Genomic DNA, 57,671 nt, shown 5'->3' on the forward strand with positions numbered 1-57,671 from the left:
ATTTTTATGTACGACATCTTCAGATTTTTTCCGAAACGCTTGTAAATCCTCTTTCTCTTGTCCAAGTGAGCGAATTACCTTCATCCCACTCATACTTTCTTGTACTTTATCATTGATTTCAGAAAACGATTGCTGTGCCTTATGAAATCTTCTATGCAATAAAGTTCCATAATAATTTGTAGAAATAGCTACAATTGGCATCGGAATTAAACTTAATAACGTTAACTTCCAACTAATTGTAAATCCCATCGCTACGAGTACACATCCTCCAACAGCTAATGAATCAACGAGTGTTAAAACACCTGCCCCCGCAGTTTGCTGAATCGCCTGAATATCATTTGTCGCATGTGCCATCAAATCGCCTGTGCGACGTGATTGATAAAAGGATGGGCTCATCTTAGTAAAATGTTCATATAGATTCTTTCGCAGTTGACGAGCTAGTTTTAAAGAAGATCCAAAAATCATAATACGCCATAAATAACGTAATATATACATCATAATTCCTACAACTACTAATAGAATAACCCAGTTCAACAATTTTTCAGACGTTAATGTTCCACTATTAATTTCATCTACTACAATCCCTAGTACTCTTGGCGCTACAAGTTCAAGAAGCGCGACACCAAATAACATAATAATTCCGATTATGTACGCTCGTTTTTCTTGCTTAAAAAACCAAGCTAAATTAAAAAACACTTTCATATTTATCCTCCTCCCTTAAAATGAGCGATGTTTTCAGTGTAACAAAAATACAGAATATTTAAAAGTTTTAAATATGTTTTATAACCAAAAGAAAAGGGCACTCGGTAAGAGTGCCCTTTTGCGCTTATTTTGTTTGTTGCTTGTTCATCGCGCTCATCATTTGATTGATTTTCTTTTGGGAAGGTTTTTGTCCCATTTGCATCATCATCATTTTTAACATTTGTTCGTTAATTGGTGGATTTTTTTGTAAGTAATTCATCATGTATTTGCGGGCAATGAAAAATCCTAACGCCACGCCTGCTACTAGTGCTACTACGCCCACTAGAATACCTAACCACATTGGCATATCTTTTCCTCCTTCATGTTGTCTACCTTACAGTGTACTAAAACCTTTTCAATAAGACAAGATACTATTCGACATTTTTTACACATATGTTCGTACTTGTTTGAGAGGATTTAACCAACCGTACTTTTTATTTTCATAATCCATCGCTAAAAATGTTAACTCACACTTTCTAAGCACCTCAAAGAAAGTTGTTTCCATGGATACATTTCCAGAAGTATTTATTCGAATATATTGTGGTTTCACCATTATTTCTCCGTATTCGGCTCCTGTATAAAGCGTATGAGTATGATTTGTTCTTTCATATTTACCAAGAACACGCAAAGCTTGTTCTAATTTATGATGAATTTTCATTACTTGTAACGGCATCGTAATATACGTCATTTGTTTATATAATACTTTCTTCTCCGAAAGGAACCCAGATTCTGAAAATCGAGCAAATAAATCAAAAAACAAATATTCACGACCAAAGTAAGCTTTCGCAATATCCTCTTGAATTAAATACAATTCATACGTTTTCATTTTTCCCCTCCCGATCTGGACAACCTTTTCCCTACATTATATAAGAGAAGATTTGCAATGATTGTCTGACTACGGAGAGAGAAAAAACTTTTCCTGTCGAAAAAACTCAATTACATAGAAAAATCTCCCCATGCTGGAGAGATTTTTCTAAAATCATTAAAGCATTTCTTTTACTTTACGAACAACGTTCTCTACAGTAAATCCATACTCTTCCATAATCTTCTCACCAGGAGCAGAAGCACCGAATGTGTCGATACCTAGTACATCTCCATCAAGGCCTACGTGACGGTGCCATCCGAATGTAGCACCCATTTCAATTGCGAAACGTTTCGTTACTGCTTTTGGTAGTACAGATTCTTTGTACTCAGCAGTTTGAGCTTCGAAGCGATCCATAGATGGCATGCTAACAACAGCTGCATCAACGCCGTCTGCTGCTAGAGCTTTTTGCGCTTCGATTGCTAAGCTTACTTCAGATCCAGTTGCAATTAAGATTACATCAGCAGTTTCTTTCTTGCTTGCAGAAACTACATATGCACCTTTTGCTACTTTTTCATAAGTATCGTCTTTTGCACCTTCTAATGTTGGAAGATCTTGACGAGTTAACACTAATGCAGTTGGTGTTTTTGTAGATTCTAGAGCTAGTCTCCAAGCTGCAACTGATTCGTTACCGTCTGCTGGACGAATAACAGATACATTTGGCATTGCACGAAGCGCTGCTAATTGCTCAACTGGTTCATGTGTTGGACCATCTTCACCAACAGCAATACTGTCATGTGTAAATACATACGTTACAGGCAATTGCATTAATGCTGCAAGACGAATTGCTGGACGTAAGTAGTCAGAGAATACGAAGAACGTACCACCGTAAGTTTTTAAACCGCCATGAAGTGCGATACCGTTCATTGCTGCACCCATTGCGAACTCACGTACACCGTACCAAATGTTTTTTCCGCTGTAATCAGCTCTTGTAAAGTCTTTTTCGTTATTCATGTATGTTTTGTTAGAACCAGCAAGGTCAGCAGATCCACCGAAGAATGATGGTACAGACTCTGCAATTGCATTAATTACAGCACCTGAAGAATTACGTGTTGCTGCTTTTGATCCTAATTCATAAGTTGGTAAGCTTTGTTCCCAACCTTCTGGAAGAAGACCGTTCATTGCTGCTTGCAGTTCGTTTGCTAATTCTGGATATGCTTGTGCATATTCACCGAGCATCGTGTTCCACGCAGCTTGCGTCGTTTCACCAACATCTTGTACTGTTTTACGGAAGTTGTCATATACTTCTTCTGCTACATGGAAGTCTTGTTCAGCAGTCCAAGCGTATGCTTCTTTCGTTAATTTTGTTTCGTCTACACCAAGTGGAGAACCATGTGAAGCTGATTTTCCTGATTTGTTTGGAGAACCGAAACCAATTGTCGTTCTTACTTCAATTAGCGTTGGGCGTTTTTCGTCAGCTTTCGCTTCTTCAATTGCTTTTGCGATTGCTTCAATATCATTTCCATCCTCAACACGGATTACTTGCCATCCGTATGCTTTGTAACGATCTTCTACACTTTCAGAGAATGAACGATTTAAATCGCCATCTAATGAAATATCGTTTGAATCGTAAAGTACAACAAGGCGACCTAATTGTAAATGAGCAGCTAATGAAGATGCTTCAGCAGAAACGCCTTCCATTAAATCTCCATCACCACAAATAGCGTATGTATGATGATCTACTACATTATACGCATCACGGTTGTATTTAGCCGCTAAATGTCTTTCAGCCATTGCCATACCTACAGCAGTTGCAATACCTTGTCCAAGTGGACCAGTTGTTGAGTCTACACCTGCTGTGTGACCATACTCAGGATGTCCTGGAGTTTTGCTTCCCCATTGACGGAAGTTCTTTAAATCATCCATTGTTAAGTCATAACCAGATAGATGAAGTAGACTGTATAGTAACATTGAGCCATGACCTGCAGATAATACGAAACGATCGCGGTTAAACCACGTTGGGTTATTTGGATTGTGTTTCATAAATTGAGTCCATAATGTATAAGCCATTGGTGCTGCACCCATTGGCATTCCTGGGTGACCAGAGTTTGCTTTTTCAATCGCATCAATGGATAATGTGCGAATCGTGTTGATAGAAAGTTGTTCGATTGAATGTGACATGCTATTCTTCCCTTCGCGTATGTTAGTAAACGTTTTATACATTTATATGATAGCTTCCCACGCAAGATTATACAACATGTATCGACAAATATGTTGATGTTTTTTTGATTTTCCATAAAAAACACAGTGATTTAGGGAATGTATGGGCATTCAATATGACATACTTTTTAATTGTTTTTATTTTAAAAATAAAGATAATTATCTGTATATTTATACAAATATACTAATTTCTGATATATCTCCTTTTTGATAACCTTTAAAAATACAAAAAAGCATCTGAATTAGATGCTTTTAAAACAAATTAAATAATCCGCTTACGAATAGAACTTGAAATAAAATCAATTATAATTACCATTAAAATGATACCTAATAAAATAATTCCCACACGAGACCAATTACGTGAACTAAGTGCAAAAATTAATGGCGTACCAATACCACCTGCTCCAATAACACCTAAAATCGCAGCGGATCGTACATTAATTTCAAACCTGTATAACGTATACGATAGAAAATCCGGTAACACTTGTGGTAATACGGCATACCAAAGTATTTGAAACCGATTTGCACCCGTTGCTATTAACGCTTCCGTCGGTCCCTTATCTATATTTTCAATTCCTTCCGAATATAGTTTCCCTAACATTCCGATAGAGTGTAACCCTAAAGCTAGAACTCCGGCAAAAGAGCCTGGACCAACAGCTTTTATAAATAAAAGAGCCATAACTAATTCAGGAAATGTACGAACAAAACTAAGTACAAATTTCCCAGTTCCTGAAGTTAATTTTCCACTACTCATATTCGTTGCCGCCCAAAAAGCAAATGGAACAGATAAAAAAGCAGAAATAAATGTACCTAATATCGCAATTGCCAACGTATCAATTAAACCGTGTAATAAATCTTCACCATCTGGCAAAGATACATACGACCAATCTGGGTTCAATACGCCTGTCATAATGGCTTTTGTAATTTCTCCCGCCGTATTCTTTATTCCCTCTAACGGGACTCCTGAAAAGGCCCATACATATACAACTGTAAGTGCTATAAAAATAATCCAGCGATTTACACTCAGTTTCTTCGGTTTTGGTATGATTATCATCGTTTTACTCATTATAATTTCTCCCGCAACAATGTACTTATATAATCAATTAGCAATACAACAACAAGGGTATAAATAATAATAGAAGCAGTTTGTTGATATTGTAAAAATCCAAGTGTACGATCATAATATAATCCAATCCCACCTGCTCCTACTAAACCTAGAACAGCTGCTGCACGTACATTCACCTCAAATGTATAAAGTACATAGGAGACGAAGTGCGCTTTCACTTGCGGAATGACCCCATAAACTATCCATTGCACCTTATTCGCTCCTACAGCTGTCATTGCTTCTAATGGACCTGGATCAATTGATTCAATTGACTCATACAATAATTTCGCTACGAGTCCAACGGAGAAACAAGTAAGAGCCAAAATACCTGGAAGTGGTCCTATTCCAAAAATCGCTACAAAAATAGCCGCTAATAATAAATCTGGTATTGTTCGTATAAAATTTAAAACCAATCGAGCTGGACTGTACAAAAATACACTAGTAAATACATTACTTGCCGCAAATAGTGCAAGTGGAATGGCTAAAATCGCCCCTAAAGTCGTTCCAATAATCGCCATACGTATTGTATCTAACATTGCTGTTGTAATAATTTGAAAATAACTCCAATCTGGTGGCACCATTTCCTTCAATAAATCCATCATATTCGGAAAACCAACTACTAGTTTTGAAAATGATGCGTCGACCTGTACACTACTACCCCACAACAGTAAAATAACTAAAATAACCGTTAACATATGTTTCAATTTACTCGGCGGCTTCGGTATCGATTTCGAATATATCGTCACTTCATTCATTTAGCTGCCACCTCTAATAATGCGCTTTTCTGAGCTACGTCCCCATAAATTTCAGCGAATTTTTCATCCGTTGCCTCTTCTACTAATCCATCAAAAACAATTTCACCAGCATGTAATCCAATAATACGAGTAGCATATTGCCTCGCTAAATCAATAGAATGTAAGTTTACAATTGTCGTAATTCCAAAATCCTCATTAATTTTCTTCAAATCATCCATTACTTGCTTTGTTGTCAGAGGATCTAACGAAGCAACAGGCTCATCTGCCAATATGATTTTCGCTTCTTGTGCCAATGCTCTAGCAATTGATACACGTTGCTGTTGTCCCCCTGATAATTCATCAGCTCGTGCATATGCTTTTTCTGAGATATTCACTCTATTCAGCGCCTGGAATGCAAGCTCCACATCCTCTTTCGGAAACAGACCTAACGTTGTACGCAATGTAGAATGATATCCAACCCGCCCAGCTAATACATTCTTCAGTACCGTTGATCGCTTCACAAGGTTAAAACTTTGAAAAATCATACCAATATCTCGGCGCATGCGTCGTAATCCTTTTCCTTTTGCAGCAGTAATAGACTCCCCTTCAATAATGATTTCTCCTTCTGTGATTTCATGAAGGCGATTTACCGATCTGAGAAGTGTTGATTTTCCAGCACCGGATAGCCCGACCATTACAACAAACTCACCTTTTTGAATTTTCAAGTTTATATTATTCAATCCTTTTGTACCATTCGGATACACTTTGGAAACATTTCGAAACTCTATCACACATCTTACCTACCTTCTATGTATTATCAATAACTGAAAAACGGCAAACTAACTGAAATCACACACTTTCCAGTTAGTCGCCATTTCCATATGTATTATTGCGTTTTCACTTTCTTTCCATATTCACGAACGATATCAAATTTACTATCATCAGATTTAACGTATCCTTCATGTGAGTATACTTCTTTAATGATTTTGTGCCCTTCCTCATTCTTTCCTATTTCAATGAAAGCATCCTGTAATTTCTTGCTCCACTCTGCATCTAAATCAGAACGTACAGAAATCGTATCGTTTGGAATTTTCTCCGTAAATTTCACTATTTTCGTTTGATCGAATATATTCGGATAATCTTTTTTTACAATATTGCGAGCATCTTGGAATACAACAGCTGCATCTACATCACCATTTAAAAGAGCAATAAGTGACTGATCATGACCTTTTAATGTAACAGGTTTCACATCCTTTAGCGGATCGATTCCCTCTTTTAACAATACAGCCGCAGGCCATACATAACCCGCTGATGATGTTACATCTTGGTAGCCAATTTTTTTACCTTTTAAATCTTTTACACTATTAATATTAGAATCTTTCTTAACAACAAACTCTGATTTATAAACATCTACTAAATCCTTTGTGGGAGCTCCAGTTTCATCATCTACCCCAAAACGTTGCGCCTGTAAAATTACGTTTGCAGCCTTTTTCTCATGCGCTAACACATACGCTGTTGGAGGTAAAAAGCCTACATCTACTTGCTTAGATGCCATCGCTTCTACAATTGTATTGTAATTCGTTGAAATACTAACTTTTACCGGAATGTTTAATTTATCACTTAATAGCTTTTCCAATGGTTTTGCCTTCGCCTCTAACGTATCTGCATTTTGAGAAGGAACAAATTGAACATTTAGTGTCTTCGGTACATAACCTTTTTTCGTATCTTCATTTTTACTTGCACTTGATTCCTTCGTTCCACATCCACTTAATAATCCCGCTGCTAGTACAACTGTTGTGCTCATTGCAAAAACTTTTTTCAACATGTTAATGCCTCCATTTTTCGTTGTTATAAAATAACCTTCCATAAACATGAAGAAATATATCACATATTTTTACAAATAATTGCTTATTTACAGAATCTTTACACATTCTATACATTCACATTAAAATTCTTTTCATATATTTGATATGATTAATTGAAAGATAACTATAGAAAAGGTGAATGGCGTTGAATCAAAATCAAATTGTAACTTTAAATATTTTATTAACAAGCGATGTACATGGTACTGTGTATCCAATTCACTACCAAGATAACTCCAAAGCAGAAATTGGTTTAGCTAAAATTTCTACTCTCATAAAAAAAGAACGTTCTCAAAATGCAAACGTTCTTCTGATTGATAACGGGGACTTCATTCAAGGAACACCATTTACTTATCATTACGCTACATACGAAAAAGATATGGAAAACCCAATGTCCTTATTAGCCAACTACTTAGAGTATGACATTGCAATTATCGGAAATCATGAATTTAATTACGGAATGGATATATTAAATAATGCTGTGGCTACTGCAAATTCTCCTTATCTATCAGCAAACATTTTAGATAAAAACAGAAAAGAACCTTATTTCGGGAAACCATATATAATAAAACATATTGAATCAAATATAAAAATTGCTATTTTAGGGGTGACAACGCATTACATCCCCCATTGGGAACAAGCACATCATATTAAAGATTTACAATTTGAAGATGCATTTGAAACAACAAAAAAATGGGTTTCTTACATCCGTAAACATGAAAAACCAGATTTACTAGTCGTAGCCTATCACGGGGGATTTGAACGTGATTTACAAACCGGAGTACCGACTGAAGTTTTAACAGGTGAAAACCAAGGATATGCAATGTGCCATGAAATTGAAGGCATAGATATTTTACTAACAGGCCACCAACACCGAGAAATCGCTCACACCGTGATTAATGGTGTAACAATTTTACAGACCGGATGCAATGGACACTCAGTTGGAAAAGTAACAGTAACATTCGAAAAAGCAGAACAAAAATGGGTGAAAAAAGAGAGTTATTCAGAGTTATTGCCCGTACAAGGAATTGCGGCAGACCAAGATGTTCTTTCCTTGGTTGCCAATTATGAAGAGAAAACACAAAATTGGCTTGATAAACCTATTGGAATAATTTATGGGGATATGCAAATTTCCGATGCTATGCAAACACGTTTGCAAGACCATCCTTTTATTGAATTCATAAATAAAATACAGATGGATATAGCTAATGTTTCAATTTCTTGTACAAGTTTGTTTCATAATACATCTCCAGGTTTCCCGAAACATGTAACAATGCGTGACATCGTTTCTAATTATATTTATCCAAATACATTAAAAGTAATTAGAATAACCGGAGCGGATATAAAAGATGCTCTCGAACTCTCTGCTTCTTATTTCACATTAAAAGCAGATGGAACCATCATCGTAAACCCTACCTATATAGAACCAAAACCACAACACTATAATTACGATATGTGGGAAGGGATTTCGTATGTATTAAACATTTCAAAACCAATTGGAGAGAGAGTAGAGTCTTTGCAGTATAAAGGCGCTCCTCTTAATATGAATGAAGAATATGACGTTGTTATGAATAATTATCGTGCAAGCGGTGGCGGGAACTTCTTTATGTTTCAAAATAAACCAGTAGTAAAAGACATACCAACAGATATGTCTGAACTTATCGCTAACTATATATTGAAGCATAAAAGGATAGAAGCAACGAAAAATGAAAACTGGAAAGTTATTAAATAACAATTTTAACAAATAAAAAAAGATGGGCTATGCCCATCTTTTAATTTAATTTTGCATTATCCTGCTTTTTTAAAGCTTTTAATTTCGCCGGTGTAACGTCCGTGCCTTCTTCGTTAACGACTTTAATTCCTTTTAATTCGTTTAACATATTTTGACGAAATCCTTTTAAATATTGTTCACGAAGCGATTGGCGCTCACGTTGTTCTTCTTCAGTTAAGCCTTCAGCTTTTGCTTTTTTCGCTAAGAAGTTAATGCGTTCAATGAGTTCTTGACTTGGCATCTCGAATCCCCCTTCTACTCAAAACTGATTATTATCATACAATAGTTAGTCCTCTTTATCAAGCAATTGCTTTGTATATTCTACATACCTTCGATGTACAGTTGCTTTTGAAACATCATGACCAAAACCACGAAGTGTTGCTGCAATTTCTTCAAAAGTTAATTCATTCCGGCGCAAACGTACAATTTCCTCAATTGGCACTTCTTTTTTCTCACGTCCTACGCTTAAATGACGATTTTTCAAATTATTTTCTGGACGAAATCCTTTCTCCACTGCTCTTTGCATGCCACGTTTAATTTTTAAATTGTGGATCTTTCTTTGATACTCTTCAACGATCCCAATTATATTTAGCACCATCGAATCAGAATCTGAAAGCTGTAATTCACCACTATGCGTGTGCGTATAAACTTTTATCCCCTCTTTATGTAAACAATGCATTAATGCAATCTTTGCATTTCCTCTACCAAGACGCGTTTCATCTTGTATAAGTAGTACATCAACTTGTTCATCTCGAATTGTATCTAGCACTTCTAATATGCCATCACGTTCAATTGTATAACCGCTAGCCTGCTCCTCAATTACCTTTGTAACATCCATTTGATAGCGCTCAGCTAAATGCAATAATTCATCTTTTTGACGCAATAATGATGTTTCCTGTTCTTCTTTTGTTGTGCTCACACGTGCATAAATAATTGCATTCATTTTGAACCCTTCTTTCTCACTATATTTTCCTTATAGTGTATCATAAATTTGCCTTTCGTTCGAACTTATGTTTGTAGAATGTTTTTTCGCATGTTATACTTAATAATAAGAAAAATGAAAGAAAACGAGGTGTTAGAAAACATGGAAAAGTTAACGAAACGCCAGCAAGACATTCTCGACTTTATTAAGCTAAAAGTACAAGAAAAAGGATATCCACCTTCCGTACGTGAAATCGGTCAAGCAGTCGGCCTTGCTTCTAGTTCTACAGTGCACGGACATTTATCACGACTAGAAGAAAAGGGATATATTCGACGCGATCCAACAAAACCACGCGCAATTGAAATTTTAGGTGACAACCGAACGGAAACACAATCTGTTATTCAAGTTCCAATCATCGGAAAAGTTACTGCCGGTTTACCGATTACAGCAGTCGAAAGTGTAGAAGATCACTTCCCACTTCCAGCTAGTATCGTTGCTGGAGCAGATCAAGTGTTTATGTTACGCATTTCTGGAGATAGCATGATTGAAGCCGGTATCTTTGATGGTGATTTAGTTGTTGTTCGCCAACAACAGTCTGCATACAACGGTGAAATTGTAGTTGCTTTAACAGAAGATAACGAAGCAACTGTTAAACGTTTCTATAAAGAAAAAGATCATTTCCGTCTACAACCGGAAAACTCTTCACTAGAACCTATTATTTTAAAACAAGTGTCAGTTATTGGAAAAGTAATTGGCGTATATCGTGATTTACATTAAAAATAATAAAAAGAAGATAATTCCCTTATTTATATAGGTAATTATCTTCTTTTTATATTTTGATAGATTTCCGTTCATTCAAAAGAATGCGTTTCATTAATTATTAACGCGTTTCAATAGTAACATCTCCAGCAGCGGTTTTACCGCTAATCTTTTTACTACCATTACCAATCGTTATATTTTTATTGTCTTCATTAAAAATTGTCACGTCTCCAGCAGCAGTTTGCCCAGTTATAACTGCATCTTGTGGTTTTTCCAATAAAGTAATATCTACATCTCCAGCAGTTGAACTTACCTCTAAATCATATTTAGAATCATGATCAATAATATCTATATCCCCACTAGCCGTTTTTGCTGTTACTTTCCCTATTACTTTTTTAAAATTCACATCACCAGCTTTTGTAGACCCCTCCACACTCTTTGCTGTTACATGTTTCAAATCCACTTCTCCGGCGAGTGTTTCAACACTTACGCGGTCACTTTTCACATTACTTATTTCTATTTGTCCAGCGGATGAATTTACTTTTATCTCTTGATAAGAACGTTCAGGTACTAATATAGTCACTGTAGGCGTTTGAAATCCGAAATTGTAAAATGAAAAATCAAATGAAACACCTTTTTCTATTTCCCCTATGATTTTTAATGTATCACCATCTTCAGCAATACGAATCTCCTGTTTACTTACGTCTCCTTTTTGCTTTACATAAAAAGAGGAATCAGGAGATTTTTGGACAACAATATCTCCAGCATCTAACTTAACTTCTACATTTTTTAGCGTTTCGTTTTTAATTACGTCCTCTTTATCTCCTTTTTCTGCAGTTTGTACTGCTTTTTCATATGTTTGTGAAATCCCTATTACTCCAATAATGATACAAGCGATAGCTACTAATAATATCTTTTTCATCATCTACTCCCCTTTTATCATTTTGAAGTTCCAGACTACATAGCGTACACATAATCTTTTAAACCACTTCGTACTATAATAAGCTACAATACATAACAACAAACCTACTCCGACAAACGTTATACTAACGAAAAGATCCAACCATATAAAAGTGCCCATAAATACTTTTACAATAACGAAAAATGGTGTCACTACACTAGCAATCCCACCGACCCAAAAGGAAAATATAAAAGCTATAATTGCAACTAACGGGCCTAACACAATAATAAAATTAAACAAACTAAGTCCAACCGCTGCCATGACAGCTCTTGTCACATTTGAAGTCGACGGATCTTTTTTCATTTCATCAAATCGATACATCGCAAGTAAGTCTTTCGCAATTACTTTCGGAGAGCCAAGTCCCTTTATTATTTCTGATTCAGTTTTCCCCTCTTCCATCCCAAACTGAAAGTGCTCTTCATAATCAAATAAAATATCTTGTCGCTCTTCTTCTGGTAACTTTCTAAGATGACTTGATAATTCTTTAAGAAACTGCTCTTTACTCATCCCATTCCACCCCTTCAATAATTTCTTGAACACCTTTAGCAAAATCACGCCACTCTGTTACTAATAAAGTAAGTTGCATCTCTCCTTGCTCTGTTAGTTGATAATATTTACGGGGCGGTCCTTCCGTCGATTCTTTTAAATATGTTTGAAAATATCCCTCTTTCGTTAAACGACGTAATAACGGATATACAGAACCTTCCGATATTAAAAATTTATTAGAGATTTGCTGAACAAGTTCATAACCGTAACTATCTTTACGTTTCACTAGTGCCAAAACACATAGTTCTAACACACCTTTTTTAAACTGAACGTTCAAGGACAATCCCCCTTTCTCATTTTAGTACTGTTCAATAAACGGTAGCTATTTTATCCATAATATACCACTTAGTATTATTTATTGCAAGGTACTGAATTATATTTATTCCCTAAATTTAGAAAACACAAATATAAAAGCCCGAATAAGACCTTTTGTAACTGACCATTATCCGGGCTATCATTCAACTCGAATTACAATAATACAAGATTTCATTCAATCTTTCTCCTCTATGAACCCACTTCCATTTGTGACCCTAATAAATTTCGAAATACACCTTTTCTCTCTTTAGCCAATTGATTAAATTCACCTTTTTGAACAATCTCACCTTTTCCTAAAACAATAACTTGATCTGCATTGCGGATCGTAGATAACCGATGCGCAATAACAACAATAGTCATCGTTCCTTTCAACCTTTCTATTGCTGATTGAATTTTTACTTCATTTTCAGTATCTAATGCACTCGTAGCTTCATCTAATACTAAAATGGATGGTTGTCTTAAAATAGCTCGAGCTAGTACAAGTCGTTGACGTTCACCACCTGAAAGTCTCACTCCACGATCTCCAATGAGAGTATCAAGCCCTTTTGGAAGCATTCGTACAAATTCAGCTGCCGCCGCAAAATCTAATGCAGTCCAAATTTGTTCTTCACTCGCATTCGGCTCAATCATCAATAAATTTTCTCTTATGCTGGCATTAAATAAAAAAGGATCTTGTGGCACATAACTAATAGCCCGTCTCAATGACAATAAATTTTCACTTGTAAGAGGAGTTCCATCTATTAATACTTGACCTTTCTCTGGCTGAATCAATCCCATTAAAACATCGATTAATGTGCTCTTCCCAGCTCCCGAATGTCCCACAATAGCCGTCATACTATTGATTGGTATTTTCACATTAATATTTTGAAGTGCATACAAATGCTCCTCCTTATTATATCGAAAATAAATACCCTTACATTCAATACCCTGCTCTATACAAATCGGCTTTATATGTTTTTGCTGATGTATATCCTGCATTTCAATTGCTTCATTACATTCCCCTTGTAAGTCCCATAATGACTTAAAAGCAGGAATGCTTGCAGCAAGCTGTTCTAAATTTGACTGAATTGTCATAAATCGTGGCCATAGTCTCGAAAAGATGAGTATGATTAATAGTAATTGGGTGGGTTGAGCTTTAAATATACTTACTGATAATAATATAAAAAATGCAATTAAAATAGCCATTGAAACTTTATAAAACAATTGAGAGTTCGACCTTATTCTCATATACTCCATTTGTTCATTACTCATCTTTTCTGTTATAGATTGTAACCAATCTAAACGTGATGCTTCCAAAGTATTACTCTTTATATCTTTAATTCCATTAAAATGATCTGTTATACCAGAAAGATAGTCTTGTGCTAATTTCGAGGTCTTACCGCCTAGTATTCGTGCTTTTTTTATAAAAGCACGAGAAGCTACTAAGAATAATAAGCCAAAGACCAAAACAAATATAGTTATTTGGGGAGATAATAAAAACGCAAGCCCCACCTGTATGAATGTAAACAGAATAACAGCTAACAATTGTAAAATTAAATTAACCCCATAACTTACGCGAGCTAATTCTGTAGTTAATATATTTATTAGATTTGTTTTCCTTTTCTCTAAAAAAAAACTCCACTTCGCTTTTAGAATCATACTATATGTTTCTATTCTTAATTCTCGTACAAAAGCTTGTTGCGTTCTCGCATCCCTTAGCGTTATGTTTCGTTGTAATAGATTTTGCCCTAACACTATTAGTATATATATACCTAAAATAGAAATTAGGCTTGTTGTTTTAGGGAAATCCTGCAAAAATCTATAAACAGGTGCAATAAAAGCAGTCTCCTCACCTATATTAATTATTCCAGCCATACTTATCATAGGAATTAATAAAATAATACCTATCCCTTCAAGTAAACTTATTAAAACCATACCAAACAAATTCACATACAGAATTTTCCCTGCAGAAGAATATAATTTCTTCATAAAATATATAATATGATTCATCGATGTTCCCCCTATGACAAAGCAAGCTTCTTTGTTTTCCTCCAAAGACATAGAAACGGACGTAAAGGAAAATATAAAAAATGAAGGAATTTAGGTAACGGCAATGTTTTTGCATCAATCGGATAAGGATAGAGTTGGCTCATAATAAATAAAATTTTTTGCTGATTAGACATCAGTGAAAATAAATGCCTACTATGATAAGCAAGTACTTCTTCAGGAACAGGATCGGTATGCAAGTTTATCATTTGCTTGAAATAAAACAGCGCTTCTTGAGCTAACTGCTTTGAACGTTTTTTCGCTACTAATTCCATCATCCTCTTATCTAATCGTGCACCTAACATTTGAGATGCCAAAATTAATGCTTGTCCTCCTAAATGAAACATTTGATATTTTCTCATTAATTTGTTAATCTCACTCCAGTTAAGATCTTGATTGACAATTTTTTTTATATCCACTAACCAGCGCAATCTAGACCAACCATGTCTAGCACCATGAGAGACAAGAAATAAAAATAAATCTTCCTTTCCTAACATATATACCGAATTACTTGTAAGTGCACTTTTTCTCTTTCGCTTCCAAAGCTCTTCAAACCCAGGTTCCTTACCCGGTCCAGGATTTAACCTCCAATGAATTTCAAGTTTGATCCGCCTTGTTGGATGGAAAAATGTTATATGGTGATGCCTCCATTTCCAATCACTTAATATCGTTTGAATATAATCATCTTTCACATATCCTTGCTCTAAAAGTAGTTTTTCTACTTTTTCTAATTTTTGAACAGGAATGAGAACGTCCAAATCACAAGATGTTCGTAAAGAAATATCTCCATATAAGTCCTGAGATAGTACAGGTCCTTTTAGAAACATCGTACGAATCTCATTTTCATTAAAAAATTTATTTATTCGTTCCATTTCAGCACTTAAATAAAGCATTTGAAATGTATTATTTCTATATTTTCTATTTAAAGTTTGTACAACATGTGAAGGAATTCGTTCCTCATCTACCTGTTTAAGTTTTTGATAAATCACCGGATAAACACGATGATGCATGGCTTGCTCAAGAAAAACCTCCCAATCAATATCTGTGAACCATTCACTACTATAAGTTTGCAGTGTTTCGTCATCTTGTAACTTCAAAATTGTAAAAAGAAGTTTCAATTCCTTAGACATGAACTCTACATTAAGACCAAAATCTTTCTCCATTTTATTCTCCTTTAATAGTGTCCTCACTTAACCTCTTTGCAAATGATCCAACGACAGTAAATTTCTCCATTCCTTCTGATCCAGTAACATAAAAAGAACCGCTCCGTAACCATGCATGCGCAATTAATTCACCATGACTAGCCTTAGCAGTTCCTAAATAAAGAGTACTCTCAATGTGACGTTTTTCGAGCATTTTCATCCCAGCTATAGCTTTAACAAGGCATTGACTTTCCCAAAAAGTATAACGACTCATAATAGAAATAGCTTCAGACACCTTCTTTAGTGTATCCCCGTGTGGCTGAATTTGAGCAACTGATGTTTCGTTCATGTAATCCCCTAAAGAAGGTGCAACTTTGGAAAAGGTAATACTTTTCAGTACACGCGCCCATCCTAAAAAAATAAAAGCCTCTAAAAATAAAAGCTTTGTTTCCATGTTCAGTGATAAAAATACCCTTAACCTTTTCACAATATTCATTAATCCCTTCCTAACAGTTCTCTTGAAATTGCGAATCTATCTATTAGATTGATCTTTTATTTGAATTAAACCTTCTTGAAATAAACGCTCTAAAAAGGAAAGAACTTGCTCTTCACAATCGCCCCGTTCAATGTTGTACTTTGACAACAATGTACTGACAAGTTCAGTAACCATAATTGGAGTTTTTATTAGTTCCCAAATTTCTCCTCCTGTTTCTCCCAAATTATAATATTTCCCTTTTTGAACATTTAGCATTACTTTTTCCCCATCCATATCACTCACAATATTCCCTTCACTTTGCACAATCTGACACTCTAGAGAAATTCTCTCTGTATACATCATCTATTACTCCTCCATGTATAGTTTTTAATATAATTGATACAAGTTCATGCGCTGTAAACCTATTATTTGGACGTTTCAAATGAAACATATCTACCTGGTTTATCACACTTGTAGAAGTAGTGAAATGCCACTCTGTCAATTTTAATTGCGTAATTAAAAACTTACGAAACGTGTGAAAAAACAATGTACGCAGTCGTTCAAGTCCTTCAATTCGAATCAATTCAACGTTCTCACCCTCTGTTTTCGTTAACTCAATAACACCAGCAAGAGGTAATGGTTCAGAGAAAAAATGAGATTGTACAGGCACAGCATACTTTGTTTCTCGCTCAAACAATGGATTATAACTTGCCGTTCCCATTCCAAAAGCATTCAAACTTTCCGCCCATAATTTTTGTTGCGGATAAGATGGAATCACAATTGGAGTCTTATCTGACGAAACTGTCACAGCAATTACATCATCACTCAAAATTTTGTATCCTTTACTTAAAAAAGCCGCTGCAAGAGTTGATTTACCTGCTCCCGAATTACCTACAAAGGCATAAACCTTCCCATCAATATTTATTGCACTACCATGTAATGGTAATATTCCCCTTTGAATTAATAAGGCACCCATACAAGTTCCAAGTATATAAAGACGGATCTTATCTTCACAAGCTTCCTTCATTGGTGAAACAAATATTTGCTTTCCTCCTTGTATAGAAAATATAGCAGTATCAGGAATACGAATCATAACTACGTTTTTATCAACTACAAAGTTTTGTTTTGCGCTAGCAAGTTCCCTCCACTTCTGAGATAAATCAGTTAATCGAATTACAATTTCTACATTCTCTTCTTGTTCATTAATTTGAGGTAATTCCGGCAACTTCATTTCACTCAAAACTCTTAACCCAAAAACTTTATATACATTTTTATTTGTAGTTTCCATCAACTCTCTCACTCCAAATAGCTTTCAAAATTTTTATAAAAAACCCTTATACTTTTACTGTATAAGGGAATAACAATGTGCATCCTAATTGATAAATTAGCTATGGTGAATCGTTTCATCAACATCTGGTTGGGCAGCATCAGGTATTTTAATACCCGGTCCAGCCATTGTCATATTGATATCAAGCACTTCCAGTGTAGGCATTGTCCAATCCTTTTTCATGATGTCACCTCCCTTCAAATAATTTTTTTCATAAATCGATATACTATTAAACTACGCATTAAAATTCGAAAATCCAAATCAAATGCATATTCTGGATGGGGTTCTTCTTTAATCTTAGAAATCGCAGTTCTAATAACCCCTATATCCAAGAATTCTGAAATTATAGGATCCTTACTAAGCTGCTCAAGCTCTTCAATAAATTCACTCCATTGATGAGCCATACGGTAAACACCATCAGAACCTTGAACACCCCGAGTGCGCTGGTTCAATCTTACTTCATCAGGCAAGAAATTTTTCGTTGCTCTTCGAATTAGTGCCCGATCTAAACCATTTTGAACGTATTGCTCTTCTGGAACAGCTAAACAAAATTGAACAACCCGTAAATCATTCGTTGGATCGCGATCCCATAAAGAATAACGCAATGATAATTTGGATCCGTATGCACCAGTTATGCTCCAATAATATAACTGTTCAAATTGCCTTTTTTTTATTTCATATACATCTGTTATAGAGGTTCCTGTTATATCAACATCATGCTCTAGAAGTTTATCGAACACATTCATTCTATTTGCAAATTCTGGATTAATAAACCTCGGGAAAACAATTTGATTTTTTGATGAAGATATTCGATTCAAAAACGGAAATGCCTTTTTTTTCACTACTGAAAATACTCGTGATTTCTTTACACCAATATTTCTACTATACGAATATAGTTCTTGCAAAAATCGACGTAAATTCATCTTTTTCAAAAGCATAGCTTGATAGTCCACAGCCGGGCCCCATGACACCGTCCAGTTGCCTCTCTGTCCGTTTAAGAGTACTCCAATTCCTTGTAACCGTGCCTCCTCATAGATTCCCCTAAGCCAAAAAGTATTCTCGAAGAATTTATACGGCATCTCTAGAATTTCAAGCCACTCATCTATTTCTGATAGAGGACTTCTTCCTTCAAAATCCAAATAATGCTCCTTAATATTTCCTACATGCTGTACAGTCGATTGAATAAAAGGTCTTTCATCAGCTACTCTACTTCTATGCGTCCAATCTACAAAACCCTTTACTGGCACATAACTATATGTATGTAGACGTTTATTTGCTGCTCTTAAATCCCGTGCAGCAAAGCTAGCTACAGAACCAGAATCAAGTCCTCCACTCAAATGAGCCCCTACTTGATGATGAGTACGTAAACGTGATCTTATCGCATTTTGATACACTTCTAAAAACGCTTCTTCATACTCTTCGTTTGATTTGAGTTGAAGCCTTTCTCCAGCGATTGGTGTATTGTATCTCGATAACTTCACTTTCCCATTTCTCACAATAACAGAATGGGAAGGTGGGATTTGCTCAATAGTTTTATATACCGTTGAAGAAGCATCTATCGATTCAAAATTCACCGGGATGGCTAAAAATTCAGCAAGCCACTGCTCATTCAATTTTTTCTCAACATATGGTAGAGTAAATAACGGGTTTATATTAGTGCAAAAAGCAAACTTTTCCTCACCACGATAAAAATAAAGGGTTCGGCTTCCCGAAAAATCTCTGGCTCCAAAAAGGGTTTGTTTTTTCTCATCCCAAATCATAAAGGCAAAATCGCCTACCAAATATTTTGGAGCCGCTTCCCCCCATTTCTGATAAGAGAGTAAAATCAACTCACTATCTGTCATGTTTTTTCTATCTGCATAATCCACTTGTAATTTTTCAAATAACTCATTACGATTATCAATAATAGCATCTGCTGTAATTGCCAGTTGCTTTTCGTAATTATAAAAGGGTAGTTGTTCACCAACTGATTCTGGTGTAATCCACTGTGCGTGACATCCCAGAAAGGCATTTTCTTTATGCCATATTTGAATATCATCAGCAGGGTACTTTTGTAAGTCACTCATTAACTGTGTGCCATGCTGAATCGATATAGTTTCTTCATTAAAATGAATAATACCTGTTATAGCACTCATTTTCCCCACCCCATATACAACAAGTTACCGCAAAGGTTCTTTTTTTATTTAACGCAACTTTTCTCCCTTGATTTAATTCTTTTTAAAGAACAAAAATATACATTTCAACTCCCAATCAACCACACATCCTAATCCACTTATAAACTTAGGTATAGATACATCTAAATTATCATTATATTACTTTCACGTCAATACAATAATGGAAATATACACCAAATTAACAACGTTAACATTCATTATAATGAACATTAATCCACTTGTTTCTCTGTGAATTATTCCCTGTTATATAATATTTATAATAGCCTGAATAACTCTCCGTTGATCCTCATCCATCATATTAGAACCCGAAGGAAGACAAATCCCCTTTTCAAATAATCTTTTAGATACATCATTATCTTTCTGATGAGAATAATACTTACTTTCTTTAAAAAGTGGCTGCATATGTAGTGGCTTCCAAGTAGGACGTGCTTCAATATTCTCTTCTGCTAAGGTTTTCAATAATTTTTCAATAGAGATACCAGATTCCTTTTCATCAATCATCATAGTTGTAAGCCAACGATTCGAGCGAGTATTTTCTAATTCCGGCATAAAACAAAATCCAGGTATGTGAGATAATTCTTCATAATACCGATTAAATATACACCTTCTAGTCCTCACTCTATCTTCTAACACTTCTAATTGCCCTCTCCCAACACCAGCTAATATATTACTCATTCTATAATTGTAACCTATCTCACTATGTTCATAATGTAGTGCTGGATCCTTTGCTTGCGTCGCTAAAAATTTTGCTTTCACTAATGCTTCCGCATCATCTGATATAAGCATTCCACCACCTGAAGTTGTAATGATTTTATTTCCATTAAATGAATAAACCCCAAACCTCCCGAAAGTACCGCTCGCTTTTCCTTTATATGTAGAACCTAGAGATTCTGCTGCATCCTCGATTATAGGAACATCATATTGATTACAAAGCGAAAGAATTTCATCTAACTTCGCACTCTGACCATATAAATGAACAAGAATGACAGCTTTCGGTAATTTCCCTGCTTTATTAGCATCATATAATGCAAGCGCTAGCGCTTGCGGTGACATATTCCATGTTTCTGGTTCCGAGTCAATAAACACCGGTTCAGCTCCCAAATAAACAATCGGATTCGCACTCGCTACAAAAGTAAAACTTGAACAAAACACTGTATCTCCCTTTTTAACATCTAATAGTCTCAAAGCCAAATGAATAGCAGCCGTACCTGAACTAACTGCAGCCCCACCTTTCACTCCTACAAAAGATGCAAGTTCTCTTTCGAATTCATCTACATTTGGACCAAGAGGGGCAATCCAGTTTGAGTCAAAGGCATTTTGAATATATTTTTGTTCATTTCCACTCATGTGTGGTGCAGAAAGATATATTTTCTCCTTACTTTTTATCACGATTCTTCATCCCCCTCTTAATTTACTACATTAATAACTTTTGCAGGAATGCCAACAGCAGTACAATTAGATGGAAAATCATTTATTACAACAGAGCCCGCTCCAACAATAGACCAATTCCCAATTTTAACACCTGGAATTATAGTAGCTGATGCTCCTATATGTGCCCCCTCTTCTATTGTGATAGAACCTGTAAGTGTAGCATGTGGTGAAATGTGAACAAAATCATCAATTATATTATCATGTTCTATTATTGAGCCCGTATTTATTATCGTATGGTTACCAATGATAGTATCAGCATTAACAACCACATTCGGCATAATTACCGTTCCGTTCCCTATATGCGCATGAGGACTTATAATTGCTGTTTTATGAATTACTGTAGCATATATGCCGATCGGTTGATTTAATATTCCGAAAATTTTCTTTCTCATTTTGTTATTCCCTATAGCAATAACAAGCTTTATATCATTAAAATTGTTGATAATTTCCCGTGCATCTTCAATTCCCCCAAAATAAAGGTTATCAATAATAGTTATACCTGTATATAGATCATCTAAATAACCGACTATCTCGTATCCTTCATTTGATAAGATGATATCCTTCACAACCTTACTATGACCACCACACCCAATTATCAAAATTTTCATTTCCCCTCCCCCTTTATCTCTATGTTCTCTCCAGTAAATCGCCCCATTGTTACATGCCCAACATGATTTATCCCTTCTGTTTTAAATACTTTTGTTATTGTAAGTACAATTATTTTCAAATCTAATAAAAAAGAACGCTTCTCTACATACCATACATCTAATTCAAACTTTTCTTCCCAAGTAATCGAATTCCTCCCATTTATTTGTGCCCATCCCGTAATTCCTGGTTTTACATCATGCCTTCTAGCCTGTTTACTAGAATATAAAGGTATGTATTCCATCAATAATGGGCGTGGACCTACTAAACTTAAATCACCTCTTACAACATTTATAAGCTGCGGTAACTCATCTAAACTATATTTTCTAAGGATTTCCCCAAAAGTAGTCAGCCTATCTTGATCTGAAAGTAATTCCCCATTACTATCCCTCTTATCCAACATAGTTCGAAACTTATAAAGATTAAACGGTTGTCCATGTAGTCCCGGGCGCTGTTGTTTAAATAATACAGGGGACCCTAATTTCAGCCTAACTAAGATTGCTACTACAAGAATAGGAAGCAAACATACAAATAATAACAATAAAGAAATACATACATCAAAAATTCTTTTCATGTACTATCCTCCTTACTTATTTACGTTTAATACCCCTAACACGAAGGACCATTTAAAACTTTATATGCAATTAAACAAAACAAGAGGCAACTAAAGTTAGTTGCCTCTTGTTTTGTTTAATTACGTCATCTATCATTACTTCTATCTCATCAAATAGTTTAAACATAGCTAGCCTAAGTGAATATTTCCATGCGCTATCACTACTTACTTGCAAAGGATCTGTTGCTCCATTAGTCCCTATAACTTTACACGTACGGATCAAAGACGCCATTAATATAATTATCCTTTTTTATATGTTCATCCCTTAACTTTATAACTACTGTGTCCACAATATTATCTTTAAAAATCAAAGTGATTGAGGATGAAATCTGAATTGCATTCAAGCCTATCATACTTTTATTTGACCTAAATATATTATTTTCTATTAACATAAACTCACTCGTAAATGTTTCATTCCAAAAATTAATTATACTGTCTGTCGATTCCGAATTAAGGTATTCAAATGCATTATTATTAAATTCTATTCTTCCCCCAATGTCCCATAAAAAAAATGCTGAGCCCCATCTTCCCCCTCTAAAATTACTATTTTTCACTTTTAGCATCGCTATCCGTTGAGAGGACTCAACAGTAAACAGATTATAAGCATCCCAACTAAATGAACATCCATTAAATTCATATTCTGCTTGAGGAGTGTTTGTAACAAATGATATTGTACCACTGTTCTCAAATTTACATCCCGTATATACTCCTGGTGGTAAATTCATAATGATTCCTTGCGGGTGTTTCGTATCTATAAAAGAAATATTATTTAATCTCCATCCATTTTTCATACCAGGTGATACGCCTGTCAAACTTGTACCCTCTACAGCCCCTCCTTTAATAACACAATCTGATATAGTTTGCGGTTCTGCTGAGAAACCAATTATTGCACCCAATTGTGAAAAAGTATGAAATAAATCTCGATCACTAAAAAATTCACATTGGTTGACTTGAATACAATATGCTTTATCTCTTCCCATTAACAATGCGCTATTATGGAAAGTACAGTTACCAATAAGCGCTTCTTTATCTCCTTGATCTATCGTGACTCGAGTAGCATACATTTGATTATTCGTAAAAGTTACTTCTCCGCTTAAAACACAACTTACTTCCCTTAAGTGATTATTGCTTATAATCACTTTCTCTACATTTTCGCCTACTACTAATGAATTATTAGCTAATTTATTTTGAATGATATTAATATATCTACCACCGACTACAACAACGTTATATCCCTGATTATCATATATGTTATTACGCTCAATGTTTATATATTGATTTAATCGATATCCATCTTCAATATCTATTGCTCCCTGAGGTGCTGTACCTTTCATTTTGTAAATTTCACAATCTCTAATATAAATTTGTTTCGCTCCAGATACGCTTACCCCAAGCCTTCTACAATCATGTATTTTACATTTCTCAATAAATACATTTTTAGAGAATTCCGGAATTCTAACAGTTATTTTACAACCGTTTTCTGTAGGTACTGTACCTTGGTGAAGAACTATTTTCGCATAATCTGCTTCTTCCGGAACACTCACTTCTTCAAAAAACTTTACTCTCTTAGCAGCCGTTACAAAAGTATTATCAGCCCTATAAAATAACACATCATATAATTCTGTGTATATTTCTGAACCAGTTCCACCATAGCCATCTCCATACAAACCGAAATATCCCCATTTTATAATGCTACTATGATGTAAATCTATTTTTAAATTCGATCTAATTTTATTATCATCTACTATTAGGGCACCATTGACATCACTAATCCCACCCACTTCAAATGTACCAGCAAAATCATATTCTCCAATTTGTCCCCATGTACTTTCCATTGCTATACCATCGCCAGTACAATTTAAAATTTCCATATTATCTATTGAAATATAATTCATATTACTCCCCTCAGCAGGAGTCGTATTTCCAACTTCAATTCCATACCCCCATTCATGAGTATGAGGAATCGTTGTATAATCATGTGTATTTTTATCCCCTTCAATCCTTCCATTTGTAACTCGAGAAAATTTTTGATTTCTTTGATATCGTACGATTGCATATTTAACTAATCCATTACTTCTTATTTTTAAAGTTGATCCACCTAAATTTAAAGTCATAAAGCTTTGTGGCTCAATTGGTGTATTTTCATCAATTAAATATGTCCCCAGGGGTAAAACAACTTCTATAAATCCTTGTTGGGATGCCCATAATAATGCATTATTAATCCCTTTAGAAGTATTATCAGCGTCCGTTCCATCATTTTTAACATTCCATCTCTCTAACTCAAGAAAATATGTGCCTGAAACCACATTAGCAGATTCTGTTTCTCCAACCAGTGATTTTCTGGACTTAAAACCTCCAAATGTATTGCTTTTAAGTTTACTTACTAACCTCTCAAATGTATTCTCTGTTGATACTTTTACATTCCCTTTTTTCGTTCCAATAAATAACTCACTAGTATCTATACAAAAACAAAATTCTCCCTCATTTAACACAGGAAGATTACTTTTCAAAACACATGTAACCTGAAATTTTGCCATGATTTATATATAACCTCCAACTAAGATGCAAGCTGAATTTCACCAGAAAATTCAAACTTATATCAGTAGATTGGGATAAATATTTTATATTCTGCTTACATACGTATCCCTTTAATAGAATACTATGCATTATATAAATACTATGTTAGGGCTAATGATTCATGTTTTCTAATTAAAATCAGGTTTCATTTCATACTAACCGGTTTCAACAATATTATACTTCCTTATTAATTCAAATCAGTATATTGTTCATACTTTTTTATACCTAAATAACGTTTTGTTTCTTTTTAATTTTTAAAAACATCATACTAAAGATATTCCTTATATATTGAAATTCTGTGCTTTTATAAAAAATTAAAACGTATATTATATTTGGTACTAATAAGCAAATCACACCTTTTCCGACTAACGAAATAAAGGTACTACCTTCTATAAAATAATTACATATACTTGTAGTAATGAAGCCTGTTACGACAGTTAAAAATATATAAAATATATATGTTATAAAATACTTCCAAACTGATTTCTTAAAAAGATTTTTATATACAATATAAGGCTGAATCCACAGTACGGTAGTAATTGTACTAATCGCCGTTCCTATGAATATGCCTACCAATCCAAACATTTTAGCTAATAGAATAGATAAACTTAAATTGATTATCGCTTCAACTAACGGAATGTACTTATCTTGTACAAATAATCCCGCTTTATTTTTAAAAATAGATATCGCCGTCCGCATCCCTGTTAAATAAAAATTTATTAGTATCACTACAAAAACTATGTTATTTAATAAATACTTCTTATCAAGCCACCACCCTATAAATGGCTCTAACAGATTAAATAAAAATATGGTACAAAAAGAAAAGATCCAAAAATTCACTAGATAAGTCACTTTAAATATGGAATAATTTTTGTCATTATTCTCAGTTGCAATTAAATTCCCTACACTTGCTTCAATACCATTTAATATAGGATTTACTAAGGCGGATAATTGATTTATTATCATTATATAGTTCGAATATATCCCGACCGTAGCAAGACCTAAAAAAGAAGAAATCAATATATTATCCGTGCCAAATACAATATATCCTCCGATATTATGCAAAAACATCGCCTTTACATTTATAATTAAATTTTCTTTCGTATCTTTATCTATAGAATACTTCTTTTTTGTGTTTATATAAGGATAGTTCTTATTCACGATCCTACCGTTTACCACATTTTGAACTGTATATATGCTCAATTCTATAATTAAATACAATATATAATTTTGCGTATAAAGAAGTATGAATATTTTGAACACGGTAGTTAGCACTTGGAATACGAGATCCATTCTAGCTAATATATATCCCCTTTGATCCGCATTTATTAAAGACCTCTTATGAGCATTTAAATATGTGACTACATTTTTTGCTACAAATATTGAATAAATTATCGCGACATTTGATATAGACTCCCCATCTTTCATTAAATAGCTTAAAAACGGATATATCATAGCACTTATCGCTAGAATAATTATTGCCAAAATCTGATAGATTTTTTTATATAATTGAACAAGTGCTATAACTTTATGCTGATTATTTTCTGCCAAAGGTTTGTACAAATTGTATACTATACTTGCTCCTATACCAGCCTCAATTAACGCTAACATGGATAAAACATTAATTAATAAACCATCTATTCCCAAATACTCTATTCCTAAACTATCTAAAAAAACTTTCCTCGATATAAATCCCAGAATAACAATAACTATTTGAGAAAATATACTTATTGATATGTTCTTGATTGAATGCATCGTTCGCATGATTAATCCCCTTCATCAACTATATATCTTCGAAAAATTCAAAAATAATCAAATTATATTATCCTGGCAATAATTTCACTCTCATACTTTAAGTCACTAATTGCATTCACATTAGTTCCATTATCTACTTCACCAATATACTTATTTTTTATAGGCTGTTTTTCTGTTACTTTCTTCAAAAACCATTCATATTCTACATCGATATGACCAATATCTAAAGTTTGATATCCATAAGAAGATAAATCATACGCTAATACCGTAGCTGTTGGACCTAGTGCAATTAATATTAATTTAGATTTTTTTTGGTTCTTTGCTATCTCTAAAATTTCTCTATACTTCGCAAAAGCATTTTTCGATGGGCATATTATCCTATCAATTGTTTTAACATTTTTAAAAAGATCGTTTCCTACCCCTAATCTACTTTGCACCCCTTCAATAACAATTACTTCTCTATCATCCCAAATATCTTTTATTTTATCAAAGCGAATTCCAGCCATACTCTTATCTTGATGGTCTATATATAACCTTGTAACTAATGCATCATAATATTCTTTATTCATACTTATACTCTTATAAATTCTGCTACGATTTAACTCTAAATATCTTTTCCAATATACTCTTGATTTTTCAGTGCACCAATTTAAATCTTTAAAAATATTCGGAATACAAACTAAATGCCCCACCTTATTACTCTTAATAATTCCATCCAGTCTATCCTTTAATTCTTTTGAATACGGCTGAAAGATTAAACTTTCTCCATTTATAAGAGCGAATTCACCATCACCAAATCTACTTACTGAACAATTATTACCTATAATATAGTCAAGCGTTTCATCAAGAGTTTTCACTGTTGGAGGCTGCCTTTTCACTGTAATCATCCTGTTATATTGAATGGTTACCTTATTCTTCGTTCCAATATATAAATAATATAACTTTAACAATGACTTCTTCATACCTGTCCCCTTTTTGCAAAATTGTTTATTAAAAATTTATACAATAATGGATGCAGCTTAGTCGCAAACAATAAGAACTTTACACTTTTCCCATACTCTTTTAAACTCATCGTTTTATAAAAATAATTATTCAATATACCAATAACCTTATAATATTTAACCTTATGTTCATTAAACCTTCCGCTCATTGATATTAAATTTAAAACTACCATCGAACAATTTCCTAGTTTTAATATAACTAAGCTATATAACTCCTTATAATATCGCTCCATAAATTTACACATTTCATCATAAATTAAGACTGAGTCAATTTTAAGCTCTTTTACAGCCCGATCCATCATGCTATTATCACGCTTTATATAATGATATTTAGGTTCTCCTATGAAACATACTTTTTTACACTTATGAATAACTTTATACGTAAATGCTGTATCTTCATATGACATACCTACTGGAAATTTAATATCCTCCAATAAATTTCTTTTAAATAGTTTAGTCCAAACAACTTCATCATACAATTTCCCTTCTAACATCGTCTTCATTGCAGTATTTCTATCGTGAATAATAAATGGATGGTTACTTGAAGTTACAATTCTATTACTGTAATGGATTTGACTACTACAAATAGCTATATCACATCCTTGTTCAACACACATACCATATAATAATTCATACATATCTGGTTCTATCCAATCATCACTATCCACAAACCCTATATAATCTCCCTTTGCATTTTCTAATCCGGCATTTCTCGCAGAAGATAATCCACCGTTCTCTTTATGAATTACTTTAATCCGCATATCTTTATCTGCATATCTATCACATATTTCTCCGCAAGTATCAGGAGAACCGTCATCAACAAGTATTAATTCAAAATCTTCAAACGTTTGCACCAATATAGAATCAATACATTTATGAATGTATCGTTCAACCTTGTATACCGGTACTATAATACTAATTTTAGGATTCATAATTGACTCCCTTCATTTAAATTCATCCAAAAACTCTATCAATATTTTCTATATTATTTAATTCTTCCGTCAACAAATTCGTCGTTATTTTTTTACGTATTATCTTTTGATCTAAAAGATACTTAATTTTGTTATACAAATCTTCCTCATTCCATTCGACGATAAAACCATTATGCCCATTTTTTATTTGTTCATATGCTCCAGTAAAATTAGTTGTTACAATAGGTTTTTTTAAACATTTTGCCTCAGCTAAGGTGAGACAATATCCTTCATGTCTAGAAGTTTGAACATATATATCTGATTGATTTACATATGGATACGGATTTTTTGCTGATCCTAATAATAGAAAATCCTGTTTCAAATTATACTTACCTATTAACGTCTCATAATACGCTCTATTTTCCCCTTCCCCGATACAGTACCACCTTACATCGTATCCGTCTTTACGTAACATTGATAAAACTTTAATTGCAAGGTCTTGACCTTTTTCTTTTGAAAGTCTACCTACTGTTACTATCCTCATACCTTTATATCCATTATCAAATTCTATTTTTTCTTTTGCCATTTCGTTTATTAAATCCGGAAGTACAATATTAAAAAAGACACTTGTCTTACTTTTAACTATAGGAAACTTCTCTATTAAATGTTTTTTCGCTTCTTTAGAAACTACAAATATATTATCTAGCTCATCGTATAATTTTTCATATAATTTGGTATTAATTTGATGTTGAAAAACATCAAAATGTACCCAAGAAATCTTCTTTTCTGAAGTTACTTTATTTACTACATAATAATCAATTATGTCTGTAGGTCCTTGATATGCTATTGCAATATCATATTTATTCTTATTATGTGGAATGTCTTTAAAAATCTCTTTATAGAAAACATATCTATCCTTTAATTTTTTAGATACCACATAAGATAGTAAAAAATTTAAAGCCTTAATATATCTTTTATTTTTAAAGTACTCTTTAATCGTTTTCTTTGGTGGTTGCATAATTTTAGGTTTTATACTTTCAAACCAAGCTGCTTCTTCTATCTTTACCCAGCTTGGTAATTGTTTTAAAAATCCCCCTTTCTTCTCCAACATCAATACCGTAACGTCATATTTGTCTTTTGGTAAAACAGATAACAAAGAAAGTAGTGATTTTTCTACCCCACCTATATTCATACTACTTATCATAAATAGCACTCTCTTCATAACTATCTCCTTCTACCATCAAAATGTTTTATAGCAAAATAAAAAACATCCTCTCCAAGATGTTTTCGCACGCAATACAATTCATAACGACTAACGTTCCATATTCTTGAAATATTATAAAAAGAATAATAACAATCCCGTATGAAACAGGTTATACATTAGAATCTGCTATTCTATATAACTTTTCCAACTCATCCCTCGTATCTACCATTTCTTTTTCTATGTTTTTTCTCAGCTGTCCTTCCAACAGTTTATCACCTAATATTTGTACAATTGCATCATACATTTGCTGCTCGTCAAATTGAACTATTAATCCATTGTGGTTATGGTTTATTTGTTCACTCGCTCCTGTAAAATTTGTACTAATAATTGGATTGCTAAAGCATCTAGCTTCTGCGAGTGTTATGCAGTATCCCTCATAACGAGATGGTTGTACATATATATCACATTGCTTCATAAAAGGATATGGATTTGACATTTCCCCTAAAAATATATAGTCACTTTGAATACCGTAATTTTCTACGAGTTTTTCATATATTACTTTTTCCTTTCCATCTCCTATACAATACCACCTAACCTTATAGCCAGCTTCTTTAAGCTTAGCTAATACCGATATTGTTAAATCCTGTCCTTTTTCTACACTCAATCTACCAACAGTAAGAACCCTCACTCCATCAAAATCATCCAAAAATCCGATTCCTTCATTTGCCATCTTTACTATCATGTCAGGTGAAATAATGTTTAAAAAAGTTTCTGTCTTATTAATTAATTCTGGCATCGTTTGAGTAAGTTTTTCCCTTCCTAAATCAGAAACTACAAAAATATGCTGGAACTTTTTATATACTTTACTTATAAAGTATTTGTTAAAATATATCTTTTCAATATCGAAATGTATCCATTGAACCTTTCGTCTAGCTTCTATTTTATTTGCAACAAAATAACTTATAAAATCCATAGGTCCGGCATAAGCAACTGCAATATCATAGTTGTTGTTTATAACAGTGTAATTACGCAAACAATATCTAAAAATAACACTCCTTTCTTTCATAATTTTTGATACTAAATACCAAAAAGTTATTTGAACAGCTTTTATAACTTTTCCTTGTCTAATAAAACTGCTTATAACGACTCGTGGTGGTTTATTTAACACCTCTTTTATTTCCCCGTAATTTGTTAAATATTCTACATGTACCCCATCTGGGATAAACTCCAAAAAACCCCCTTTTTCTTCTAACATCAAAATTGTTATATCATACTTATCTTTTGGAATTTCTGCAACCATATTCAACAAAGCCTTCTCCGTACCGCCTATATTCATATTTATAACCATAAATATAATTTTCTTCTTCATATTTCCTCCGAATCACCTTATCCTACTATTTAATAGAATACAATCTTCATTGATTAAAGATTCACTTTCCCGCTCTTATTAATAAGCTTTGGATTCTTAGATTTACTCAGGTTAATATTTTTCTAATAAGGCATACACCCTCTTAAGTTCCCCTTCCGTTCCAACCTGCTCATTCTTTAAGTTCTCACACAAATATTTCTTCAGTAAATTGTCCTCTATAATTTCTTCTATCCCTTCGTACACTTCTTCCGAATTCATCTTCACTATTAAGCCATTTTCTCTATTTTTAATTTGGTTATGAACGGTTATAAAATCAGTTACTACTATAGGTTTTTGAAATATTCTAGCCTCTGCTATCGCTAATCCATATCCTTCATACCTTGACGGTTGTACATATATATCACTTTGTTTTATAAAAGGGTATGGATTCTTGTGAGTACCCAATAGTATAAAAGTATCGTGTAAATTATATTTACTTATCATCTCCTCGAGTTTATTTTGAAGATTCCCTTCTCCTATTACATACCACTTAAATTTATACCCTTTTTGCTTTAATTTATAACAAGCTTCTACGGCCAGTTCATACCCTTTTTCATACACTAACCTACCAATAGTTAATATTCGTAATCCCTCAAACTGATCACTAAACCCCTGCCCCTCATTTGCCATCGATTTAATTAGAGTCGGCGATATAATATCATATACAACCTGGATCCTTGACTCTATTTTAGGAATTTCTTGAATCAATACTTCCTTACAAACATCGGACACGGCTACTATTTCATTAAATTCCTCATAATAGTTCAAATCAAAATCTTTATTATATGCAGCTAACCTATAATCTGTATTCACCCAGGCAATTTTTTTACTTGCGTAAACCTTATTTGCCACAAAATATGTGGGCATTCCTTGACTATAAGCTATGGCAACATCATATTTTCCCTTTAAATTATCCATCCCTTTAGACACCCATCTCCAAACTATTTGAGCTGCATGTAAATTATTATTTATGTATGGATTTCTAAGAGATATCGAAGCTCCAATTCTAAGAAATAACTCTTTAAAGTATTTATGTTTAATTAAATTTTTAAATTTCTCCGCCTGCCTTTTAATAACTATCGGTACATCTAATACGTTTACCTGCTTTGGAAGTAATGGCAAATACAATCCACTAGCAGAAAACATTAACAAATCCACTTCATATTTTTCATAATCCAATAAAGAAAGTAAAGAAACTAAACTTTTTTCTGCCCCTCCACTTTGTAACGAATCTATGACGAATAAAACTTTTTTTTTCATAACTATCACTACCCTAAAGTGTTTTTATTACGCTCAAAATATTAAACATCATTTATTGATTCTAGCTTTATGAAAATAATGCATATAATTTATCAATTTCATTACGATTTCCGTATTCACCTTTAAGCGTATTTTCCGCCAGTTTTTCCCTCAGCTCTTTATCACCAATAAGTTTCTTTATTCCATTAGCTATCCCATTTATCCCCATCTCAGTTACTATTCCATCGACCCCATCCCGCACCTGACTATTAGCAGTTGAAAAATTAGTAATAAGTACTGGCTTTCCAATAATTTGCGCTTCACGAACTGTTACAGCTTTCCCCTCATACCTAGACGGTTGCACATATATATCACATGCTTTTATATATGGATAAGGATTTGTTTTTTTACCCAGTAAAAAAAATCTTTTTTCCAGATTAAGTTCAGCTAATAACTTCCTAAGTTCAGCTTCTTGTGCTCCATAACCAACTACATACCATTCAATATCATATCCCTGATCTACTAAATCTCTTAATGCATACATAGCAAGATCTATTCCTTTTGCATACGATAACCGTCCTACCGTAACAAGCTTTACTTTTCCTGATTTCACCTGTATTTCTTCGGTAATATCTTCTTGATAAGCTTGCTCACGCACGAACTCAGGAGATAGTATATTTTCTATAATTTCAACTTTTTTATTCACATTTGGTAAACTACTAAGAAATGAATCTCTACATCCTTCTGAAACCGCTACGATATTATCCATCTTGCTCCACATTTTATACTCCATGTCTGTATTAAGTTTTATATTTGAATAATCCGTATGAATCCAACCAATTTTTCTTTTCGCTCGAACTTTATCTCCAATAAAATAATGTGGCCATAAAAAACTAATTGCTACATCATACTCCTCTTCCAATTTCGGTATAAAGGGTAACGTTATTCTCCAACCATATTGAATAACAAGGTATCCAGCTTCTTCACTTTTTACATATCTCCCATGTGCATCACCTAAAATTCTCCCCAAGGTTCTTGTCAATCCAATTGTAATTTGTCCTTCTTGCAATATTTGCTTGATAGATTTTCTAAAAGTAGTATATTGTTTTACTTCCTTTAACAAATTAGGCATTTTAGGCAACAAAAAAAGAAACTCTCCTTCGTGTTTAAATAACATCAAATCTACATCATATTTGCTATAATCGATTGTATTCAATAAACCGATTAAACTTCTTTCTACTCCACCAATTGCCATATCAAATGATGTAATGAGAATTTTTTTCTTTTTCATTTTCTAATCCCTCACCCAATTTATTGTAAATTTTTATAATAATAGCCTTACCTTCATCATATATAAATACTTACAATTAATTATGACTCCCTATACTCTACTCCATATAACGCTAACCAATCTGGAATATTATTCTTAATATCAAAACCTAATTCCGAAATCTTATTAACTACTATTTGTGTATTCAATTTTTCTTTTAATAAAGCTCCATGAATTTCTGCAGACCATATTTCCAGTTTTTCATCTAAACTAATAAACGATATTATTCCTAAACCCATATCGACATTTTTAGTTATTGTATTTGCTACTACGCATGGTACCCCCGCACATTGTGCTTCTAATGCCACAATACCGAATCCCTCGAATAAAGATGGAAAAAGAAAAACATCAAACATCCTTATAATTCTTGGAATATCTTTTCTTACCCCCAAAAATCTAATTTTTTCATAGATACCTAAACTTTTTGCTTCTAACTCAATAGAATCCTGTAACGGACCATCTCCTACTAAAACAAGCATAAATTTCGAATCAGACTTTAATACCTCTTTGCACACCTTTAACATAAAAATATGGTTTTTAGATTCAGAAAAACGACCAATATGACCTATCACCTTCGCTCCAACTGGTATGTTGAATTCTTCTCTTACTTTATTACTATCCTGTATATCTACATTAACAAATTGATTAGTATCTATTGCATTTTTCACTATCTTTACCTTTGTATTACCAATATTTTCATTAAATAAAAAGCGTGCAGCTTCAACACTGCACGCACAATAATTTGTTCCAGCATAAGCAATAAGTGTTCGTAAAAAAAACAACAAAACTTTCCCTTTCATCCCTGATCCTATCGGCCAATTATTACTATGTGAATGACAAACTCTTATTTTTATACCAGCTATTTTGGCAGCAACAGCAACAAATCCCCCTTGGTAATCAGTATGTGCATGTGCTGCCACATATTGATTACTAGACATTACCTTAACAAGCTCTTTAATGTACGAAAGAGGGCCTGCCTGTCCTAAGCTAGATATTCGATATATTTTCCCACCCAATGCAATTATTTCCTTATCATAATCACATTCTTCACTTTTATGGGAAACAAAATCAAATTGTACCTTTTTTCTATCTATATTCCTATATACATTCATTAGCAACGCCTCTGCACCACCTCGGTCCATCGCACTAACGATATGCAACACCCTTTTAGGTCGTTCTAGTTTACACATTGAAAATTACTCCCATCTAAGAATGATTTTCAAATATACATTTTATCCCCAAAAATTACTCTTATAAACTACCCCTAAAGTAATAACATGTTCATATACAAAATAAATAAAGTAACATAATATTACTGCATAGTAAATTAACTTTTGGTCCTTTTCAATAAATACCTTTATAACCCACGATATCAATATCAATTGGTATAATCCAAAATATATGGAGAATCTAGCAAAAATCCAATTTTGAGTTGAAATAATCATAAAAACTAGACCTAATAATGCCATATTTACGATATAATCACTCTTCGGAAAAAGCTCTCTTAGTTTATGCCTCCCAATAAAAGCAAGGATGAGTGGGGTTGCTTCCACAGCAACTCGAAGAATATTAGCTCCCCCTTCTTGAAAATCCTTATAATGTCCATATTGAGTATCTCCTATAGTCGCAAAGAAAGCTTCTGCAAATTGATTAAATCCTATCACAATAAGTACCGCAAGAAGGAGTAGTATAAATGTTATTGTCGACCAAGCTTTCCTTCGGACTACAAAATAAATAGGAATTAATACAAGAGCACTTTGATGAAAAGTAGATGCAAACAGAACTATTAAAAAATATTTTTTCCAATTCCCATCTAAAATATATTTTGTGGCGGTAAAAATAATTGCCGCTGTTAAATACTGCCTCACTCCATTCATTGAAACTAAGTACATACCCGATGCTATATATACATATAAACTTAACTCAATCATTCTTGAATATTTATATAAAACTGCTACTATTAATATATTTGTTATTAACGCTGTTATAAAAATTAGAACTTGGGGATTATCCGTATATACTTTTAATATCATTTGTAAAATACTAAACCCAACATCCTTACTATTTCGAATATACCCCCAATTGAAATCAGTAACTTTAAAAGCATGCATATAAAAATACGTATCACCAATATTATTTCTAAAACCAGATACTAATACAAGAGAGGTAGTCGCCATTAAAATCAATAATCGATTTGGTTTTAACATCACAATTCCTGTAGTTACCGGCATAGCAAAATACCTTGCAAAAAATGCGAGTATGAACACTATAAAAAGATTCATCCAAAGTATAGTCATTATTATTCCCTCTCATTTAACTACCAAATAAATTTCTATATATTTGCTTTCACTCTTGTTTTTACTGTTATATAACTATAAAGGATAACTCCAAATGGCAGTGCACAAAGTGTGAGCACTTTGCATGGTGACTCTTTTATAAATCTTATGTTTTTTGCTATAAAGCTACTTGATACATAATGTACAGCTTGCCTATATTTAAATAACCTATTTGTAAATGGTAGCTTCATCAGTTCCTTACGATAAAAAACAAAACCTTTTGGATTCTTACGATACTGATTTAACATATTCATCGAAGAACCATCAGGCATATATTCAACATAGCAAAGAGCTTCATTCATCAGTAACATCTCATATTTCTGATCCAACATATAATATTTATATGCCAAACCTACATACTTCTCATTTTTAAAAATCGGATATGGATACTTCTTTGTTAGTTCTGTACGATATACTAATTTCTTATCTCCAGTTACACCATGTTTATTGTAGAGATTAAAAAGTGTAGAACGGTTAAGATGTAATGGTAACTTTGAACCAATTACCTTCTCATCTTTATATAAATCAAGAGCAATTATCCCACTTACCTGTTCATTTCCATTTTCATTCCAAAAATTAATGATTTTCTCTACGGCATCACTGGGCATTGAATCATCTGAATCAATACATACATTGAGTTCTGTATCAATCATTTCATAAGCCGTATTATGAGCACCATGCATCCCTTGATTTGGTTGCCAATAATACCGTATGTCTATGTAATCTTCAGAAACCCAAGAATGCACTAACTCTTTTGTATTATCCTCAGATCCATCATCTATAATAAGCCATATAAAATCTTTACACGTTTGCTGCTTCAAGCTTTCATAACACCCCTGAAGACAATACGCTCTATTATATGTAGGAGTAAAAACCGTTAGTTTTTTCAAATTTATCACCTCGATACTGCTACATAAAATTTTTGAGTGAATCCAGTAATGTTTTTTATATCGTATCCTTTTTCAGCTAACGTAAATTGTGCAATGCCCCTCGATATCTTCCTATCCGCTATACTTTGTAATTTCCCTGTCCACTCTCTTACATCTAACAAAGAGCACTGTTCAACTAAATTCAAACCCAGATCTACATCTTGCGTAATAGTGTCTGATATAATACATGGTAAACCCGCCCCTTGCGCTTCAATAAGGGTAACGGGTAACCCTTCATAAATAGACGGAAAAATAAACATATCAAATGCCTGCAACAAGCGATTGATATCATCTCGTATCCCCAAGAATTTGACTCGACCTTTTATATTCAGTTTTTCTACTTTCTTCTCAATCTCTGATCGAAGAGGACCATCTCCCACTAACAAAAGAATAGATTTCGGTCGAGTTTCTATTAATCGGACAAAAATATCTATTAGAAAAGTATGATTTTTAGGATACGCAAATCTTCCGACATGTCCAATTACAAAAGCATCCTCATGAAGTTTCAGTTCTTTTCTTACTTGTTCTCTAATTTCTGAAGAAAATGCAAACTTATCACATTCAATTCCATTCTTTAAAATTTCAGTTGTACTTAACCTATCAGCAAACAACCATTTTGCCGCTGTAATTGAACATGCTAAAAAATGTGTTGCACATGGCACAATAAATGCTCCTGCATACCATTTATATATCTTCGCTATAGTTCCGCCTTCACTACTTGTACTATGGCTATGTGAAATCCTAACCGGTATTTCCGCCTTCTTAGCAGAACGAAGTACAAATCCACTCATTTTATCCATGTGTGAATGTACAATTCTATATTCTTGATGAGAGGTGAAAAAATTATCCAGTGCTTTTATATATCCTCTATGTCCAACGTTTGTGATATATGGAATTCTATGAATTTCCCCGCCTAACTTTACTATTTCTTCATCAAACACTCCTTCTTTACATGTTAAAAAATCAAATTGAACTTTGGAACGATCTATATTGCGATATAAATTCATAATTAAAGTTTCCGCTCCGCCTCTATTCATATTTACGACTACATGTAATACTCTTAATGGAGTGCCCAATTTAAATCCTCCATTTCACCCATAAATGTTGTATAGATTTCTTGTTTCTCCTTTAACACTTCATTTACTGAATATTGATTTTTAATACTAGTACATCCATACTGCCCCATCTGAGCTAATACTTTAGGATTTATAGAAATACCCTTTATCCTGTCAGCCATTGCTTTTATATCATCACGATCTACAATCCAACCATTTTTATTATTAATAATCAATTCCCTATGTCCCCGGTTATCAGTAGCTACAACCGGAAGTCCACAAGCCATAGCTTCCATAATATTAACTGGTAAACCTTCCCGATAACTCGATGCAACAGCTAAGTCAGACATCTGCAACAAAGAGGCTATATCATTTCTATAACCGAGAAAATGAACCATGTTAGTCACTCCTAGTTGAGTAGCTATTTTTTTACACTCTTCCATTAACGGTCCTTCGCCAGCAAGCAAAAGTTTCGCATGTGGCATTTCATTTTTCAATTGTGCTAATACATGGATTAAAAAGTTTTGATTTTTATTCTTATTAAATTCAGCAGCATAAAACATTAAAAAATCTTGTGATTTATAGCCACATTGTAGCTTTAATTCCCGTTTCTCAATTTCAGTTACAGGAGTAAACCGTTGTACATCTATTCCTACACCGTGAACTAGCTTAATATCTCTCACTGGAAAGCGATGTTTAACTGCTAAATCATAATCTTCTTGGTTAATTGTTATTAGACAATCCGTATGAGAAGCTAGAATTCTTTCAATTGGATAATAAAGCAACCAATTCATATACGGTGATCCTTTACAAAAGTGAAATCCATGTGCTGTATATACGACTTTCGTTCCTTGCCGCCTGGCTTTCTGAGCAGCTAAACGAGCAATTACTCCTCCCATAGGCGTATGACAATGAATGATATGATATTTATTTTGATCAATAATTGATTTTAGTTTTTTATATGCGTGGAGGTTTTGTATACTAAGAGGTGACCTTTGAATAGGAATATTATATTTTCGAGTTACGTACGGAAGATGTATATTCCCACTCGCTGCAACATGTACTTCCCATCCTTGTTCTGAAAACCATTTCAAATACGGTAAATGAAAAGCCTTAAAATGATAATCTACAGTTGCACAAAACAGAACTTTTTTAGACACCATCCCACGCACCCGTCTTATATAAATTTTTTCTATTAACCTGATACAGGTATTAACAGTTTTAAAGTTTTACGCTGATTTACTAACTTTAACAATCGTTTTCTTAATTCTACTTCGTTTAAATCTGTATAACTTGAAATAAACTCTTCAATTTCTTCTATACGAACATTCATTTCTTGTCCTACGTAAATCCTCGGATGAATTTGCTTTTCATTCATTTCATCTTCTTTTAGTAATTCTTCAAAAAGTTTCTCCCCTGGGCGTATACCAGTAAATTCTATTCCTATTTCATCCACAGAATTTCCTGATAATCGAATAAGATTTTTGGCAAGGTCGACTATTTTCACTGGTTCTCCCATGTCCAATACAAAAATCTCTCCACCTTTAGCTAAAGCACCAGCTTGCACTACAAGTCTTGATGCTTCCGGGATTGTCATAAAATACCGAACCATATCAGGATGAGTAACTGTAACTGGTCCACCATTTTGAATTTGCTTCTTAAATAAAGGTATAACACTCCCTCTACTTCCTAAGACATTCCCAAAGCGTACAGTAACAAACTTTGTATGACTTATTTTATCTTTATGTTGAATTACCATTTCAGCTAATTTCTTTGTTGCTCCCATAACACTCGTCGGGTTCACAGCTTTATCAGAGGAAATCATAACAAACGTTCCTACTCCATGTGCTCTCGCTGCCTCTGATACATTCATAGTTCCAATCAAATTATTTTTAACAGCCTCTTCAGGATTATTCTCCATTAGTGGTACATGTTTATGTGCAGCTGCATGATATACAACATTTGGAAGATGTTTATTCATTATTAAATTCATCTTTTTTTCATCTTGTATATCTGCGATTTCAGGAATAAACGTGCCTTTCATATCTCCATATTTTCTGTTTAATTCCATTTCTATAGAATAAATACTATTCTCCCCATGCCCTAGTAAAATCAACCTTTTCGGCCTAAATTTTGCAATTTGTCTACAAATTTCCGAACCAATTGAACCTCCTGCACCAGTAACTAAAATAACTTTGTTAGTTATATAATCTGAAATAACATCCACATCAAGTTCTACAAGATCGCGCCCTAATAAATCTTCTACTTGAACATCTCTGAATTCGTTCACCGATACTTTACCCGTTACTAAGTCTTCTAACATCGGAAGAATTTGAGTTTTCACTTCTGTTTTTAAACATCTTTTCAAAATAACATTTTGCTCTCTTTTGTTTAATGAAGGAATTGCTAAAATTATTATTTCAATATTCAGTTTTTTAACAGCATACTCAATTTGATTCTTACCACCAATTACTGGAATACCCCAAATATCAAGGTTATGTTTTTTTACATTATCATCAATAAATGCGACTGGCATTAATTCGGCAGCACTATTCTTTAACAACTGCCTTGCAACCATTGTCCCAGCAGATCCCGCACCAACAATTAACGTTCTTTTTTTATCACCCTTTTTTACATAATAAATATCTCTGTACATTCTCCATATAAAACGTGAACCACCAATTAATAAAATATGAATCATCCAAGTTACAACTAACAGCCGAAAATACATTTTTTGCATGATTAGTTGCTGCACAACTGCTGTAGCAATGATAGAAAATGTAACAACTTTGCATATAATGAGTAATTCTCCTATACTTGCATATTCCCAAGCTTTATTATACAACTTATATATTAAAGCAAATAAATGATGACTGACTAGTAGAGTGATAGAGCTAATAATTGATGATAAAGTGATAACACTAAAGCTAGCATTTACAAAGAAATAACTAAAGAAAATAGCACTTAACACAATCATTGAATCCATTAAAAGCAATAACGATATCCTCCGCCGATACGTCATGTAACTTCCTCCTTTAATCAATTCCATACTTAACTCTTTCAAATTTAAAGTTTCTAACTATATTCTCTTTATTAAAAGCACATAGTTAGAAACTTTAATAAAACATGGGCATCTAACCCGGCCTCACATTACACTCTTGATGACTCGCATCTAAGGTTGTTTTCACAACCCACAGCATAATCGAGTGCCTCCGTTGATAGCGGTAAGGAGACATCACCACATCTTATCCCTTTAAAAAATTCTTTATAAAGAACATCTTGATATAAGGATATTAAATTTATTTTTCTAAAGTACATTTATGTTATTTATACTTTTCCATTCAAAATCGCACCTAATATCCTACTTTTCGTAAAACTTAACGCCCTTTTCGTTTCAAGCGCATCTTCATTCACAGTACGATTATAACGGATCACCAATAATACACCTTCACACTTATCAGCCAATACACTTGTATCTGTTACTTCTAGTACAGGAGAAGAATCAAATAATATAATATCATATCGTTCCATTGCCTTTTGAACTAACATATCCATTGCACTCGAACTAAGTACTTCGGATGGATTGAATGGTACCGGTCCGCTAGTTAATACATCCAGACTTTCCATCTCTGTTTTTTTCACGGCGCCCTCTAAAGTTGTTTTTCCGTTCAATATATCAATTAATCCAATTGTATTTTCTAATCCAAACATTTCATGAATCGTTGGTGTTCGTAAATTTGCATCTATTACCAATACTTTTTCACCTTTTTGTGCTATTGAGACTGCTAAATTAACTGTAATCGTTGATTTTCCTTCACCATACCTCGGAGAAGTAATAACTATAGTTCTGCTTTTATGAATAGATGAAGATAATTGAAGGTTTGTTCGAAGCGAACGATACTGCTCCGAAATTTTCGATCTTGGAGCGGTATGTACAATTATACTTTCTCCTTTAACTTTATTTGTTTTTCGTCTATTTTTGTAAGCCACTCCGTTCCCTCCCCCAATAATACCGTATTTTTTTTACTGAATTTGTCTTTCACATTTTTTCTATTCATTTTAGATATTCCGCCCAAAACAGGAACATCTAACAATTGTTCAATTCGCCGTTCCGATTTGATTCTCTCATCAAGTGAATCCAATAAAAAAATGAATCCAATACTGAGCACCATACCTATAGAGAATGCAATTAGTATCGTCTTAAGGTGATTTATATTTATAGGCATAGAATGTTTTTGAACTGGGTCTTCTGGTAATATACTCACATTATTAAAATTCAGTATATTCGCTACTTCTTTCTTATAAACAGCGGCTGTAGTATTTGCAATTTTATGAGCAAGCACAGGATCTATATCCACTACATTTATTCTCATAATCTGGGACCCTTGCACACTTTCTGTACTTATTTGTCCACTTAATGCACCTGCAGATCTGTTAATATTCAATTCAGCAGCCACTTTTTCTAATATTACAGGCTCATTTACCATCGCTTTCAATGTATTCATCGTTTCAGCATTAGCTTGAACAATAACCCTTGCTGAAGAGGCATATAATGGTGTTTTTACATATATAGTATACATCGCTCCTGCTACTGTTGTGAGAGTTGTAAATAATAGAATGATCCAAATTCTTTTCCGTATAATAGTAAATAGATTTTTCAAATTTATTTCCTTATCCATAACTTCCCTCCTCATTTAAAACCAATGAGCTTCAACTTGAAATTGACATCGAAAACTTAAGAAAAAAACAATATTTTCATTCTTTTTAATATACAAACATTTCTAGTTAATGCCATTTTAGTTCTTTATACAGAACGAGTCAACACAAATTATTTTCACTAAATTACTTCCTGATGACACTAAAAAAAATGCGACAATATTCGTGTTTTTTCACTGTAGATAAATGACGAAAAAGCCCTAATACCGTAGTATTAGGGCTTTTTTCTCTCTTAGTATAGAGACATATATTGATCGCGTTCCCATTGGTGAACTTGCGTGCGGAAGATGTCCCACTCAATCTCTTTCGCTTCGATGAAGTGCTCAAGTAAATGATCACCTAATGCGCCACATACGATTTCATTAGATTGTAAAGTAACTAACGCTTGCGCTAATGTTGCTGGTAAGTCAACGATACCTGCTTCTTCGCGCTCTTCTTTTGTCATTACGTAGATGTTACGATCTACTGCAGCTGGCGGAGTTAATTTGTTTTTAATTCCATCAAGACCTGCTGCTAATAATGTAGCCATTACTAAATACGGGTTTGCAGCTGGATCAACACTACGTACTTCTACGCGTGTACTGATACCGCGAGATGCAGGGATACGTACTAATGGGCTACGGTTTTGTGCAGACCATGCTACGTAACAAGGTGCTTCATATCCAGGTACTAAACGCTTGTAAGAGTTTACAGTTGGGTTTGCTACCGCTGTAAATGCTGGTGCGTGTTTTAAAATACCTGCGATGAAGTGACGAGCATCATCACTTAATTGTAAATCACCGTTTTGATCGAAGAATACATTCTCACCATTTTTAAATAATGATAAGTTACAGTGCATACCTGAACCGTTCACACCGTATAATGGTTTCGGCATAAATGTTGCGTGTAAACCATGTTTACGAGCAATCGTTCTTACAACAAGCTTGAATGTTTGAATGTCATCACATGAGCGAATTGCATTTGCATATTTAAAGTCAATTTCATGTTGACCTGGCGCAACCTCATGGTGAGATGCTTCAATTTCAAAGCCCATTTCTTCAAGTTCAAGAACGATATCACGACGACAGTTTTCCCCTAGATCCATCGGCGCAAGGTCGAAGTATCCACCGTTATCGTTTAATTCTAATGTTGGATTTCCTTTTTCATCAACTTTAAATAGGAAGAATTCTGGCTCTGGTCCAAGATTGAAATCTGAGAATCCTAATGCTTCCATTTCTTTTAACACACGCTTTAAGTTGTTACGTGGGTCGCCATCAAACGGAGTACCATCAGCATTGTAAATATCACAGATTAAACGAGCTACTTTACCTTTTTCAGCTGTCCAAGGGAAAATTACCCAAGTATCTAAATCCGGATATAAATACATATCAGATTCTTCAATACGTACGAAACCTTCAATAGAAGATCCATCAAACATCATTTTGTTATCAAGAGCTTTTGTTAATTGGCTCACTGGAATTTCTACGTTTTTAATTACCCCTAAAAGGTCCGTAAATTGCAGACGTATATACTTTACATTCTCTTCTTTCGCCAAACGGAAAATATCTTCTTTTGTGTACCTAGCCATTATAAATTCCTCCTTAGTCCCTCTAAACACCTTCAGAATCAGTTATCTTTAGTGAAAAAACCTTGAAATGTCACCTTGTCGCAATGAGGTCCGATTAAATCTACCTGTATGTTGTAGTTCATCTCGAAGAATTTTGCGAAGCTCGGATTTTGAAATTTCTTTCGTTTCTTCTTTTACTTTCACTGCTTCTGTTTGATTTTCTTTCATTTGCAATACTTGTTTAATTCCGGCCATATTTAAGCCTTGATCTAACAAATCTTTAATTTCCAACAATTTATCTACATCGTTAAATGAAAATAATCTACGATTCCCTTTTGTACGGGTTGGAAAAATAAGATTATGCTCTTCATAGTAGCGAATTTGACGTGCAGATAATTGTGTTAAATCCATTACAATACCAATTGGAAACAGCGGAGCAGAACGTCTATCTTCTTTCATTGTTTCAGTTCCTCCTTCGCCTTAACTGTTTCTCATTTTATACCATGTTATGTTTAGTGTCAATAGATGTTAGCTTTTCTCACATGATTTTTTTGTGAATTTTTTCATTTTTTTCTAATGGCACAAATCATTACTTTCACACGAAAAAAGCTGCCGAAATCGACAGCTTTCCTTTAAGAAATTGTTAATAGTTTTTTTTCAATTAACGCATCAATCGCAGAACAAATCGCAATCTTTACATGCGAATAAGTTAACCCACCTTGCACGTAAGCAACATAAGGCGGACGAATCGGACCATCAGCCGACAGCTCAATACTTGCACCTTGAATAAACGTCCCCGCAGCCATAATTACATCATCTTCATAACCCGGCATATAGTTTGCATATGGAGTGAAATGAGAATTAATTGGAGATGCATATTGAATCGCTTGACAGAACGCAATCATACGATCTTTATCATCAAATTGAACAGACTGAATTAAATCTGTTCTTGGTGCATTCCAAGCTGGTGATGTATTCATCCCTAACTTTTCTAAAAATGCAGCTGTAAAAATCGCACCTTTTAGCGCTTGTCCCGCTACATGCGGCGCTAAGAAGAAACCTTGATACATTTCTTGCAAACTGTATAAAGATGCCCCTGCTTCCGCACCGATTCCTGGAGATGTTAGACGATATGCACACGCTTCAACATACTGCTCTTTACCAACAATGTAACCACCAGTTTTAACAATTCCACCGCCAGGATTCTTAATAAGAGAGCCTGCCATTAAGTCCGCACCAACATGACATGGCTCTTCTTCTTCAATAAATTCGCCATAGCAGTTATCTACAAATACAACAACATCAGGTTTAATCTCTTTCACAAACACAATCATCTCTTTAATTTGTGAAACAGTAAACGACGGACGAGTAGCATATCCTTTTGAACGCTGAATACCAATCATCTTCGTATTACTATGGATCGCAGCTGCAACAGCTTCAAAGTCCACAAATCCCTCTTCAGTTAACGGAACTGCGTTATAACCAATATTATATTCTTTAAATGAGCCTACACCTTTTCCGCGTACACCAACGATTTCTTCTAACGTATCATATGGTTTTCCTGTTATGTATAGCAGTTCATCTCCTGGACGTAAAATACCGAATAGAGCTGTCGAAATTGCGTGAGTACCTGAAATAATTTGCGGACGAACAAGACCCGCTTCTGCCCCAAATACATCAGCATACACTTTTTCTAACGTGTCACGACCAATATCATCATAACCATAACCTGTCGTCGGAATAAAATGCGAATCGCTAATTTTGTGTTTACGAAAACTTTCTAATACACGAAATTGGTTACTCTCAATCACCTCATCCGCACGTTTATGTACTTCTGTAATTTGACTTTCTACTTCTTTTACGATTGGAGCAATTTTTTCTCCATTTTTCAAACGATCAAACATTATTTTCTCCTTCTTCCACTAAAAATCTCTTTAATTGCCCCTTAAGCGATGAATGAGCAAATATATACCCTGTACAATCATATACAAATTTATCTTCTAGAAACTCCATTTTAGTTAATATTGTTTCTGTCTTTAAAAGCGTTAATAACCTACCTTCACTCGGAGGGATTTCCACTTGATAATCATCCATTTCTTCCTTCATCTTCGTTTCTAGCGCTTCTTTTATACGCAATAAATCACTTTCTTCAAAAGCACTAGTCATTAAGAAATCACTTTTCGGAAATGGAATGAAGTTTTGATGCAATTTATCTTTTTTATTATATAACGTAATAATAGGAATACGATTAATTTCAAGGTCCGACAATAATTGTTTTACTGTCTGCTCATGCCCTACATAATTAGGATCTGCAGAATCAACAACATGTAAAATAACATCCGCTTCCCCAGCTTCTTCTAACGTAGATCGAAAAGCAGCAATTAGTGACGTAGGTAAATCTTGTATAAAACCAACCGTATCAGTCAAAAGCACTGTATAACCAGAAGGTAACGGCATCTTTCTTGTCGTCGGATCTAGCGTTGCAAACAATAAGTTTTCTTCAAACGTATCAGCTTCCGTTAATCTATTAAACAACGTAGATTTTCCTGCATTTGTATACCCAATTAACGCAACTTGAAACACTTTATTATCTTTTCTTCTCTCACGATATCTCTTTCGATGCTCCACAACAACCGCAAGTTGTCTCTTTATTTCATCAATACGAGATCGAATATGACGACGATCCGTCTCAAGCTTCGTCTCTCCTGGTCCCCTTGTACCAATTCCACCACCAAGACGTGATAAAGCAAGACCTTGTCCCATAAGGCGCGGCATTGTATATTGCAATTGAGCTAATTCTACTTGAAGCTTACCCTCTCTCGATTTCGCACGTTGCGCAAAAATATCTAGTATTAACTGCGTTCGGTCAATCACTCTCGCATCTAATACTGAAGATAAATTCCGAATTTGACTTGGTGTTAACTCATTATTAAAAACAATAACAGCTGGTTCTAATTCTTCCGTCAACGCTGCAAGCTCTTCTAGTTTACCTTTTCCTATATAAGTCGCCGGATGAAACTTCGGGCGCTTTTGCGTCGTTGATACTAACACTTCCGCTCGCGCAGTTTTCGCTAGCGATGCAAGCTCTTTCATGGAATGCATAAATTTTTCATCATCATCTTGTGGCAATTGACAGCCAACTAATATGATTTTTTCTTTTTCTTCCATCAAATATGTTCACTCATCCTTTTCGAAATTTAAACCTTCTAATATAATAGCAGAGGAAGCACATTTCATCTAGTTAGCGGGGGAGAAAATTCATGGCATGGGAGATTTTTAGCATCATAGGCACAATCGCTTTCGCACTAAGCGGAGCCATTGTTGCAATGGAAGAGGATTATGATATTTTCGGGGTATATATTTTAGGAATGGCAACCGCATTTGGGGGAGGTGCCCTTCGTAATTTATTAATCGGATATCCAATCGTCGCGTTTTGGCAACAAGACATGTTATTCCAAATCGCACTATTATCAATGACGATCATTTTTCTTTTTCCTAATAAATTAATTAAGCATTGGAAAAAGTGGGAAAACATCACAGATGCCATCGGCTTATCAGCGTTCGCCGTACAAGGAGCTCTATACGCCCAAAAATTAAATTTACCAATTAGCGCTACAATTGTAGCTGCTGTTTTAACTGGCATTGGCGGCGGTATTATTCGTGATCTTTTAGCACGTAGAAAACCTCTCGTCCTTCGAGCTGATGTATATGCGTTTTGGACGATTTTAGCCGGTTTTTTGATTGGCGCTAAAGTCATCGTTAGCGATTGGGCTCTATACACCTTATTCATTTTAATTGTTTGCTTCCGCATGGTTTCTATTCATTACAAATGGCATTTACCGCATAGACGCATCGATACAAAGGAGCGCTCAATGCATAAATAGCAATCTAACCTCTTTACATATCGTAAAGAGGTTTTTCTTTTCTAACGAGTTTTTCTTTACATAATGTTTATACTAATTTTTAAAGCGAGGTGAATGCAAATGACAAACCATGTTAATAAAGGAGCTCAAAAAAGCTCAGTAAACCAATTTGGACATGATCCAAATTCAGCGCACGAAAAGAGCGCTAAAATGGAACGTCTTCATAAAACTCACCAAGAAAAAGCAAAAAAAGAGTAAACGAACTTATGCATAAAAATAGACGCACAGTTTACGTACTGTGCGTCTCCTCTTCAAGCATTAAATCCATACTTGATATCCCAATTAAATCATATTTATCATACGTATCCTCTTGTAACAATCGCATAGCTTGTGTACGAATCGATTTTTCAACAATATTCCGTACGTATCGCCCATTACTAAACGATGTAATTTGCGACGAATACTTTACCGCATGTAAATGATCTCGAAATTTCCACTCCGCTTCTTTAGATAACTGATATTCACGCTCCTCATACATTCTCTTTCCAATTTCCAACAGCTGATTTACCGAGTAATCTGCAAATTCAATAATAAACGGAAAACGAGATTGTAACCCTGGATTTAATGAAAGAAAATGATTCATCTCTCTTGAATATCCAGCTAAAATTAATACAAAACCGTGCTGCTTATCTTCCATATGCTTCACAAGTGTATCAATAGCTTCCTTCCCAAAATCCTTCTCTCCCCCCCGCGCTAAAGAATACGCCTCATCAATAAACAAAATACCTCCCATGGCCTTTTTTATTAAATCTCTCGTCTTTTGCGCTGTATGACCGATATACTCCCCCACAAGATCAGCACGTTCTGCTTCAACTAAATGCCCCTTCGATAAAATATTCATCTCAAACAACAATTTCCCTATCATTCTAGCAACGGTTGTCTTCCCAGTACCGGGATTCCCCCTAAATAACATGTGAAGCACTTGCTTCTCAGATTTCAACCCCATCTCTTGTCTTTTTTTATTTACATAAATCCAAGCATAAATTTCTTTTATTATCTTTTTTATTTCATCCATCCCAACAAGCTTTCCCATCTCTTCTTCAATTCTCTGCAACATCTCATGTTTAGTAGTGGTTTCACTTGAAATTACCGTTTTATTTTCTGATGCCGGTAACGAAATTTTCTTTCGATGGTTTAATACAATATTAATTTGATTGTTATTTTTCTTACGCATCGATTGTTCCATACAATCACCTCATTTTATCCACTCACCAAATATTATTATTCCAGTCCCTCTTGCAAATGCCTATTTTCAGAAAAGTTTGCTATAATATAAGAAATAATCAAGGTGGTGGGACTATGGAAACAACGGAATTCCATGATACAATACAAGCCTTTTCTATTTTTTTATTGAATAAAGGCCGAAAGTCTTCAACCATTAAACGTTATGTTTATGACATTGAAGATTTTGGACATTGGTTAGAAAAAAACAAAAAGCTCCCTTCCAGTAATATATGGGCAACACTTTGTACAAAAGACTATGAAGATTACTTTTCAGACTTAAAAAAGAATCGACACTACTCTGAGAAAACAATGCATCGTGTATTTATTGTATTAAATAGAATGCATCATTTTCTTAACATTCCAAATCCATTGAAGAATATGGAAATTACTATTCAACCAAACCGTGCATTGCGTAATGAAGATTTCATTTCATCCGATGAAGAAAAAAGATTAAAGCATATAGTCACTTCATTAGAAGGACTTTCAGAAAAACAACGTCCCGTTCGTCCATTATTAATGGATCGTAATATCGCCATTTTAAGTATATTAATCGACTACGGACTATCCTTACAAGAGCTTACAGCATTAACTATGCATCACGTTCATTTTGAAACTAATACACTTTCTATTCCAGCAACCGCAGGCGTAGAAAGAACAATCACATTAGCAATCGAAGACAAAAAACAACTGTACACATATTATAAAAGTATTCCAGAACCAGTTCGTCCTAAATACCATAGTAATGACCCGTTGTTTGTTGCATTCGATTTTAACCGCGGAACATACAGATGGGTATACGAAAACGATGCACCAAAAGCACTAACAGAAATCGCTATCCAAAAAATGATCCGACTTGAAGTAGCAAGAGCGAATTTACGTAAAGGCATTTCTGGACAACATTTCCGGAACACGTTTATTTTACGCCTAATAAAAAAACAAACCCCAGAGCCAGAAATCATAAAATTAGTTGGCTTCAAATCAAAAATTTCACTAAAGCGATATTATCAATATGCTGAAAATAAAAAAAACGCCCTATAATAAGGCGTTTTTTTTATTTTTTTCTCGAAAGAATCCATTTCACTATGACCATTTAACTACTCTCTGCATCTACTATGATGAGTTTCGTTCACATTCTTATTAGAAAGGAGAGATTTAATGTCTCGCTTTAACGACAATCAAAATAAATACTCCAATCCATGCTTTCCAACTAGCGCTGGACGAATTCCAACTACCCCAACGATTCCAATTACTAAAGCGCAAATTAGAACATTCCGTGCAATCATTAACGATTTAATAAAAATAATCCCTAAACTTTTCGCCAATCCATCTCCCAAAAACATTGAGAATCTAATAGATACATTGCACCTACTAAGCAAATTCATCTGTTCACTAGACACTACTTCCGCTCTGAAAGCACAAGGATTAGCCATCATTAAAAACTTAATAACTATATTAAAAAATCCAACCTTCGTAGCAAGTGCTGTATTTGTTGAACTTCAAATTTTAATTAATTATTTACTTTACATTACAAAGTTATTCCGAATTGATCCTTGTACACTCCAAGAACTCCTTAAATTAATTGCAGAGTTACAAACTACTCTAGTTAATTCAGCTTCGTTCGGCAGAGGACCTACTGGTGCTACCGGACCTAGAGGTAACACGGGCGCTACTGGTGCTACCGGACCTAGAGGTAACACGGGCGCTACTGGTGCTACCGGACCTAGAGGTAACACAGGCGTGACTGGTGCTACCGGACCTAGAGGTAACACGGGCGTGACTGGTGCTACCGGACCTAGAGGTAACACGGGCGTGACTGGTGCGACCGGACCTAGAGGTAACACAGGTGCTACTGGTGCTACCGGACCTAGAGGTAACACGGGCGTGACTGGTGCTACCGGACCTAGAGGTAACACAGGTGCTACTGGTGCTACCGGACCTAGAGGTAACACGGGCGTGACTGGTGCTACCGGACCTAGAGGTAACACAGGTGCTACTGGTGCTACCGGACTAGAGGTAACACACCGGTGCTACCGGACCTAGAGGTAACACAGGTGCTACCGGACCTGCTACTGGTGCTACCGGACCTAGAGGTAACACAGGCGCTACTGGTGCTACCGGACCTAGAGGTAACACGGGCGTGACTGGTGCTACCGGACCTAGAGGTAACACGGGCGTGACTGGTGCGACTGGACCTAGAGGTAACACGGGCGCTACTGGTGCTACCGGACCTCAAGGTGCGCAAGGTAACACAGGTGCCACTGGACCTCAAGGTCTTCAAGGTAACACGGGTGCTACTGGACCTCAAGGCGTTCAAGGTAACACAGGTGCTACTGGACCTCAAGGTCTTCAAGGTAACACGGGTGCTACTGGACCTCAAGGCGTTCAAGGTAACACGGGCGCTACTGGTTCCACTGGACCTCAAGGTCTTCAAGGTAACACGGGTGCTACTGGTTCCACTGGACCTCAAGGTACGCAAGGTAACACGGGTGCTACCGGACCTCAAGGTCTTCAAGGTAACACAGGTGCTACCGGACCTCAAGGTGCTCAAGGTAACACGGGTGCTACTGGACCTCAAGGTGTTCAAGGTAACACGGGTGCTACCGGACCTAGAGGTAACACGGGCGCTACTGGTGCTACCGGACCTAGAGGTAACACGGGCGCTACTGGTGCTACCGGACCTCAAGGTGCGCAAGGTAACACAGGTGCCACTGGACCTCAAGGTATTCAAGGTAACACGGGTGCTACCGGTGCGACTGGACCTCAAGGCGTTCAAGGTAACACAGGTGCTACTGGACCTCAAGGTCTTCAAGGTAACACGGGTGCTACCGGTGCGACTGGACCTCAAGGCGTTCAAGGTAACACGGGTGCTACCGGTGCGACTGGACCTCAAGGCGTTCAAGGTAACACGGGCGCTACTGGTTCCACTGGACCTCAAGGTCTTCAAGGTAACACGGGTGCTACTGGACCTCAAGGCGTTCAAGGTAACACGGGTGCTACTGGACCTCAAGGTCTTCAAGGTAACACGGGTGCTACTGGACCTCAAGGCGTTCAAGGTAACACGGGCGCTACTGGTTCCACTGGACCTCAAGGTCTTCAAGGTAACACGGGTGCTACTGGACCTCAAGGCGTTCAAGGTAACACGGGTGCTACTGGACCTCAAGGTCTTCAAGGTAACACGGGTGCTACTGGACCTCAAGGCGTTCAAGGTAACACGGGCGCTACTGGTTCCACTGGACCTCAAGGCGTTCAAGGTAACACAGGTGCTACTGGTTCCACTGGACCTCAAGGTGCGCAAGGTAACACAGGTGCTACTGGACCTCAAGGTCTTCAAGGTAACACGGGCGCTACTGGTTCCACTGGACCTCAAGGTGCGCAAGGTAACACAGGTGCTACTGGACCTCAAGGCGTTCAAGGTAACACGGGTGCCACTGGACCTCAAGGTATCCAAGGTAATACAGGTGCCACTGGACCTCAAGGTATTCAAGGTAACACGGGTGCTACTGGTTCCACTGGACCTCAAGGTACGCAAGGTAACACGGGTGCTACCGGACCTCAAGGTATTCAAGGTAACACAGGTGCTACCGGTATAGGAGTTACCGGACCTACTGGACCTTCTGGTGGGCCTCAAGGTCTTCAAGGTAACACAGGTGCTACCGGTGCGACCGGACCTAGAGGTAACACGGGCGCTACTGGTGCTACCGGACCTCAAGGTGCGCAAGGTAACACAGGTGCCACTGGACCTCAAGGTATTCAAGGTAACACGGGTGCTACCGGTGCTACTGGACCTCAAGGCGTTCAAGGTAACACAGGTGCTACTGGACCTCAAGGTCTTCAAGGTAACACGGGTGCTACCGGTGCTACTGGACCTCAAGGCGTTCAAGGTAACACGGGTGCTACTGGACCTCAAGGTCTTCAAGGTAACACGGGTGCTACTGGTTCCACTGGACCTCAAGGTGCGCAAGGTAACACAGGTGCTACTGGACCTCAAGGTCTTCAAGGTAACACGGGTGCTACTGGACCTCAAGGCGTTCAAGGTAACACGGGTGCTACTGGACCTCAAGGTAACACGGGCGCTACTGGTTCCACTGGACCTCAAGGCGTTCAAGGTAACACAGGTGCTACTGGACCTCAAGGCGCTCAAGGTAACACGGGCGCTACCGGACCTCAAGGTGCTCAAGGTAACACGGGTGCTACCGGTGCGACTGGACCTCAAGGTGCTCAAGGTAACACGGGTGCTACCGGACCTCAAGGTGCTCAAGGTAACACGGGTGCTACCGGACCTCAAGGTGTTCAAGGTAACACGGGTGCTACCGGACCTCAAGGTGCGCAAGGTAACACGGGTGCCACTGGTATAGGAGTTACCGGACCTACTGGACCTTCTGGTGGGCCTCCTGGACCTTCTGGACCTCAAGGTAACACGGGTGCCACTGGACCTCAGGGTGCGCAAGGTAACACGGGTGCTACCGGACCTCAAGGCGCTCAAGGTAACACGGGTGCTACCGGACCTCAAGGCGCTCAAGGTAACACGGGTGCTACTGGACCTCAAGGTGCGCAAGGTAACACGGGTGCTACCGGACCTCAAGGCGCTCAAGGTAACACGGGTGCTACTGGACCTCAAGGTGCGCAAGGTAACACGGGTGCTACCGGACCAACGGGTGCGACTGGTATAGGAGTTACCGGACCTACTGGACCTAGCTTCCCAGTAGCAACAATCGTTGTAACAAACAACATCCAACAAACAGTAATCCAATTTAATAACTTTATTTTTAGTACTGCAATTAACGTAAACAATATTATCTTTAACGGCACAAATACAGTTACTGTTATTAACGCTGGTATTTATGTAATTAGCGTATCTATTTCTACAACTGCGCCAGGATGCGCTCCACTTGGAGTAGGAATTTCAATTAATGGAGCAGTTGCTACTGACAACTTCTCTTCAAATCTAATAGGCGACTCACTTTCATTTACTACAATCGAAACATTAGCTGCTGGAGCAAACATTTCTGTCCAATCTACTCTTAACGAGATTACGATCCCTGCAACAGGAAACACTAACATTCGTCTTACTGTATTTAGAATCGCTTAAATTTCACTATTTATTGTTTATGGCAAATAAAAAAAGAGCGAGAAACTCGCTCTTTTTTATTATGTACAATAATTCATTACTACTCTAATTCAATTGAAACATTTTTTTGTGGTACAAATGTAGAAATTGCATGTTTATAAATAAGCTGTTGCTTACCTTCTGTTTCCAGCAGGACTGTAAAATTATCAAATCCTTTAATTAATCCACGAAGCTGGAAACCATTTAATAAGTACAGCGTAACGAACGTATTCTCTTTACGGAGTTGATTTAAAAACTGATCTTGAATATTGATTGATTGCTTCATGTCGAATCCTCCTCTTTTTCTCTACTTACTATTATTCGACTTTAGTTGTAGCTTTCCTTCTATGTATCGTAAAATTTCTGACGTTTTTTCACCATCAGTAACATCGAACCACGCGACATCCATCTTATTACGGAACCACGTTAATTGACGTTTTGCATAACGGCGTGAATTCGTCTTTAATTGTGATACCGCTTCTTCTAAAGATACACGATTCTCAAAATAATCATATATCTCTTTATAACCAATCGCTTGAATAGATTGACAATCTCGCACTCCTCTTTCATGTAAACCTTTTACTTCTTCTAATAAACCTTGTTCAATCATTAGGTTAACACGTAAGTTAATGCGATCGTATAGCATTTCTCGATCCATTGTCAAGCCAATTAATGAAACATCGTACAGTAACTCATTTTCTTGTTTTTCGAGCTGGTTACTCATTTTTTCACCCGTCGTGTGAAAAATTTCTAACGCCCGAATAACACGCCTTACATTATTGGCATGAATACGCTCCGCACTTTCTGGATCTACTTCTTGCAACTTTTTATGTACATATTCCACACCGTGTTCTAATGCTAACTTTTCCATCTGTTCTCGGTATGTAGCGTCCCCAGCCTCATCTGTAAACTGGTAATCGAATAGAACAGATTGTATATAGAGACCGGTTCCACCAACAATAATTGGTAATTTCCCGCGCTCTGTAATTTCTCGAATGCACTTACGGACACTTTCTTGAAATTCCGCCACAGAAAATGAATCTTCCGGATCTTTTATATCAATCATATAATGTGGAATTCCGTCCATCTCATCTGTCGTCACCTTTGCAGTCCCGATATCCATCGTACGATAAATTTGCATGGAATCACCACTAATAATCTCACCATTCAACGCTTTTGCAAGATCGATACTTAATTTCGTCTTTCCGACAGCAGTTGGCCCAATGATGACAGCAACTTTTTCACGTTGCACTTCTCCCATATCATTCAACTCTCTTTATGTAATATACTCCATCTATTGATTATACCCAATCTTACCAATTTTAACGGCATGATTGCAAGTTCTTTGAATCCAGTACATGAAATTACACAAAAAAAAGAGCATAGCTTGTCCAATTCTGCATATACATGATAAAAAATAGCTCGGAGAGGGTGCAATGACTATGAAACAAGCGACTATCGATTTTCCATTATTAATAAAAGACCTTATTTTAGCTACTGCTACAAAAGAACAAAATTGTTCACAAGAAGAATTATACTTCGCACTAAATTGTTTACTACGTTCCTTTCATTCTACTCTTCAAGAAACAACGTTACATCCAGAAAATAAAAATACAGAGTATATGCAAACTCAATTTTGCACCGCGTATAAAATTATTACAGGTAAAACAATTTACCCTTTTCAATAATTCTTATATAAAAAAAGCGGCCGCTTAGACATTTTCAAGCAGCCGTTTTTTATTTTAATAAATTATTTTATAACTTTCACTTTAACGGATTTACGACCCCAACTATCAGCAGTGCTATCTGAACCAACTAAAACATCAATACGGTTTCCTTTAATCGCGCCACCAGTATCTCCAGCAATTGCTTCTCCATATCCTTCCACCCACACTTTTGATCCGAGAGGAATTACTTTCGGATCAACAGCAATAACTTTCATATTTGGATTCGCTGTTAAATCATGCCCCATCGCAGTTAACACACGACCACCATATGTGCCATTTTCACTCGGGTGAGCTGTGTAAGCTGTCGCTTCTACTGTTATTTCACGACCAGCAGGTTCACTTGTTTCAGTAGGTTTTGCCACTGGCTTAGTTGCCGGCTTCGCTTGCGCTACTGGTTTACTTGATGCTCCACTTTTAACTGATTCTTTTCCATTAACTGCCGTATCATTTTTAGCCGGCGCTTTCTCCTTAACTGATGTATCATTTTTAACCGCCGTTTTCACCTTAGTTGGCGCTTCATCTTGAGCTGGAACTTCTTTTCTTTCAATAACAGGTGCTGTACCTGTTAAAAATGGTATGTGAACATACGCCGCTTTCCCGCCATATTCGAATTGTAACCATTCGTTTTGTACTTGATTTGTCGTTTCAATCAAGTCATCTTTTTTAAGCGTGCCAAGAATTTCTGAATCAGTATTCGCTCCAGCACGAATGTTTAATACGTTTGCTGTTACATAATAAGAACTTTTCGTAAACTCAGCACTTACAAAAGCTTCTTTACCATCTAATTTAATTTTGGACCATCCGTTTTCTGTATTTATAACATCTAATTTATTTCCACTTAACATTTTACCTACAAGTTTTGATTCTACAGTTGGGTTTTCTCTAACGTTTAATACATCTGTTGTTACAATCGTTTCCGCTTTAGCAGAACCTGCAAAAATCCCAAGACCAAAAACTGCTGCTGTTGCTATACCTAATAATTTTTTCATGAATAGCCTCCATTTGCTTTGTTTTCGTGTTCTCATTATAGCAACAGTTTTTTGTAGAATTTCGAAAATCACACAATTACAAAGCATTCGTAATAAACGATTAATGATTTGTAACATAAATTTC

General features: G+C 35.4%; 56 protein-coding genes (1 of these 56 only partly in view). 8 read left to right on the top strand and 48 right to left on the bottom strand.

Annotated elements, in window-relative coordinates:
• The 8 genes from QCI77_RS18410 to QCI77_RS18445 all read right to left on the bottom strand — a co-directional run.
• Window positions 1-702, bottom strand: the 5' portion of a protein-coding gene (locus QCI77_RS18410) for an ABC transporter transmembrane domain-containing protein (protein ID WP_002033485.1). It extends 1,050 nt beyond the left edge of the window; only the first 702 of its 1,752 coding nucleotides appear in the window; its start codon is at window positions 700-702; its stop codon lies off the left edge, out of view.
• Between the two features lie 124 nt (window positions 703-826).
• Window positions 827-1,048, bottom strand: a complete 222-nt coding sequence (locus QCI77_RS18415; protein ID WP_001132292.1) for a YneF family protein — start codon at window positions 1,046-1,048, stop codon at window positions 827-829.
• Window positions 1,049-1,126: 78 nt separating this feature from the next.
• Entirely contained in the window at window positions 1,127-1,567 is a 441-nt protein-coding gene (gene sirA / locus QCI77_RS18420) for a sporulation inhibitor of replication protein SirA (RefSeq protein ID WP_002014415.1), read from the bottom strand.
• A 156-nt stretch (window positions 1,568-1,723) separates the two neighbouring features.
• A complete protein-coding gene (gene tkt, locus QCI77_RS18425; protein WP_353825330.1) occupies window positions 1,724-3,724 on the bottom strand; it encodes a transketolase in 2,001 nt (666 codons plus the stop codon).
• A gap of 301 nt (window positions 3,725-4,025) precedes the next feature.
• Window positions 4,026-4,829, bottom strand: coding sequence for a phosphonate ABC transporter, permease protein PhnE (gene phnE, locus QCI77_RS18430; RefSeq protein ID WP_002014419.1), 804 nt, complete (start codon window positions 4,827-4,829; stop codon window positions 4,026-4,028).
• The gene (gene phnE, locus QCI77_RS18435) at window positions 4,829-5,623 is read right to left on the bottom strand and encodes a phosphonate ABC transporter, permease protein PhnE (RefSeq protein ID WP_113769567.1); all 795 of its coding nucleotides are present in this window, start codon (window positions 5,621-5,623) and stop codon (window positions 4,829-4,831) included. The genes phnE (QCI77_RS18430) and phnE (QCI77_RS18435) overlap by 1 nt, the downstream gene beginning before the upstream one ends.
• Entirely contained in the window at window positions 5,620-6,393 is a 774-nt protein-coding gene (gene phnC / locus QCI77_RS18440; protein WP_002033479.1) for a phosphonate ABC transporter ATP-binding protein, read from the bottom strand. Before phnC ends, phnE (QCI77_RS18435) begins: the two co-directional genes overlap by 4 nt.
• Window positions 6,394-6,488: 95 nt before the next feature.
• Window positions 6,489-7,427 carry a phosphate/phosphite/phosphonate ABC transporter substrate-binding protein gene (locus QCI77_RS18445; protein ID WP_002137777.1) on the bottom strand — a complete coding sequence of 313 codons (939 nt, stop codon included), beginning with the start codon at window positions 7,425-7,427 and terminating at the stop codon, window positions 6,489-6,491.
• A gap of 185 nt (window positions 7,428-7,612) precedes the next feature.
• Between QCI77_RS18445 and QCI77_RS18450 the strand changes: the two genes are divergently transcribed.
• Complete coding sequence (locus tag QCI77_RS18450; RefSeq protein ID WP_002165251.1) at window positions 7,613-9,196, top strand: bifunctional metallophosphatase/5'-nucleotidase; 1,584 nt, start codon at window positions 7,613-7,615, stop codon at window positions 9,194-9,196.
• A gap of 40 nt (window positions 9,197-9,236) precedes the next feature.
• On the opposite strand, the gene QCI77_RS18455 is transcribed toward QCI77_RS18450, so the two are convergent.
• A complete protein-coding gene (locus QCI77_RS18455; RefSeq protein ID WP_002014431.1) occupies window positions 9,237-9,476 on the bottom strand; it encodes a DUF896 domain-containing protein in 240 nt (79 codons plus the stop codon).
• 45 nt (window positions 9,477-9,521) lie between these two features.
• Window positions 9,522-10,178: a YneB family resolvase-like protein gene (locus QCI77_RS18460; RefSeq protein ID WP_002128580.1), complete on the bottom strand. Its 657-nt coding sequence runs from the start codon at window positions 10,176-10,178 to the stop codon at window positions 9,522-9,524.
• 141 nt (window positions 10,179-10,319) lie between these two features.
• Here QCI77_RS18460 and lexA point away from each other — a divergent pair, with 141 nt between their 5' ends.
• Complete coding sequence (gene lexA / locus QCI77_RS18465) at window positions 10,320-10,934, top strand: transcriptional repressor LexA (RefSeq protein ID WP_002087894.1); 615 nt, start codon at window positions 10,320-10,322, stop codon at window positions 10,932-10,934.
• A gap of 103 nt (window positions 10,935-11,037) precedes the next feature.
• Here lexA and QCI77_RS18470 read toward each other — a convergent pair whose 3' ends face one another.
• From QCI77_RS18470 to hflX, 34 genes are all read right to left on the bottom strand, one after another.
• The gene (locus QCI77_RS18470; RefSeq protein ID WP_353825331.1) at window positions 11,038-11,841 is read right to left on the bottom strand and encodes a DUF4097 family beta strand repeat-containing protein; all 804 of its coding nucleotides are present in this window, start codon (window positions 11,839-11,841) and stop codon (window positions 11,038-11,040) included.
• Entirely contained in the window at window positions 11,842-12,384 is a 543-nt protein-coding gene (locus QCI77_RS18475) for a DUF1700 domain-containing protein (RefSeq protein ID WP_002128581.1), read from the bottom strand.
• The gene (locus tag QCI77_RS18480) at window positions 12,377-12,700 is read right to left on the bottom strand and encodes a PadR family transcriptional regulator (RefSeq protein WP_002185126.1); all 324 of its coding nucleotides are present in this window, start codon (window positions 12,698-12,700) and stop codon (window positions 12,377-12,379) included. Before QCI77_RS18480 ends, QCI77_RS18475 begins: the two co-directional genes overlap by 8 nt.
• Before the next feature lie 227 nt (window positions 12,701-12,927).
• Complete coding sequence (locus tag QCI77_RS18485) at window positions 12,928-14,727, bottom strand: ABC transporter ATP-binding protein (RefSeq protein WP_353825332.1); 1,800 nt, start codon at window positions 14,725-14,727, stop codon at window positions 12,928-12,930.
• An 11-nt stretch (window positions 14,728-14,738) separates the two neighbouring features.
• Window positions 14,739-15,926: a nucleotidyltransferase domain-containing protein gene (locus QCI77_RS18490; protein WP_002167807.1), complete on the bottom strand. Its 1,188-nt coding sequence runs from the start codon at window positions 15,924-15,926 to the stop codon at window positions 14,739-14,741.
• 1 nt (window position 15,927) lies between these two features.
• Window positions 15,928-16,401: a lasso peptide biosynthesis B2 protein gene (locus QCI77_RS18495; RefSeq protein WP_353825333.1), complete on the bottom strand. Its 474-nt coding sequence runs from the start codon at window positions 16,399-16,401 to the stop codon at window positions 15,928-15,930.
• A 36-nt stretch (window positions 16,402-16,437) separates the two neighbouring features.
• Entirely contained in the window at window positions 16,438-16,743 is a 306-nt protein-coding gene (locus tag QCI77_RS18500; protein ID WP_012261439.1) for a lasso peptide biosynthesis PqqD family chaperone, read from the bottom strand.
• Window positions 16,694-17,671, bottom strand: a complete 978-nt coding sequence (locus QCI77_RS18505) for an aldolase (RefSeq protein WP_353825334.1) — start codon at window positions 17,669-17,671, stop codon at window positions 16,694-16,696. The genes QCI77_RS18500 and QCI77_RS18505 overlap by 50 nt, the downstream gene beginning before the upstream one ends.
• Window positions 17,672-17,764: 93 nt before the next feature.
• Complete coding sequence (locus QCI77_RS18510) at window positions 17,765-17,890, bottom strand: paeninodin family lasso peptide (protein ID WP_040963111.1); 126 nt, start codon at window positions 17,888-17,890, stop codon at window positions 17,765-17,767.
• A gap of 14 nt (window positions 17,891-17,904) precedes the next feature.
• Window positions 17,905-19,842: a lasso peptide isopeptide bond-forming cyclase gene (locus tag QCI77_RS18515; RefSeq protein WP_353825335.1), complete on the bottom strand. Its 1,938-nt coding sequence runs from the start codon at window positions 19,840-19,842 to the stop codon at window positions 17,905-17,907.
• Between the two features lie 282 nt (window positions 19,843-20,124).
• A complete protein-coding gene (locus tag QCI77_RS18520; RefSeq protein ID WP_353825787.1) occupies window positions 20,125-21,228 on the bottom strand; it encodes an aminotransferase class I/II-fold pyridoxal phosphate-dependent enzyme in 1,104 nt (367 codons plus the stop codon).
• Window positions 21,229-21,287: 59 nt separating this feature from the next.
• Window positions 21,288-21,920 (bottom strand): acetyltransferase, encoded by a 633-nt coding sequence (locus tag QCI77_RS18525; protein WP_061689948.1) that lies wholly within the window; start codon window positions 21,918-21,920, stop codon window positions 21,288-21,290.
• Window positions 21,917-22,531, bottom strand: coding sequence for a sugar transferase (locus QCI77_RS18530; RefSeq protein WP_088031101.1), 615 nt, complete (start codon window positions 22,529-22,531; stop codon window positions 21,917-21,919). The genes QCI77_RS18525 and QCI77_RS18530 overlap by 4 nt, the downstream gene beginning before the upstream one ends.
• Before the next feature lie 70 nt (window positions 22,532-22,601).
• The gene (locus QCI77_RS18535; RefSeq protein WP_088031102.1) at window positions 22,602-22,802 is read right to left on the bottom strand and encodes a hypothetical protein; all 201 of its coding nucleotides are present in this window, start codon (window positions 22,800-22,802) and stop codon (window positions 22,602-22,604) included.
• Window positions 22,777-25,107 carry a right-handed parallel beta-helix repeat-containing protein gene (locus QCI77_RS18540; RefSeq protein ID WP_353825336.1) on the bottom strand — a complete coding sequence of 777 codons (2,331 nt, stop codon included), beginning with the start codon at window positions 25,105-25,107 and terminating at the stop codon, window positions 22,777-22,779. The genes QCI77_RS18535 and QCI77_RS18540 overlap by 26 nt, the downstream gene beginning before the upstream one ends.
• A 265-nt stretch (window positions 25,108-25,372) precedes the next feature.
• Window positions 25,373-26,911 (bottom strand): lipopolysaccharide biosynthesis protein, encoded by a 1,539-nt coding sequence (locus QCI77_RS18545; RefSeq protein ID WP_088031104.1) that lies wholly within the window; start codon window positions 26,909-26,911, stop codon window positions 25,373-25,375.
• A gap of 53 nt (window positions 26,912-26,964) precedes the next feature.
• Window positions 26,965-27,864 carry an SP_1767 family glycosyltransferase gene (locus QCI77_RS18550; protein ID WP_353825337.1) on the bottom strand — a complete coding sequence of 300 codons (900 nt, stop codon included), beginning with the start codon at window positions 27,862-27,864 and terminating at the stop codon, window positions 26,965-26,967.
• Window positions 27,861-28,835 (bottom strand): glycosyltransferase family 2 protein, encoded by a 975-nt coding sequence (locus QCI77_RS18555; RefSeq protein ID WP_061689942.1) that lies wholly within the window; start codon window positions 28,833-28,835, stop codon window positions 27,861-27,863. Before QCI77_RS18555 ends, QCI77_RS18550 begins: the two co-directional genes overlap by 4 nt.
• Window positions 28,836-28,857: 22 nt before the next feature.
• A complete protein-coding gene (locus QCI77_RS18560) occupies window positions 28,858-30,036 on the bottom strand; it encodes a glycosyltransferase (RefSeq protein ID WP_088031106.1) in 1,179 nt (392 codons plus the stop codon).
• Between the two features lie 151 nt (window positions 30,037-30,187).
• Window positions 30,188-31,387: a glycosyltransferase gene (locus QCI77_RS18565; RefSeq protein ID WP_353825338.1), complete on the bottom strand. Its 1,200-nt coding sequence runs from the start codon at window positions 31,385-31,387 to the stop codon at window positions 30,188-30,190.
• 111 nt (window positions 31,388-31,498) lie between these two features.
• Window positions 31,499-32,686 (bottom strand): glycosyltransferase, encoded by a 1,188-nt coding sequence (locus tag QCI77_RS18570; protein WP_353825339.1) that lies wholly within the window; start codon window positions 32,684-32,686, stop codon window positions 31,499-31,501.
• A 67-nt stretch (window positions 32,687-32,753) separates the two neighbouring features.
• Entirely contained in the window at window positions 32,754-33,956 is a 1,203-nt protein-coding gene (locus QCI77_RS18575) for a glycosyltransferase (protein WP_353825340.1), read from the bottom strand.
• 80 nt (window positions 33,957-34,036) lie between these two features.
• A complete protein-coding gene (locus QCI77_RS18580) occupies window positions 34,037-35,185 on the bottom strand; it encodes a glycosyltransferase family 1 protein (RefSeq protein WP_353825341.1) in 1,149 nt (382 codons plus the stop codon).
• Between the two features lie 42 nt (window positions 35,186-35,227).
• The gene (locus QCI77_RS18585) at window positions 35,228-36,292 is read right to left on the bottom strand and encodes an EpsG family protein (protein ID WP_088031109.1); all 1,065 of its coding nucleotides are present in this window, start codon (window positions 36,290-36,292) and stop codon (window positions 35,228-35,230) included.
• A 35-nt stretch (window positions 36,293-36,327) separates the two neighbouring features.
• Window positions 36,328-37,221 carry a glycosyltransferase family 2 protein gene (locus QCI77_RS18590; protein WP_353825342.1) on the bottom strand — a complete coding sequence of 298 codons (894 nt, stop codon included), beginning with the start codon at window positions 37,219-37,221 and terminating at the stop codon, window positions 36,328-36,330.
• Between the two features lie 5 nt (window positions 37,222-37,226).
• Window positions 37,227-38,336 carry a glycosyltransferase family 1 protein gene (locus QCI77_RS18595; RefSeq protein WP_061689935.1) on the bottom strand — a complete coding sequence of 370 codons (1,110 nt, stop codon included), beginning with the start codon at window positions 38,334-38,336 and terminating at the stop codon, window positions 37,227-37,229.
• Window positions 38,321-39,478 (bottom strand): glycosyltransferase family 4 protein, encoded by a 1,158-nt coding sequence (locus tag QCI77_RS18600; RefSeq protein WP_353825343.1) that lies wholly within the window; start codon window positions 39,476-39,478, stop codon window positions 38,321-38,323. The genes QCI77_RS18595 and QCI77_RS18600 overlap by 16 nt, the downstream gene beginning before the upstream one ends.
• A 32-nt stretch (window positions 39,479-39,510) precedes the next feature.
• Window positions 39,511-41,337 (bottom strand): polysaccharide biosynthesis protein, encoded by a 1,827-nt coding sequence (locus tag QCI77_RS18605; RefSeq protein WP_353825344.1) that lies wholly within the window; start codon window positions 41,335-41,337, stop codon window positions 39,511-39,513.
• A 305-nt stretch (window positions 41,338-41,642) separates the two neighbouring features.
• Window positions 41,643-42,305 carry a CpsD/CapB family tyrosine-protein kinase gene (locus QCI77_RS18610; RefSeq protein ID WP_061689933.1) on the bottom strand — a complete coding sequence of 221 codons (663 nt, stop codon included), beginning with the start codon at window positions 42,303-42,305 and terminating at the stop codon, window positions 41,643-41,645.
• Entirely contained in the window at window positions 42,254-42,994 is a 741-nt protein-coding gene (locus QCI77_RS18615; protein WP_002167787.1) for a YveK family protein, read from the bottom strand. Before QCI77_RS18615 ends, QCI77_RS18610 begins: the two co-directional genes overlap by 52 nt.
• A gap of 269 nt (window positions 42,995-43,263) precedes the next feature.
• Complete coding sequence (gene glnA / locus QCI77_RS18620) at window positions 43,264-44,598, bottom strand: type I glutamate--ammonia ligase (protein ID WP_002014472.1); 1,335 nt, start codon at window positions 44,596-44,598, stop codon at window positions 43,264-43,266.
• 48 nt (window positions 44,599-44,646) lie between these two features.
• Window positions 44,647-45,036, bottom strand: a complete 390-nt coding sequence (glnR, locus tag QCI77_RS18625; RefSeq protein WP_002014475.1) for a transcriptional repressor GlnR — start codon at window positions 45,034-45,036, stop codon at window positions 44,647-44,649.
• 173 nt (window positions 45,037-45,209) lie between these two features.
• The gene (locus QCI77_RS18630; RefSeq protein WP_107886478.1) at window positions 45,210-46,481 is read right to left on the bottom strand and encodes a methionine gamma-lyase family protein; all 1,272 of its coding nucleotides are present in this window, start codon (window positions 46,479-46,481) and stop codon (window positions 45,210-45,212) included.
• Window positions 46,474-47,745, bottom strand: coding sequence for a GTPase HflX (gene hflX / locus QCI77_RS18635; protein WP_002069969.1), 1,272 nt, complete (start codon window positions 47,743-47,745; stop codon window positions 46,474-46,476). The genes QCI77_RS18630 and hflX overlap by 8 nt, the downstream gene beginning before the upstream one ends.
• 92 nt (window positions 47,746-47,837) lie before the next feature.
• Here hflX and QCI77_RS18640 point away from each other — a divergent pair, with 92 nt between their 5' ends.
• Both QCI77_RS18640 and QCI77_RS18645 read left to right on the top strand, forming a co-directional pair.
• Window positions 47,838-48,461 (top strand): trimeric intracellular cation channel family protein, encoded by a 624-nt coding sequence (locus QCI77_RS18640; RefSeq protein WP_002014478.1) that lies wholly within the window; start codon window positions 47,838-47,840, stop codon window positions 48,459-48,461.
• A 99-nt stretch (window positions 48,462-48,560) separates the two neighbouring features.
• The gene (locus tag QCI77_RS18645) at window positions 48,561-48,698 is read left to right on the top strand and encodes a hypothetical protein (protein WP_002087943.1); all 138 of its coding nucleotides are present in this window, start codon (window positions 48,561-48,563) and stop codon (window positions 48,696-48,698) included.
• A gap of 31 nt (window positions 48,699-48,729) precedes the next feature.
• Here QCI77_RS18645 and spoVK read toward each other — a convergent pair whose 3' ends face one another.
• Window positions 48,730-49,686: a stage V sporulation protein K gene (spoVK, locus tag QCI77_RS18650; RefSeq protein ID WP_002014481.1), complete on the bottom strand. Its 957-nt coding sequence runs from the start codon at window positions 49,684-49,686 to the stop codon at window positions 48,730-48,732.
• 113 nt (window positions 49,687-49,799) lie between these two features.
• On the opposite strand from spoVK, the gene QCI77_RS18655 reads away from it, so the two are divergent.
• The 3 genes from QCI77_RS18655 to QCI77_RS18660 all read left to right on the top strand — a co-directional run bounded on the left by QCI77_RS18655 (window position 49,800) and on the right by QCI77_RS18660 (window position 54,813).
• A complete protein-coding gene (locus QCI77_RS18655; RefSeq protein ID WP_002137832.1) occupies window positions 49,800-50,762 on the top strand; it encodes a tyrosine-type recombinase/integrase in 963 nt (320 codons plus the stop codon).
• A gap of 117 nt (window positions 50,763-50,879) precedes the next feature.
• Window positions 50,880-51,764 (top strand): collagen-like repeat preface domain-containing protein, encoded by an 885-nt coding sequence (locus QCI77_RS30960; protein ID WP_483298981.1) that lies wholly within the window; start codon window positions 50,880-50,882, stop codon window positions 51,762-51,764.
• Between the two features lie 97 nt (window positions 51,765-51,861).
• A complete protein-coding gene (locus QCI77_RS18660; protein WP_483298982.1) occupies window positions 51,862-54,813 on the top strand; it encodes a Gly-Xaa-Xaa repeat protein in 2,952 nt (983 codons plus the stop codon).
• 79 nt (window positions 54,814-54,892) lie between these two features.
• Here the strand turns inward: QCI77_RS18660 and hfq are convergent, their stop codons facing one another.
• Entirely contained in the window at window positions 54,893-55,117 is a 225-nt protein-coding gene (gene hfq, locus QCI77_RS18665) for an RNA chaperone Hfq (protein ID WP_000813896.1), read from the bottom strand.
• Window positions 55,118-55,138: 21 nt separating this feature from the next.
• Window positions 55,139-56,092, bottom strand: a complete 954-nt coding sequence (miaA, locus tag QCI77_RS18670; protein WP_002142786.1) for a tRNA (adenosine(37)-N6)-dimethylallyltransferase MiaA — start codon at window positions 56,090-56,092, stop codon at window positions 55,139-55,141.
• 181 nt (window positions 56,093-56,273) lie between these two features.
• Here miaA and QCI77_RS18675 point away from each other — a divergent pair, with 181 nt between their 5' ends.
• Window positions 56,274-56,519: a hypothetical protein gene (locus QCI77_RS18675; RefSeq protein WP_002014695.1), complete on the top strand. Its 246-nt coding sequence runs from the start codon at window positions 56,274-56,276 to the stop codon at window positions 56,517-56,519.
• A gap of 62 nt (window positions 56,520-56,581) precedes the next feature.
• Here the strand turns inward: QCI77_RS18675 and QCI77_RS18680 are convergent, their stop codons facing one another.
• On the bottom strand, window positions 56,582-57,547 hold the full coding sequence (locus QCI77_RS18680) for a 3D domain-containing protein (protein WP_078185574.1): 966 nt from the start codon (window positions 57,545-57,547) through the stop codon (window positions 56,582-56,584).
• Between the last annotated feature and the right edge of the window lie 124 nt (window positions 57,548-57,671).

This window comes from Bacillus cereus group sp. MG9, assembly GCF_040459995.1.
Classification (GTDB): Bacteria; Bacillota; Bacilli; order Bacillales; family Bacillaceae_G; genus Bacillus_A; species Bacillus_A mycoides.

What these genes read in the sequence shown, in the direction of transcription:
- QCI77_RS18415 (WP_001132292.1), bottom strand. Translation starts at nt 1,048, where the DNA reads ATGCCAATGTGGTTAGGTATTCTAGTGGGCGTAGTAGCACTAGTAGCA.
- sirA (WP_002014415.1), bottom strand. Translation starts at nt 1,567, where the DNA reads ATGAAAACGTATGAATTGTATTTAATTCAAGAGGATATTGCGAAAGCT.
- tkt (WP_353825330.1), bottom strand. Translation starts at nt 3,724, where the DNA reads ATGTCACATTCAATCGAACAACTTTCTATCAACACGATTCGCACATTA.
- phnE (WP_002014419.1), bottom strand. Translation starts at nt 4,829, where the DNA reads ATGAGTAAAACGATGATAATCATACCAAAACCGAAGAAACTGAGTGTA.
- phnE (WP_113769567.1), bottom strand. Translation starts at nt 5,623, where the DNA reads ATGAATGAAGTGACGATATATTCGAAATCGATACCGAAGCCGCCGAGT.
- QCI77_RS18445 (WP_002137777.1), bottom strand. Translation starts at nt 7,427, where the DNA reads ATGTTGAAAAAAGTTTTTGCAATGAGCACAACAGTTGTACTAGCAGCG.
- QCI77_RS18455 (WP_002014431.1), bottom strand. Translation starts at nt 9,476, where the DNA reads ATGCCAAGTCAAGAACTCATTGAACGCATTAACTTCTTAGCGAAAAAA.
- QCI77_RS18460 (WP_002128580.1), bottom strand. Translation starts at nt 10,178, where the DNA reads ATGAATGCAATTATTTATGCACGTGTGAGCACAACAAAAGAAGAACAG.
- lexA (WP_002087894.1), top strand. Translation starts at nt 10,320, where the DNA reads ATGGAAAAGTTAACGAAACGCCAGCAAGACATTCTCGACTTTATTAAG.
- QCI77_RS18470 (WP_353825331.1), bottom strand. Translation starts at nt 11,841, where the DNA reads ATGATGAAAAAGATATTATTAGTAGCTATCGCTTGTATCATTATTGGA.
- QCI77_RS18475 (WP_002128581.1), bottom strand. Translation starts at nt 12,384, where the DNA reads ATGAGTAAAGAGCAGTTTCTTAAAGAATTATCAAGTCATCTTAGAAAG.
- QCI77_RS18485 (WP_353825332.1), bottom strand. Translation starts at nt 14,727, where the DNA reads ATGAATCATATTATATATTTTATGAAGAAATTATATTCTTCTGCAGGG.
- QCI77_RS18490 (WP_002167807.1), bottom strand. Translation starts at nt 15,926, where the DNA reads ATGGAGAAAGATTTTGGTCTTAATGTAGAGTTCATGTCTAAGGAATTG.
- QCI77_RS18495 (WP_353825333.1), bottom strand. Translation starts at nt 16,401, where the DNA reads ATGAATATTGTGAAAAGGTTAAGGGTATTTTTATCACTGAACATGGAA.
- QCI77_RS18500 (WP_012261439.1), bottom strand. Translation starts at nt 16,743, where the DNA reads ATGATGTATACAGAGAGAATTTCTCTAGAGTGTCAGATTGTGCAAAGT.
- QCI77_RS18510 (WP_040963111.1), bottom strand. Translation starts at nt 17,890, where the DNA reads ATGAAAAAGGATTGGACAATGCCTACACTGGAAGTGCTTGATATCAAT.
- QCI77_RS18515 (WP_353825335.1), bottom strand. Translation starts at nt 19,842, where the DNA reads ATGAGTGCTATAACAGGTATTATTCATTTTAATGAAGAAACTATATCG.
- QCI77_RS18520 (WP_353825787.1), bottom strand. Translation starts at nt 21,228, where the DNA reads ATGAGTGGAAATGAACAAAAATATATTCAAAATGCCTTTGACTCAAAC.
- QCI77_RS18525 (WP_061689948.1), bottom strand. Translation starts at nt 21,920, where the DNA reads ATGAAAATTTTGATAATTGGGTGTGGTGGTCATAGTAAGGTTGTGAAG.
- QCI77_RS18530 (WP_088031101.1), bottom strand. Translation starts at nt 22,531, where the DNA reads ATGAAAAGAATTTTTGATGTATGTATTTCTTTATTGTTATTATTTGTA.
- QCI77_RS18535 (WP_088031102.1), bottom strand. Translation starts at nt 22,802, where the DNA reads ATGGCGTCTTTGATCCGTACGTGTAAAGTTATAGGGACTAATGGAGCA.
- QCI77_RS18540 (WP_353825336.1), bottom strand. Translation starts at nt 25,107, where the DNA reads ATGGCAAAATTTCAGGTTACATGTGTTTTGAAAAGTAATCTTCCTGTG.
- QCI77_RS18545 (WP_088031104.1), bottom strand. Translation starts at nt 26,911, where the DNA reads ATGCGAACGATGCATTCAATCAAGAACATATCAATAAGTATATTTTCT.
- QCI77_RS18550 (WP_353825337.1), bottom strand. Translation starts at nt 27,864, where the DNA reads ATGAAGAAGTCATTGTTAAAGTTATATTATTTATATATTGGAACGAAG.
- QCI77_RS18555 (WP_061689942.1), bottom strand. Translation starts at nt 28,835, where the DNA reads ATGAATCCTAAAATTAGTATTATAGTACCGGTATACAAGGTTGAACGA.
- QCI77_RS18560 (WP_088031106.1), bottom strand. Translation starts at nt 30,036, where the DNA reads ATGAAGAGAGTGCTATTTATGATAAGTAGTATGAATATAGGTGGGGTA.
- QCI77_RS18565 (WP_353825338.1), bottom strand. Translation starts at nt 31,387, where the DNA reads ATGAAGAAGAAAATTATATTTATGGTTATAAATATGAATATAGGCGGT.
- QCI77_RS18570 (WP_353825339.1), bottom strand. Translation starts at nt 32,686, where the DNA reads ATGAAAAAAAAAGTTTTATTCGTCATAGATTCGTTACAAAGTGGAGGG.
- QCI77_RS18575 (WP_353825340.1), bottom strand. Translation starts at nt 33,956, where the DNA reads ATGAAAAAGAAAAAAATTCTCATTACATCATTTGATATGGCAATTGGT.
- QCI77_RS18580 (WP_353825341.1), bottom strand. Translation starts at nt 35,185, where the DNA reads ATGTGTAAACTAGAACGACCTAAAAGGGTGTTGCATATCGTTAGTGCG.
- QCI77_RS18585 (WP_088031109.1), bottom strand. Translation starts at nt 36,292, where the DNA reads ATGACTATACTTTGGATGAATCTTTTTATAGTGTTCATACTCGCATTT.
- QCI77_RS18600 (WP_353825343.1), bottom strand. Translation starts at nt 39,478, where the DNA reads ATGGTGTCTAAAAAAGTTCTGTTTTGTGCAACTGTAGATTATCATTTT.
- QCI77_RS18605 (WP_353825344.1), bottom strand. Translation starts at nt 41,337, where the DNA reads ATGACGTATCGGCGGAGGATATCGTTATTGCTTTTAATGGATTCAATG.
- QCI77_RS18615 (WP_002167787.1), bottom strand. Translation starts at nt 42,994, where the DNA reads ATGGATAAGGAAATAAATTTGAAAAATCTATTTACTATTATACGGAAA.
- glnA (WP_002014472.1), bottom strand. Translation starts at nt 44,598, where the DNA reads ATGGCTAGGTACACAAAAGAAGATATTTTCCGTTTGGCGAAAGAAGAG.
- glnR (WP_002014475.1), bottom strand. Translation starts at nt 45,036, where the DNA reads ATGAAAGAAGATAGACGTTCTGCTCCGCTGTTTCCAATTGGTATTGTA.
- QCI77_RS18630 (WP_107886478.1), bottom strand. Translation starts at nt 46,481, where the DNA reads ATGTTTGATCGTTTGAAAAATGGAGAAAAAATTGCTCCAATCGTAAAA.
- hflX (WP_002069969.1), bottom strand. Translation starts at nt 47,745, where the DNA reads ATGGAAGAAAAAGAAAAAATCATATTAGTTGGCTGTCAATTGCCACAA.
- QCI77_RS18640 (WP_002014478.1), top strand. Translation starts at nt 47,838, where the DNA reads ATGGCATGGGAGATTTTTAGCATCATAGGCACAATCGCTTTCGCACTA.
- QCI77_RS18645 (WP_002087943.1), top strand. Translation starts at nt 48,561, where the DNA reads ATGACAAACCATGTTAATAAAGGAGCTCAAAAAAGCTCAGTAAACCAA.
- spoVK (WP_002014481.1), bottom strand. Translation starts at nt 49,686, where the DNA reads ATGGAACAATCGATGCGTAAGAAAAATAACAATCAAATTAATATTGTA.
- QCI77_RS18655 (WP_002137832.1), top strand. Translation starts at nt 49,800, where the DNA reads ATGGAAACAACGGAATTCCATGATACAATACAAGCCTTTTCTATTTTT.
- QCI77_RS30960 (WP_483298981.1), top strand. Translation starts at nt 50,880, where the DNA reads ATGTCTCGCTTTAACGACAATCAAAATAAATACTCCAATCCATGCTTT.
- hfq (WP_000813896.1), bottom strand. Translation starts at nt 55,117, where the DNA reads ATGAAGCAATCAATCAATATTCAAGATCAGTTTTTAAATCAACTCCGT.
- miaA (WP_002142786.1), bottom strand. Translation starts at nt 56,092, where the DNA reads ATGGGAGAAGTGCAACGTGAAAAAGTTGCTGTCATCATTGGGCCAACT.
- QCI77_RS18675 (WP_002014695.1), top strand. Translation starts at nt 56,274, where the DNA reads ATGAAACAAGCGACTATCGATTTTCCATTATTAATAAAAGACCTTATT.
- QCI77_RS18680 (WP_078185574.1), bottom strand. Translation starts at nt 57,547, where the DNA reads ATGAAAAAATTATTAGGTATAGCAACAGCAGCAGTTTTTGGTCTTGGG.